50 protein-coding genes (1 of these 50 running past the window's edge) are annotated in these 57,671 nt (G+C 64.9%); 24 read left to right on the forward strand and 26 right to left on the reverse strand.

Going from position 1 to position 57,671, the window contains the following annotated elements; all coding sequences use genetic code 11:
• Window positions 1-287: 287 nt before the first annotated feature.
• Window positions 288-1,217 carry a hypothetical protein gene (locus L0B83_RS05470; protein WP_234757396.1) on the forward strand — a complete coding sequence of 310 codons (930 nt, stop codon included), beginning with the start codon at window positions 288-290 and terminating at the stop codon, window positions 1,215-1,217.
• 203 nt (window positions 1,218-1,420) lie between these two features.
• On the opposite strand, the gene L0B83_RS05475 is transcribed toward L0B83_RS05470, so the two are convergent.
• From L0B83_RS05475 to L0B83_RS05485, 3 genes are all read right to left on the reverse strand, one after another.
• Window positions 1,421-4,189, reverse strand: coding sequence for a PAS domain S-box protein (locus tag L0B83_RS05475; RefSeq protein ID WP_234757397.1), 2,769 nt, complete (start codon window positions 4,187-4,189; stop codon window positions 1,421-1,423).
• Between the two features lie 139 nt (window positions 4,190-4,328).
• Window positions 4,329-5,219 carry a ribonuclease Z gene (locus L0B83_RS05480; RefSeq protein ID WP_234757398.1) on the reverse strand — a complete coding sequence of 297 codons (891 nt, stop codon included), beginning with the start codon at window positions 5,217-5,219 and terminating at the stop codon, window positions 4,329-4,331.
• 78 nt (window positions 5,220-5,297) lie between these two features.
• Window positions 5,298-6,404 carry a PDDEXK nuclease domain-containing protein gene (locus tag L0B83_RS05485; RefSeq protein WP_234757399.1) on the reverse strand — a complete coding sequence of 369 codons (1,107 nt, stop codon included), beginning with the start codon at window positions 6,402-6,404 and terminating at the stop codon, window positions 5,298-5,300.
• 216 nt (window positions 6,405-6,620) lie between these two features.
• Between L0B83_RS05485 and L0B83_RS05490 the strand changes: the two genes are divergently transcribed.
• From L0B83_RS05490 to L0B83_RS05500, 3 genes are all read left to right on the forward strand, one after another.
• Window positions 6,621-6,815 carry a DUF1918 domain-containing protein gene (locus L0B83_RS05490; protein WP_234757400.1) on the forward strand — a complete coding sequence of 65 codons (195 nt, stop codon included), beginning with the start codon at window positions 6,621-6,623 and terminating at the stop codon, window positions 6,813-6,815.
• A gap of 130 nt (window positions 6,816-6,945) precedes the next feature.
• On the forward strand, window positions 6,946-7,755 hold the full coding sequence (locus L0B83_RS05495) for a thioesterase family protein (RefSeq protein WP_234757401.1): 810 nt from the start codon (window positions 6,946-6,948) through the stop codon (window positions 7,753-7,755).
• Window positions 7,748-8,524, forward strand: coding sequence for a lipoate--protein ligase family protein (locus L0B83_RS05500; RefSeq protein ID WP_234757402.1), 777 nt, complete (start codon window positions 7,748-7,750; stop codon window positions 8,522-8,524). The genes L0B83_RS05495 and L0B83_RS05500 overlap by 8 nt, the downstream gene beginning before the upstream one ends.
• Before the next feature lie 28 nt (window positions 8,525-8,552).
• Here the strand turns inward: L0B83_RS05500 and L0B83_RS05505 are convergent, their stop codons facing one another.
• From L0B83_RS05505 to L0B83_RS05540, 8 genes are all read right to left on the reverse strand, one after another.
• The gene (locus tag L0B83_RS05505; protein WP_059389319.1) at window positions 8,553-8,810 is read right to left on the reverse strand and encodes a mycoredoxin; all 258 of its coding nucleotides are present in this window, start codon (window positions 8,808-8,810) and stop codon (window positions 8,553-8,555) included.
• Window positions 8,811-8,935: 125 nt separating this feature from the next.
• Complete coding sequence (locus L0B83_RS05510; protein WP_234757403.1) at window positions 8,936-9,325, reverse strand: hypothetical protein; 390 nt, start codon at window positions 9,323-9,325, stop codon at window positions 8,936-8,938.
• Window positions 9,326-9,378: 53 nt separating this feature from the next.
• Window positions 9,379-10,449, reverse strand: coding sequence for an APC family permease (locus tag L0B83_RS05515; protein WP_234757404.1), 1,071 nt, complete (start codon window positions 10,447-10,449; stop codon window positions 9,379-9,381).
• Between the two features lie 4 nt (window positions 10,450-10,453).
• Window positions 10,454-11,704, reverse strand: a complete 1,251-nt coding sequence (locus L0B83_RS05520; RefSeq protein ID WP_234757405.1) for an Nramp family divalent metal transporter — start codon at window positions 11,702-11,704, stop codon at window positions 10,454-10,456.
• A gap of 104 nt (window positions 11,705-11,808) precedes the next feature.
• A complete protein-coding gene (gene trxB / locus L0B83_RS05525; RefSeq protein WP_234757406.1) occupies window positions 11,809-12,786 on the reverse strand; it encodes a thioredoxin-disulfide reductase in 978 nt (325 codons plus the stop codon).
• Between the two features lie 80 nt (window positions 12,787-12,866).
• Window positions 12,867-13,463: a TMEM175 family protein gene (locus L0B83_RS05530; RefSeq protein WP_234757407.1), complete on the reverse strand. Its 597-nt coding sequence runs from the start codon at window positions 13,461-13,463 to the stop codon at window positions 12,867-12,869.
• A 76-nt stretch (window positions 13,464-13,539) separates the two neighbouring features.
• The gene (locus L0B83_RS05535) at window positions 13,540-14,583 is read right to left on the reverse strand and encodes an NAD(P)-dependent alcohol dehydrogenase (RefSeq protein ID WP_234757408.1); all 1,044 of its coding nucleotides are present in this window, start codon (window positions 14,581-14,583) and stop codon (window positions 13,540-13,542) included.
• 125 nt (window positions 14,584-14,708) lie between these two features.
• Entirely contained in the window at window positions 14,709-16,271 is a 1,563-nt protein-coding gene (locus tag L0B83_RS05540) for a CehA/McbA family metallohydrolase (protein WP_234757409.1), read from the reverse strand.
• 215 nt (window positions 16,272-16,486) lie between these two features.
• On the opposite strand from L0B83_RS05540, the gene L0B83_RS05545 reads away from it, so the two are divergent.
• Window positions 16,487-16,747 (forward strand): hypothetical protein, encoded by a 261-nt coding sequence (locus L0B83_RS05545; RefSeq protein WP_234757410.1) that lies wholly within the window; start codon window positions 16,487-16,489, stop codon window positions 16,745-16,747.
• Window positions 16,748-16,806: 59 nt separating this feature from the next.
• Here L0B83_RS05545 and L0B83_RS05550 read toward each other — a convergent pair whose 3' ends face one another.
• Window positions 16,807-17,634 carry a slipin family protein gene (locus tag L0B83_RS05550; protein WP_234757411.1) on the reverse strand — a complete coding sequence of 276 codons (828 nt, stop codon included), beginning with the start codon at window positions 17,632-17,634 and terminating at the stop codon, window positions 16,807-16,809.
• A 272-nt stretch (window positions 17,635-17,906) separates the two neighbouring features.
• Window positions 17,907-18,092, reverse strand: a complete 186-nt coding sequence (locus tag L0B83_RS05555; protein ID WP_234757412.1) for a hypothetical protein — start codon at window positions 18,090-18,092, stop codon at window positions 17,907-17,909.
• Between the two features lie 83 nt (window positions 18,093-18,175).
• On the opposite strand from L0B83_RS05555, the gene hrpB reads away from it, so the two are divergent.
• The 3 genes from hrpB to L0B83_RS05570 all read left to right on the forward strand — a co-directional run bounded on the left by hrpB (window position 18,176) and on the right by L0B83_RS05570 (window position 24,030).
• Window positions 18,176-20,923: an ATP-dependent helicase HrpB gene (hrpB, locus tag L0B83_RS05560; protein WP_234757413.1), complete on the forward strand. Its 2,748-nt coding sequence runs from the start codon at window positions 18,176-18,178 to the stop codon at window positions 20,921-20,923.
• A 63-nt stretch (window positions 20,924-20,986) separates the two neighbouring features.
• A complete protein-coding gene (locus L0B83_RS05565) occupies window positions 20,987-21,739 on the forward strand; it encodes a M50 family metallopeptidase (protein WP_234757414.1) in 753 nt (250 codons plus the stop codon).
• A gap of 113 nt (window positions 21,740-21,852) precedes the next feature.
• On the forward strand, window positions 21,853-24,030 hold the full coding sequence (locus L0B83_RS05570; protein WP_234757415.1) for an elongation factor G-like protein EF-G2: 2,178 nt from the start codon (window positions 21,853-21,855) through the stop codon (window positions 24,028-24,030).
• Window positions 24,031-24,033: 3 nt separating this feature from the next.
• On the opposite strand, the gene L0B83_RS05575 is transcribed toward L0B83_RS05570, so the two are convergent.
• The 8 genes from L0B83_RS05575 to kynA all read right to left on the reverse strand — a co-directional run bounded on the left by L0B83_RS05575 (window position 24,034) and on the right by kynA (window position 31,420).
• Entirely contained in the window at window positions 24,034-24,699 is a 666-nt protein-coding gene (locus L0B83_RS05575) for an alpha/beta hydrolase family protein (RefSeq protein ID WP_234757549.1), read from the reverse strand.
• A 2-nt stretch (window positions 24,700-24,701) separates the two neighbouring features.
• Complete coding sequence (locus L0B83_RS05580; RefSeq protein WP_234757416.1) at window positions 24,702-25,322, reverse strand: L-threonylcarbamoyladenylate synthase; 621 nt, start codon at window positions 25,320-25,322, stop codon at window positions 24,702-24,704.
• A 27-nt stretch (window positions 25,323-25,349) separates the two neighbouring features.
• Window positions 25,350-26,195, reverse strand: coding sequence for an ABC transporter permease (locus L0B83_RS05585; protein ID WP_234757417.1), 846 nt, complete (start codon window positions 26,193-26,195; stop codon window positions 25,350-25,352).
• A 16-nt stretch (window positions 26,196-26,211) separates the two neighbouring features.
• A complete protein-coding gene (locus tag L0B83_RS05590) occupies window positions 26,212-27,198 on the reverse strand; it encodes an ABC transporter ATP-binding protein (protein ID WP_234757418.1) in 987 nt (328 codons plus the stop codon).
• Window positions 27,195-28,280, reverse strand: a complete 1,086-nt coding sequence (locus L0B83_RS05595) for a LolA family protein (protein ID WP_234757419.1) — start codon at window positions 28,278-28,280, stop codon at window positions 27,195-27,197. Before L0B83_RS05595 ends, L0B83_RS05590 begins: the two co-directional genes overlap by 4 nt.
• An 85-nt stretch (window positions 28,281-28,365) precedes the next feature.
• Entirely contained in the window at window positions 28,366-29,259 is an 894-nt protein-coding gene (locus L0B83_RS05600; protein ID WP_234757420.1) for a PaaX family transcriptional regulator, read from the reverse strand.
• Window positions 29,256-30,494 (reverse strand): kynureninase, encoded by a 1,239-nt coding sequence (gene kynU / locus L0B83_RS05605; protein ID WP_234757421.1) that lies wholly within the window; start codon window positions 30,492-30,494, stop codon window positions 29,256-29,258. Before kynU ends, L0B83_RS05600 begins: the two co-directional genes overlap by 4 nt.
• Before the next feature lie 41 nt (window positions 30,495-30,535).
• Window positions 30,536-31,420: a tryptophan 2,3-dioxygenase gene (kynA, locus tag L0B83_RS05610; RefSeq protein ID WP_234757422.1), complete on the reverse strand. Its 885-nt coding sequence runs from the start codon at window positions 31,418-31,420 to the stop codon at window positions 30,536-30,538.
• 113 nt (window positions 31,421-31,533) lie between these two features.
• Here kynA and L0B83_RS05615 point away from each other — a divergent pair, with 113 nt between their 5' ends.
• From L0B83_RS05615 to L0B83_RS05630, 4 genes are all read left to right on the forward strand, one after another.
• On the forward strand, window positions 31,534-32,031 hold the full coding sequence (locus tag L0B83_RS05615) for an HAD domain-containing protein (protein WP_234757423.1): 498 nt from the start codon (window positions 31,534-31,536) through the stop codon (window positions 32,029-32,031).
• A 195-nt stretch (window positions 32,032-32,226) separates the two neighbouring features.
• Complete coding sequence (locus L0B83_RS05620; protein ID WP_234757424.1) at window positions 32,227-33,441, forward strand: inorganic phosphate transporter; 1,215 nt, start codon at window positions 32,227-32,229, stop codon at window positions 33,439-33,441.
• Window positions 33,438-33,659 carry a hypothetical protein gene (locus tag L0B83_RS05625; RefSeq protein ID WP_234757425.1) on the forward strand — a complete coding sequence of 74 codons (222 nt, stop codon included), beginning with the start codon at window positions 33,438-33,440 and terminating at the stop codon, window positions 33,657-33,659. Before L0B83_RS05620 ends, L0B83_RS05625 begins: the two co-directional genes overlap by 4 nt.
• Window positions 33,660-33,695: 36 nt before the next feature.
• On the forward strand, window positions 33,696-34,292 hold the full coding sequence (locus L0B83_RS05630; protein ID WP_234757426.1) for a dihydrofolate reductase family protein: 597 nt from the start codon (window positions 33,696-33,698) through the stop codon (window positions 34,290-34,292).
• Here the strand turns inward: L0B83_RS05630 and L0B83_RS05635 are convergent.
• Window positions 34,245-34,712 (reverse strand): hotdog fold thioesterase, encoded by a 468-nt coding sequence (locus tag L0B83_RS05635; RefSeq protein WP_234757427.1) that lies wholly within the window; start codon window positions 34,710-34,712, stop codon window positions 34,245-34,247. The two genes, L0B83_RS05630 and L0B83_RS05635, sit on opposite strands and share 48 nt — an antisense overlap.
• Window positions 34,713-34,887: 175 nt before the next feature.
• Here L0B83_RS05635 and polA point away from each other — a divergent pair, with 175 nt between their 5' ends.
• From polA to rpsA, 4 genes are all read left to right on the forward strand, one after another.
• Complete coding sequence (polA, locus tag L0B83_RS05640; RefSeq protein ID WP_234757550.1) at window positions 34,888-37,527, forward strand: DNA polymerase I; 2,640 nt, start codon at window positions 34,888-34,890, stop codon at window positions 37,525-37,527.
• A gap of 77 nt (window positions 37,528-37,604) precedes the next feature.
• Entirely contained in the window at window positions 37,605-38,909 is a 1,305-nt protein-coding gene (locus L0B83_RS05645; protein ID WP_234757428.1) for a GNAT family N-acetyltransferase, read from the forward strand.
• 42 nt (window positions 38,910-38,951) lie between these two features.
• Window positions 38,952-39,884, forward strand: coding sequence for a polysaccharide deacetylase family protein (locus L0B83_RS05650; RefSeq protein ID WP_234757429.1), 933 nt, complete (start codon window positions 38,952-38,954; stop codon window positions 39,882-39,884).
• Between the two features lie 167 nt (window positions 39,885-40,051).
• Window positions 40,052-41,527, forward strand: a complete 1,476-nt coding sequence (gene rpsA / locus L0B83_RS05655; RefSeq protein ID WP_234757430.1) for a 30S ribosomal protein S1 — start codon at window positions 40,052-40,054, stop codon at window positions 41,525-41,527.
• 629 nt (window positions 41,528-42,156) lie between these two features.
• On the opposite strand, the gene L0B83_RS05660 is transcribed toward rpsA, so the two are convergent.
• Window positions 42,157-42,846, reverse strand: coding sequence for an IMPACT family protein (locus L0B83_RS05660; RefSeq protein ID WP_234757431.1), 690 nt, complete (start codon window positions 42,844-42,846; stop codon window positions 42,157-42,159).
• A gap of 22 nt (window positions 42,847-42,868) precedes the next feature.
• Here L0B83_RS05660 and coaE point away from each other — a divergent pair, with 22 nt between their 5' ends.
• From coaE to L0B83_RS05685, 5 genes are all read left to right on the forward strand, one after another.
• The gene (gene coaE / locus L0B83_RS05665) at window positions 42,869-44,089 is read left to right on the forward strand and encodes a dephospho-CoA kinase (protein ID WP_234757432.1); all 1,221 of its coding nucleotides are present in this window, start codon (window positions 42,869-42,871) and stop codon (window positions 44,087-44,089) included.
• Between the two features lie 9 nt (window positions 44,090-44,098).
• On the forward strand, window positions 44,099-44,428 hold the full coding sequence (locus L0B83_RS05670) for a hypothetical protein (protein WP_234757433.1): 330 nt from the start codon (window positions 44,099-44,101) through the stop codon (window positions 44,426-44,428).
• Between the two features lie 29 nt (window positions 44,429-44,457).
• Window positions 44,458-46,545 (forward strand): excinuclease ABC subunit UvrB, encoded by a 2,088-nt coding sequence (uvrB, locus tag L0B83_RS05675; protein ID WP_234757434.1) that lies wholly within the window; start codon window positions 44,458-44,460, stop codon window positions 46,543-46,545.
• A 176-nt stretch (window positions 46,546-46,721) separates the two neighbouring features.
• A complete protein-coding gene (locus L0B83_RS05680; protein ID WP_234757435.1) occupies window positions 46,722-47,756 on the forward strand; it encodes a TerC family protein in 1,035 nt (344 codons plus the stop codon).
• 86 nt (window positions 47,757-47,842) lie between these two features.
• The gene (locus L0B83_RS05685) at window positions 47,843-49,192 is read left to right on the forward strand and encodes an MFS transporter (protein ID WP_234757436.1); all 1,350 of its coding nucleotides are present in this window, start codon (window positions 47,843-47,845) and stop codon (window positions 49,190-49,192) included.
• Here the strand turns inward: L0B83_RS05685 and L0B83_RS05690 are convergent.
• Genes L0B83_RS05690 through L0B83_RS05700 form a run of 3 tightly spaced genes read right to left on the reverse strand, consistent with a single transcriptional unit; the run spans window position 49,155 to window position 53,542 of the window.
• The gene (locus L0B83_RS05690; protein ID WP_372461155.1) at window positions 49,155-50,501 is read right to left on the reverse strand and encodes an alpha/beta fold hydrolase; all 1,347 of its coding nucleotides are present in this window, start codon (window positions 50,499-50,501) and stop codon (window positions 49,155-49,157) included. The genes L0B83_RS05685 and L0B83_RS05690 overlap by 38 nt on opposite strands.
• On the reverse strand, window positions 50,494-50,994 hold the full coding sequence (locus L0B83_RS05695) for a GNAT family N-acetyltransferase (protein WP_234757438.1): 501 nt from the start codon (window positions 50,992-50,994) through the stop codon (window positions 50,494-50,496). The genes L0B83_RS05690 and L0B83_RS05695 overlap by 8 nt, the downstream gene beginning before the upstream one ends.
• Before the next feature lie 22 nt (window positions 50,995-51,016).
• Window positions 51,017-53,542, reverse strand: coding sequence for a DEAD/DEAH box helicase (locus L0B83_RS05700; RefSeq protein ID WP_234757439.1), 2,526 nt, complete (start codon window positions 53,540-53,542; stop codon window positions 51,017-51,019).
• Window positions 53,543-53,606: 64 nt separating this feature from the next.
• On the opposite strand from L0B83_RS05700, the gene L0B83_RS05705 reads away from it, so the two are divergent.
• From L0B83_RS05705 to L0B83_RS05715, 3 genes are all read left to right on the forward strand, one after another.
• The gene (locus L0B83_RS05705; RefSeq protein ID WP_234757440.1) at window positions 53,607-54,386 is read left to right on the forward strand and encodes a trans-aconitate 2-methyltransferase; all 780 of its coding nucleotides are present in this window, start codon (window positions 53,607-53,609) and stop codon (window positions 54,384-54,386) included.
• A 136-nt stretch (window positions 54,387-54,522) separates the two neighbouring features.
• Window positions 54,523-56,268 carry an ABC transporter ATP-binding protein gene (locus L0B83_RS05710; RefSeq protein WP_234757441.1) on the forward strand — a complete coding sequence of 582 codons (1,746 nt, stop codon included), beginning with the start codon at window positions 54,523-54,525 and terminating at the stop codon, window positions 56,266-56,268.
• Between the two features lie 89 nt (window positions 56,269-56,357).
• Window positions 56,358-57,671 carry the 5' portion of an ABC transporter ATP-binding protein gene (locus tag L0B83_RS05715; RefSeq protein ID WP_372461160.1) on the forward strand. Its footprint extends 477 nt past the window's final position, so the window shows 1,314 of its 1,791 coding nt (coding positions 1-1,314); its start codon is at window positions 56,358-56,360; its stop codon lies off the right edge, out of view.

Genomic DNA, 57,671 nt, shown 5'->3' on the forward strand with positions numbered 1-57,671 from the left:
GCACTGGCGGCAAGACCGGCAAGCACGGTGACGGAAGCGGCAACGGCCTCCACGGCCGCCGCGCTCTCCGCACCCCAGACTGTCCTTCGATCCATACCCCCACCCTCACACGAGGCACCGACAATTTAGCGTCCAAGGCGTCAACGGCCCGGAAAATCGCCAAAAAACACCGCCGGGTACCGCGACCAAGGTTCCAAGGAACCATGGGATGTTTCTATAAGCGGCACGTAGTGATCTGTGTCGCTCAGTGGAACCTCTGTGATATGACCCGGTGGTAGGTTCGGCTCATGACCGACGAGGACGCTGCCCTGCCGCCTGAATGTTACGTTACGGACTGGCCCTGGCCCGACCGCTCGCGCCCTCCCATGCCGCCAGGGTGGTCAGTTAAAGGCTTCGCGGATGATTTCTGCTGGCTTGGCGAGGACGTCCTTATCAATGCCGAAACGGATGTCCTTCCGCCGGGCTGCGAGGACAGTGTCTGGATCCTTCACAATCAGTACGTTTGCCCACCTGGCATCGACCCCGGAGCGCTGGCTGACGAGGATAACCCCAACCCCTACCCTGTCGCCCCTCCGCCCGAATTTGTTCGGGTGAGGTGGGAGGAAGTAGCGGACATAAAGGGTGTTCCACTACGGGGGACGTTCTGGGATGGACTTGAAGTTCCTCCGTGCTTCCGGTGGGACGCTTTCCTGAGTTGGCGTGAAGCATCACTCATAATTCCGGGCGCTGAGTTTGTGTATCAGCCGGTGGATGCGACCATCGGCCACGTGGAGTTGGAGGCACTCCTGCCGCTGCTAAGGGCTGCGACAACAGCGGACCGGATGGAGTCAATATTCCACGCTGAGGGCCTGTTCGAGGATCACACTTTGGGTTGTGTCCTCGATATAGACAGCGTGCTGCATCGGCGTGTCTTCTCCTTCAAGCTCGACGACTTGCTGCCCACCATGCTTAGACCAGACGCTCCAACCGTGACGCCAGAGTTCTGGTGGCCGGAGGACAGGGCGTGGGTTGTCTGGACTGATTGGGATCTGTCCGGCTCTAAGGTCTTTGGCAGCAAGAAACTGATCGAGGAACTGAGGCGGCATCCTGACCTCGAAACTCTTGACTGGCTCCCGGTCCGAGTGCACACGCCGTCATCGCCCCGGGCCTCCGAGCCATTGGGTAGTGAGCCCCGTGACACCCAGGGCACAACGGGGGGCCGGCGGCGTCTGGGGTAGAGAGTCCCGAGCCCCGGGCTCCAGGGGCCCTCCCGCCGTCGGCCCCGTCCAACGCCGGTCCCGGAGGGCCGGCTGGTCTGCATCAAGCCGTTGTGTTGATGTATTAATTCAACATCTTTCCGCGCCCTAAGGCACGAGTGCCGCCTACTCGTTTTCCATGCACTGACGGCCGGACATGCCGGAAATCCTACGTGGGCACCCCATCATCCAATGCCCTTTCGAGTCTCCTCGCCGGGCACCCAGCGATTCAGGGCCTCGCCGAGCGCTGCCAGGCCCACCGGTTTGCTGAGATAGTCATCCATTCCGGCTGCGAGGCATCGTTCGCGGTCTCCGTCCTGGGCGCCGGCCGTCATGGCGATGATGGGCAGGCGGACGGAGCCCATCTCCCGTGCCCGAACGGCTCTGGTGGCCTCGAAGCCGTCCATGACGGGCATGTGGCAATCCATGAGCACAGCGGCATATGTACGGGCCGCGATGGCGGAGATTGCCTCAGCACCATCCGAAGCGACCTCGGCGACGTAGCCCAGTTTGGCGACCATTTCACAGGCGACGAGCTGGTTCACCGCATTGTCCTCCACCACAAGGATCCTCCCTTTGGAGGGCCGGTCCTGCGTCGGAGGCTGCGTAGGTGCGGATGCAGGCCTCGATCTTGGGTTTTCCGCTACGAGCCGCGTCAGGCGGTCGAAGAGTTCCGAGCCGCGGACCGGCTTCGTCAGCCATTCACTGATTCCCGCGCTGGTCATTTCGGTCTTGGACAGCTGGGACCCGGAGGTCAGCATCATCAGCCGGATGCCCTGCAGCTCGGAGTCGCTCGAGAGCTTCTGGGCAAGCTCCAGGCCGTCCATGTCGGGCATGAACATGTCGAGCACGGCAATGTCGAAGGGTTTCCCTTCGGCTGCCGCCTCCTGTGACCGGTCGAGCGCCGTGCGGGCGTCGGCAACCGGTTCCGGTCGCAGGCCCCAGGTGTTCAATTGTGATTCCAAGACGAACCTGTTGGTGGCATTGTCGTCGACGACCAACACACGCAGACCTGCCAGCTGGCTAGGGACCGTGCGGCCGGGAACCGACGCGGGTTCCTCGGCGATCGGCAATCGCAGGGAGAACCAGAACGTGCTTCCCTCGCCGGGAGTACTGGTCAAACCGATGTCTCCGCCCATCACTTCGGTCAGACGCCGGCAGATGGCCAACCCCAGCCCGGTTCCACCGTACCGACGCGTGGTGGAGGCATCCGCTTGCGAGAACGAGTCGAAAAGGCGCGAATGATCCGCAGCGTCGATGCCGATACCGGTATCGCTGACCTCGAATCGCACAAGCGCCGTTCGTGCGTCCTGGTCCTCGAGGGTTACCCGGATGGCAACTTCACCCGACGCGGTGAACTTTACGGCGTTTGAAGCGAGGTTCAACAGCACCTGGCGGATCCGGCCGGCATCACCGACCAATTGCGCGGGCACATCGGGGTGGCAGTACGCGATAAGTTCCAGTCCTTTGCCTTGGGCTGCTTCGGCAAGGAGCGAGGCGACTTCCTCCATCAGGTCCTGCGGATCGAAGGGCATGGTGTCGAGATCGATCTTGCCCGCTTCCAGTTTCGAGAAGTCCAAAATGTCGTTAATCAGGGTCAATAGAGCTCCGGCAGCGGTCTGGACCCCTTCGGCGTACTTGCGCTGCGTCTCATCGAGCGGGGTGTCCAACAACAGTGTTGTCAGGCCGATGACCCCATTCATGGGGGTGCGGATCTCATGGCTCATCGTGGCGAGGAACTCGGATTTCAACCTGCTCGATTCCAAGGCAGCCTCCCGGGCGGCCAACAGCTCCGCTTCCGCGGCACGCCGGGCGGTTATGTCCTGCTCGATGCTCGCAATTCCTATGACCCCCTTTTCGCCGCGGATCGGAGAGACCGTGAGGGACACGGGAACGATGGACCCATCCTTGCGCATCCGGTCTGTTTCGAAGCTGCGGGCCTGGCCGCCATTCCGGACAGCGGCCAGCATCTCATCGTCAGCTTGTAGGTATTCCGGAATGAGGAGCCGGACGTTCTGCCCGGTGGCTTCGGCAGCAGCGTAGCCGTAGAGCTTCTCCGCTGCGGGGTTCCAGCTGGTGATGAGCCCCGTGGGCGTCATGCCGATGATGGCGTCAGCCGACGACTCGACGATCGCCGCCAGGCCCTCCACCTGGGCGAGTGCCTCCCGCGCCTGGTCCTGTGCGCGCTGACGTAAAGTGACGTCACGGAAACTCCAGACCCGTCCCACGATCTCATCCCCGACCTGCTGGGGCCGTGAATAGCGCTCAAACGTCCGTCCGTCATGGAATTCCAGCATGTCCAGGCTCTCCGCACCCGGATCGGCGTACAGTTCCTGGACCTTGCCGATGAAGCCGTCGGGATCCTTGAGCTGTTCGAGGACGAAAGCCAACAACCGGCCGTCGTCGTGGGATTCCATAAGCTCGGCGGGGATGCCCCACAACTCGGCAAAGCGTTCGTTCGCCCCTGCGATTGTGCCGTCCGCGGCGACAACCAGAATGCCGTCGGCCGTGGACTCAAGGGTGGCACGGAGAAGGGAGAGGGCATCGCGCAGCTCGGCATCAACGCGGACGCGGTCACTTACTTCGCGGATGGAGGCTACGAGTTGCAGGTCCGGACCGGCGCCCAGGGGAGCGAAGCTGACCTCAATGGGAAATTCGGCGCCGTCCCGATGGCGTCCGAATAGTTTCAGGTCAGAACCGGCCCGGCGTCCTTCTGGATGGCGCTCGAAGAGGCCCCGGATGTCGACACGATGGCCCTCGAACCGCGCCGGAAGCAGCATCTCATAATGATTGCCGAGCAGCTCGCCACGCGAATAACCAAAAAGCCGCTGCGAATACGCATTACTGAACGTGATCTCACCGTTCGCGTCGATCACGAGCAACGCGTCCGGCACGGCCTCGACCAGTCCGCTCAAAAAGCCGGGCTGATCCAGCGGCCCCATTTCGTTTGTCATTTCGGCCCCCAGAGCTGAACGGATGACAAGCGCGGCCGCATCCGCGGACGCGTGGGGTGTGCCGGGGTGGCCCTCCCATGGACAGATTATCCGGGAAAGCACTCGAAAGCATCAGATATCCGCCAGCTACTTCCGTCCCCTACAACCACCGCTGCCGTTTCGGGAAGGGAACCCGGTCCAAGTCGTTCGCGGCCATGACGGCGGCACCACCGGACCGCGCCCGGGCTTGCTCGGCCAGCCTTCCGACGTCGGGATAGCGCGACGAGAAATGGGTCAAGATGAGCATGCCCGCTTCGGCGGTGGCAGCCAACGCACCGGCCTGTCCGGCAGTGAGGTGACGGTACTGCGCGGCGAGCCCGCCGTCGTCGTCGCTGAAAGTGGACTCAGCCACTAGAAGGTCCGCACCCGTGGCGAGCTCCTCGGCACCGTCGCATGGCGCCGTATCCATCACGAATGCGAAGCTCTGCCCGGGCCTCGGGACGCTCACGTCTTCCAAGCGCACCCCGCCCAGGCTCCCGTCCCGCTGCAGGCGGCCAATATCAGATCCGGTAATTCCGGCCGCCGCGAGCCGCTCCGGCAGAAGGCTGCGTCCCTCGGGCTCCACAACCCTGTAGCCGTACGTCTCGATTCGATGGAGCAGTGGGCGCACTTCCACCCCCTCGGCGATGGCACCGCCACTACCGTGGGGATGAAGCCGGAGGTCGACGCCGGGAGACGCCACGGCCACGAGCGCGCGGATCATGTCCTCCCCGGACGCGGGAAAGTGCAGGTGCACCGGGTGGTCCACCCCGTCCAGGGCCATGCGCGAAATCACCCCCGGGAGCCCGAAACAATGGTCGCCGTGCACGTGGGTGATGCAGATGCGCGTGATCCGGCTGGCCGAGACGCCGGCTTGGATCATCTGCCGCTGGGTACCTTCTCCAGGATCGAAGAGCAGGCCCTCGCCATCCCAATGCAGCACGTATCCGTTGTGGTTGCGGGTCCGGGTGGGGACCTGGGAGGCGGTGCCGAGAACCACGAATTCACGCATGGAACCGAGTGTCTCATTACTTGGCACCATCCAGGCCCCCTCGCTCCGCCCGGCCGGCGCTAGATCGAACCGCCGGAGCTAGATCGAACCGCGGCCGACGGCGGGCGCACGCCCCTCGGCCGGTTCGTCAGCCAGTTCCGCCTCGAGGAGTTCGATACTCGGCAAGCTCGAAGCGAGTTCCTCAGGGAGCGATTCGATGATCTTGCTTTGCCATTCCGATACGCCGATGGGCAGGTTGATTCCCCGCAACGCATACTCGGCCACCACGTTGTTCTTCTCCTTGCAGAGCAGGAGGCCGATGGTTGGCTTGTCATCCGGGTGTGCCAACAGATCGTCAACAGCGGCCATGTACATGCCTAGCTGGCCGACAAATCCGGGCTCAAACTTCACGGCCTTGAGCTCGATCACAACGTAGCAGCGGAGCTTCAAATGATAGAAGAGGAGATCCGCGAAGAACTCATCACCGTTGATTTCCAAACGGACTTGCTCGCCGACGAAGGCGAAGCCTTGGCCCAGTTCCAGGAGGAACTTTTCCACATGCTGGACAAGTTGAAGTTCCAGTTCCCGCTCGTCGCGGCGGTCGGTCATCGCCACGAAGTCGAATACATACGGGTCCTTGGTGGCTTGTTGGGCAAGATCCGAGTCCGCCGGCATCATGGTGTTCTTGAAGTTGGTAATAGCCTGTCCGGAGCGCTCATGGAGGCGCGTTTCGATCTGATGGGCAAGAACGTTGCGCGACCATCCGTGTTCGACGGCGGCCGCGGCGTACCAGAGGCGGGTCGCGGCGTCGTCGAGCTTCTCAAGCAGTGCGATCTGGTGGTACCAAGGCAATGTTGCAAGCGGCGCTTGCAACATTGGGAACTCCGGCCAAGCCTGGGCGAAGGTCTTCATGTAGCGGAGGTTCCTCGGCGAGAACCCCTTCGAACCGGGGAACCGCGTTCGGATGTCCGCCGAGAGGCGGGTGACCACCTTGGAACCCCAGCCTTGCTCCGATTCCCGCTGTGCCAGTTGCCGGCCGATGGACCAGTAGGACGCGAGCAACGTTCTGTTCGCTGCGGAAATGGCCCGTGAGCGTCCTGTGCTTACTTCCCGGGAGACGCTGGCAAGCAGCTCCGGGTACCAGTCCGGCATGGAAGTTCGCGCAGGGGGAGCCGTAAATCCCGCGGCGGGTGCCGTGGGGGTCATTTCCGGTTTCAGTCCATGGCTTTGCACTGGCATCCCTCTTTTGTGGTGGCTCTACGCCGACGACGGTTTGTCAGGCGCTTCGTGAAAAAAGGTATGGGGGAGGGCAGACAATTTAGGAACATCGGCACGGAACCGCCAGGCCGCCCGGTTGGCCGTCCGCAGCCTGTTCCCACGACGGCCCAACGCTCGTAATCTGAATCCTGGGAGGTGGTTCCTGTGGAAGCAGCCCAGGGAGATCGGATCATCATTCATGGCAGAACGGTCGGCGCGTCCGACCGGCACGGCGAGATCATCGAAGTCCGCGGTGCAAATGGTGCGCCGCCGTATTTCGTGCGCTTTGACGACGGCCACGAGACCATCCTGTATCCAGGTGGTGATTTCACGATCGATCACACAAGCGGCGGGCGGTAGGCGCCCGTTCCTCTTCCTTGCCGGTTTGGCGGTCCGCCCGGGCGCGCGGCGCCTGCCGCATCGGGCGGCGGTGGCACCAGAAGATACAGTGGTTCTGAGTTCCACTACCGGACCGGCGAAAGGGCAGGCGTTGAGTATTGAGCTTCCGGACCTTGCGGAAGGCGACTTCTACTACGAATCCCTTGGGGGTGGGCGGTTCCGCTCAACCATCCATGCCCAGGGGGCGTGGAATCCGCACGAGCAGCACATGGCGCCGGCATCGGGCATCCTGGCGGACGCCCTGCTCCGGCATGAGCCGCGCGACGACGTCCGGATGGCCCGGCTCAGCTACGAAATCCTGGGATTGATCCCGGGCGGCGAATTCGAAATCACCACAACCACGCTCCGCCCGGGCAGGACGATTGAGTTGGTGCAGGCGGAACTCTCGGCGGCGGGGCGCGTGGCAATCCGCGCCACTGCCTGGCGCATGGCCACGAGCGACACGAGTGCGGTCGCCGCCGTAGAAGACGCCGCAATGCCCGCCCCGGACGAATGCAAGCCGTGGGACGGTGCCAGCGTGTGGCCTGGCGGCTACATCCGGTCCCTCGAAATGCGGATAGCGGAAGGACACCGGGCCGGCTCGGGAAAGGTCTGGATCCGCACGGAGCATCCGCTCACCGATGCGGCGGACAGCCCCGATGTTGCCAGGCTCGTTGGACTCGTGGACACCGCCAACGGAATTGCCGCGCGCGTCTCACCGGGCAAGAACAGCTATATCTTCCCCAACCTTGACCTGCAGATCCACATGTACCGTGAACCGGCGGGGCAATGGCTCGGCCTGGACAACCTCGTCTCCTTCGGCACTGACGGCATCGGCCTCACGTCCACGGTCCTTCACGACATCAGTGGCCCTTTCGGCCGGGCGGAGCAGATCCTCACGCTGAGGAAGACAGATGGCTGAGGACCTTGCGCGCACACAGCGCAAGCTGACGGTAGTGCGCCAGGAAGAATCGCTTGGCGCCGCCGCTGACCTGGACTTCGGAATCGAGCTCCTCAACCGTGCCCGCAGGGGACTGCTCGGCCCAACGCTGCGGTTGTACCGGCCGCGGCCTACGGTGGCGTTCGGGCAACGCGATGCCAAGCTGCCGGGATTCCAAGCCGCGTCCGAGGCTTGCCGGGACTTGGGTTTCGAACCATTGATCCGCAAGGCGGGCGGCCGGGCAGCGGCCTACCATGAGGGCACCTTGGTGGTCGACCATGTGGAGCCGCACGCCGATGCGATTGCCGGGGCGAAGTCCCGCTTTTCCTTCTTTGGCGAGCTTCTCGCGGGGGCGCTCCGCCGCGTCGGGGTTCAGGCCGCCGTCGGGGAGATCCCGCGCGAGTACTGCCCGGGCGAGTTCAGCGTCCACGGCCTGGATCCCGATTTTCCGACGCACCAGATCAAGCTTGTCGGCACCGCCCAAAGGGTGGTCTCCGGGGGATGGCTCTTCAGCTCGGTGATCGTCGTCGAGAACTCGGCTCCCATCCGCGAAGTCCTCACGGCCAGCTACGCCGCTCTCGGACTCGACTGGGATCCCGCCACTGCCGGGGCGGCAAATGACCTCTTGCCACAACTGGACGTACCCATGGTGCAGGACGCCGTCCTCGCCGCATACGGGGAATACGCCGAACTCATCGACGGCGATTTCCAGAGCCTGCTCCCTCTCGAGAGCACCAGCTCGCCGTCGTAGCCCTCCCGGATGACCCGGCTGCCGAGGATCAGGCGGCGAGGCGCGCTTCGACTTCAGCTGCGGACGGGTTGGTGGCCGCGGTGCCGTCCGGGAAAAGGACCGTGGGTACAGTCTGGTTGCCGCCGTTCAGTTTTTCCACGAGTTCGGCGGTGCCCTCAACCTCTTCGATGTTGATCTCGTTGTAGCCGATGCCCTTGGCGTCCAGCTGCTTCTTCAGACGGTTGCAATAACCGCACCAGGTGGTCGAGAACATGGTGATGGTGCCGGATTCGGGGGTGAAGTCCACGGATTCTCCTGCTGTCGTTGATTTGAACTACTCGCGTCAACGGTAACCCGGCAGGCGCTATTCCTTCGCGCGCATGTGTCACATGACACGCAAGGGCTAATCATGCATATATTCGGCGCGCGGTCCTAGAGCGCTTCCTCGACGGCGACGCCGGACTGGAACTCCCGGCCGTCGGCCTCACTGAAGGCCGTCATCACATGTCCCTGGCCAAGGCCGTTGATCGCCGAGATGGGGAAATGGCCTGTAATGACGTTCCCCGAGTGCTCGACACCCTTGAGGTCGTAGTTCTCCTCGGCGCTTTGGTCGTGGTTAAAGGAAAAGAAGGCGATCGCCTCCCCGTTCATGAATTCGATACCCAGTCTTCGTTGAGAGGAATAATCGGGAGTAGCCGCGACCAGGCCCACAACAAAGGCGCCGGAACCAGGGATGCTTCCCTCGATCTCGAACTTCGCCACGAGCGTGGCTTCCGTGGCGGTGACGCTGGCCTGCTTCAGAAGTGCCTCATGGTTGCTCATGGCTCAATCCTGCTCTGTGCGACCTCCGCCGTCCACCCCTGATCCTCGTTTTGTCAGGCCTTGCCCCGCGCCCGCGCGTGACGCCATCGCCTGAGCCGCAGGAGGCGCAGGACGATTCCCGCTGCGAACATGAGGACGCCCAGGCCTGCCGATAGGGGCGGAAGCGTCGCCACGAGGATCACGCAGGCCAGGGCTCCAAACACCTGGAGCACTTTGGGGTATAGGCGGTCCTGGGCCGGTTGGGTGAACGCGGCAATGTTTGCGACCAGGTAGTAGATGAGCACGCCGAACGAGGAGAAGCCGATCGCGCCCCGCAAGTCGGCAACCGCCACGATCACGCAGATCAGCACGGCCAGGGCGGCTTCGGCCCGGTGCGGGACCCGGTACCGCGGATGGACGGCGGCAAGCCAGTGTGGCAGGTCGTGGTGCCTGGCCATTGCCAGGGTGGTGCGGGCCAAACCGGCGATGAGGGCCAACAGCGCCCCGAGGGAAGCCACCGCGGCTCCTCCGCGGACCACCGGCACCGCCCAGGCGAAGGTCCCGCCTCCGATCGCGGCGGCGAGCGGCGTCGGGGTGCCCGCCACCCGGTCCGGACCGAGCGCGGCAAGGAGAGTCACGGCGATGATGGCGTAGACGACGACGGTGATGCCCAAAGCGATTCCGACGGCACGCGGAATCGCGCGGCGGGTCAGGCCGGCCGTGCGGGTCACCCCGTGATAGTTGACGACGGCGAGGACGGCGACGGCGGCGATGGCTACTGGACGTTCCCATCCCGGAGGGGCTGCGTAAGCGGCGAAAGTCATCGCCATGGCCGCCGCGCTGGCGGTCTTGCCGATGACGAAACCCCAGCCGGCGATGTAGCCGGCCCAGGGCCCCAGCCGTTCACGGCCGTAAATGTAGGTGCCGCCCGACGTCGGGTATGCGGCGGCAAGCTGGGCGGAGGACGTCGCGTTGCAGAATGCCACGGCAGCCGCGACGACGAGCCCGATGAGCAGTCCTGATCCTGCGGCTGATGCGGCGGGAGTGAAGGCGGCGAACACACCGGCGCCGATCATCGAGCCCAGGCCAATTACGACCGCGTCGAAGGTACCCAGCCGACGGGCCAGGGCCTGGGGGTTGCTCATGTGCCTAGGACTTCCCCGTTACTGTCAGGACGATCAGGACGCAGTTCAGTCCCACAATAAGGCCGGCGCTGGTCCACCCGGCAATCCTCAATGCGGTGGAATCCGTGTGGATGCCCATGACCTCGCGCTTGCCGGTGAGGCGGATCAGGGGAATCAAGGCGAAGGGAATGCCGAAGCTCAGCAGGACCTGGCTCAGCACGAGTGCCAGGGTGGGTTCAATGCCCGCGCCGAGAACGAGCAAGGCCGGCATGAGCGTCATCACGCGGCGGAGCAGCAACGGTATGCGGATCTTGAGGAGCCCGCCCATGATGGTCGCGCCCGCGTAGCATCCAACGGACGTTGAAGCCAGGCCCGAGGCAAGCAGACCGACGCCGAAAGCCACTCCAATGACAGGGCCAAGGGCCGAAGTAACGGCGGCATGGGCCCCGGCAATAGTGTCCGTTCCTTCGACTCCCCGGAGGCTGGACGCGGCCAAAAGCAGCATGGCGATGTTCACCACCCCGGCAAGGATCAAGGCGCCGGCGACGTCCATCCGGGTCGTCCTGATGAGCCTCGTCCGTTCAGCGGGGTCCTCCGCGAATCCATGGCGGTCGCGGGCCAGGGCAGAATGCAGGTAGATCGCATGCGGCATGACCGTGGCGCCGAGCATGCTCGCGGCGAGTAGGACCGTATCAGTGCCCTCGAACCGCGGCACCAATCCAGCCAGTACTCCACCGGTCGCAGGGGGATTGACGAAGAGACCCGAAACAAAACCGACGGCGATGACTGCAAGGAGCATCATGATGGCGTACTCAAAGGACTTCTGGCCCCGCGACGATTGGAGCGCCAGGAGCAACATGGAAGCCACGCCGATGATGACCCCGCCCATGAGAAGAGGCAGTCCGAAGAGGAGGTTGAGCGCTACCGCGCCGCCAATGACTTCGGCCACGTCGGTAGCCGCGGCCACCACCTCCGCCTGGACCCAGAACAGCCTGCGGTGGTGGTTTCCCAGGCGTTTGCCGAGTAGCTCCGGAAGGGTTTGGCCGGTGGCCAGGCCAAGTTTCGCCGACTGGTATTGCACCAGGACCGCCATGATGTTCGCCGCCACGAGGACCCAGACGAGCAGGTATCCGTAATTCGCTCCCGCAGTGAGGTTTGCCGCGACGTTGCCCGGATCCACGTAGGCGATTGCAGCCACAAAAGCCGGGCCCAGCAACAACAGCCGGGACTTCCACCGGGGTTTTCCCAGCGGGCGCTCAACCATCGTGGCAGCCATGGTTTCCTCCACTGCGGGGATACGGACATGATGAGGATACCGTTAAGTTAGGCGCACCGAAAAGTACTATTTAGGCCTGGCTGCATCGAAGGCCCCGCCCGGGCTCAGGCGTGGGTGGGTTCTTCCACGAGGGCCGTGGCAATGCTGTCCGCGTCCGCGAGCGCGGCGAGGTACCGTTCGGCATCGAGCGCCGCCGCGCAACCCGTGCCGGCTGCAGTAATGGCCTGCCGGTAGCGGTGATCCACGGCATCGCCGCAAGCAAATACCCCTGCGATGTTGGTAACGGTCGTGGGGGAGTCCACCTTGATGTATCCCTCGGCGTCGAGATCCACCTGGCCTGCCACAAGGTCCGTGCGGGGGACATGTCCAATGGCCACGAATATGCCCGTAGCCGCATGTTCACGTGATTCGCCCGACCGCGTGTCTGTGAGGGTCACCCCGGTGACTTTGGTGTCGCCGTGGATTGCCGTGACGGCGGAATTCCACGCGAAGCGGATTTTCGGATTGTCCTTGGCCCGTTGGGCCATGATCCGGGAGGCGCGGAGTTCTTCCCTGCGGACGACGACGGTCACGGACTTTCCGAACCGGGTCAGGAACATCGCTTCCTCCATGGCGGAATCACCGCCGCCCACCACGATGATGTCCTGCTCGCGGAAGAAGAAGCCATCGCACGTGGCGCACCATGAAACGCCATGCCCGCTCAGTCTCTTCTCCTCGGGCAAACCGAGTTCCTTGTAGGCGGAACCTGTCGCAAGGATCACGGCCGGTGCCTCGTGGCTGTCCCCGGAGCCGGTGACCACGTTCTTCAGGTGCCCGGCCAGCTGAACTTCAGTGACGTCGTCGAACACTATCTTGGCTCCGAAGCGCTCGGCCTGCTCCTGGAGGCCATCCATGAGTTCGGGACCCTGGATTCCGGAAGGGAAGCCCGGGAAGTTCTCAACCTCCGTGGTGTTCATCAGCGCGCCGCCGGCGGTGACTGCTCCGGCAAGGACAAGGGGGTGCAGGCCCGCCCGGGCCGCATAGATTGCCGCTGTGTAGCCAGCGGGGCCGGATCCGATGATGATCAGCTGCTCTTTGCTCATGGGACAAGTGCAACAAGGTCAAGTGGATCAAGCAAGGGCTCGTCGTTCCAGATGCATAATCGTTGGAGCGCGGGCGCCACCTATCCGGCCGCGTCCTCGTGCCCACGGGTGACGAACTGCTCAACGCGCCGATCCGGGACCAGCCAGATCAAGGCCACCACAGTGTACGCCGCGACAGCGAGCAAAGGATGGACAAGGCAGAGACCGAGGCCGGTCACGTAGATAAACGGCGACGACTTCCCTTTCCAGTCCCGGCCGATCGCCCGTGCGAGCGCACCCCGCCGCCCCTGTTGCCTGATCAACGACTGTTGCAGGACAAAATAGGCGACGGCGGCGCACACCAGGTTGAAACCGTACGCCAGTACGGGGACCTCGGCGAAGCCCGAGTCATCCATCCACCGCGTGCTGAACGGGAAGAGGGAGATCCAGAACAACAAGTGCAGGTTCGCCCATAGAATCCGGCCGTTGACGCGGTCAGCCAGATGGATCATGTGGTGGTGGTTGTTCCAGTAGATCCCCACGTAGACGAAGCTGAGCATGTAGCTAAGGAACGTAGGAAATACGCCGAGCAAGGCATTCCAGCTCGGCTCCGGGGGGACCCGCAACTCAAGCACCATGATGGTGATGACGATGGCCAGGACGCCGTCGCTGAATGCCTCGAGCCGGTTCTTGTTCACAGGATTGCCTTCATGGGGCCATCATCGTCGGCGCGGACGCCTATGGCCAAACTGACGTTAAGCCAGCCCTTCGCACCTAGCCCAGCGTGGACGTGTCAATGACAAAGCGGTACCGCACATCGGAGGCGAGGACGCGCTCATAGGCATCGTTGATCTTGCCGGCCGGAATGACCTCGATTTCGGCTCCCAGTCCATGCTCGGCGCAGAAGTCGAGCATTTCCTGCGTCTCCCGGATGCCGCCGATCATGGAACCGGCGAAGGACCGGCGTCCGCCGATGAGCGCGAACGCGTTGACCGGCAGCGGTTCAGCCGGGGCGCCCACGTTCACCAGGGCGCCGTCGAGGCGCAGCAATTGAAGGTAGGAGCTGATCTCGAGCGAGGCGCTGACCGTGTTGATGATGAGGTCGAACGAGCCCGCCAGTTCCTCGAAGGTGGCCGGATCGGACGTGGCGTAGTAGTGGTCCGCGCCCAGGCGCAGTCCGTCTTCCATTTTCTTCAACGACTGGGACAGGACCGTGACTTCGGCGCCCATTGCGTGTGCGAGCTTGACGGCCATGTGTCCCAGGCCGCCGAGCCCGACGACGGCGATCTTCTTTCCGGGTCCGGCACCCCAATGCCGGAGCGGCGAATAGGTGGTGATCCCTGCGCACAGCAGGGGAGCGGCGGCGTCGAGGTCTATCCCTTCGGGGATCCGCACCACAAAGTCCTCGGTCACCACGACATGCGTGGAGTAGCCGCCCTGCGTGATGGTCCCGTCCCGGTCAACGGCGCCGTAGGTGCCGGTCATGCCTTTCAGGCAGTACTGCTCTTCGCCCTTGCGGCAGTTCTCGCATTCGCGGCACGAATTGACCATGCAGCCGACGCCGACCCGGTCGCCGACCTTGTGGCGGGTGACTTCGGAACCGATTCCGGTCACGATGCCGGCGATTTCGTGTCCCGGTGCGAGTGGGTAGGACTGCGGTCCCCAGTCGCCGCGGACGGTGTGGATGTCTGAATGGCAGATGCCCGCGTTCTTGATCTCGATCAGTACGTCGTGGGCGCCGACGTCGCGGCGCTCGATGGTGGTCGGAACGAGGGCTTCGCCAGCGGACGGGGCAGCGTATGCATTGACGGTGAGCATTTTTCTCCTGTTGGTGGACCGAGGATTGGCACTATCCATCCAACAGGAGAATGCCGGGTCGAGGGGGTCCCTGCTGGTAGGTGTTCCGGCAGGGACCCCCTCAAGGGAATCGGATGCGTTGCAGGCTAGCTGGCGCCGAGGAAGATCGGGTTGGTCAACGCCGCCATGGGGCCGAGGGGGATGACGGATCCCATTTCGGTGCCGCTGCCGGATGTGCCGTCGAGCTTCGGGTGCCGGACCTCGGTGCGCACGTAGGCCGCGAGCTGCGGGGTGGTAATCCACGTGCTCGTTCCTTGGCCCGAGGCGGGAAGCGTGATCTGCTGGGTCTGTCCTTCATCCGTGATAAAGCGCACGACGCCGTTCGGCACGCCGGAGACTTTCGCCGTCACGGTGACGCGGGCGTCCTTGGCGACGTTGAGCCGCTCGCCAACCGTGGCGCTCTTGCCGCCGGACGTGACCTGGAAGTCCACCGAGACGTCAGCCGACTCGGCGATCCAGCTACGGCCCTTGCGGATGCCGTCGAGGATGGCATCGCGGGACAGTGCCGCGGCGTTGACCACGTTGTGCGGGAAGCCGATGACCTGCGGGACGCTGTGGGCGTCGCTGTTGCCCATGGCCGGGAGCCACCGCTCACCCTTGCGTACGGATTGGGCGAGCATCGAATCCCAGGTGCTAACGGAGGTTTCGTCGTCCAGGGTCCAAGGGCCCGTCCATACCTCGACCGCGTCGGCGTCGTCATATCCGAACTTCCAGCGGCAGGCGACATATGGGCAGTACGGGTGGGCCGGAACAACAATGCCGCCCGAGGAGTGGATGCGCTTGGCTTCCTCTTCGAACCCCTTGTCACGGGCACGGTAGCGCCAGTCGATCCATTCGCCCGGCTCCAGGCCGAGCGCGAGGTAGTGGCCGTTTCGCGTGGTGACTTCTTCACCGGTGAGGATCAGCAGATCATTGCCGGCGAGCGGGCCCCAGGCGCCGTGCGATGCCGGGGTGTTGTGGTCCGTGGAGATCATGAAGTCGAGGTGCGCGGCGCGGGCGCCGGCTGCCACCTCGGCGGGGGTGCGCTTTCCGTCCGAGTAGACAGTGTGCAGGTGCGCGTCGCCGCGGTACCAGCCTGCGCCGCGGCCGGCGATCTGCTGCGGCGGGTACTGGGGCTTGTAAGGGGCGGCGTCGGGTCCGTACTCAAGGGTGACGTTCACGGTGTAGTCCAGGCCCTGCTCGGCCACCTGGTACGGGCCGAGAACAATGTTCCACGTGCCCTTTCCGATCGGCCCTGGCAGGTAGCCCGGCGTCGTTTCGCCGGCGGTGATGCTGAATTCGGTGCGGAAACCGCCGGACCAGCCGCGGAATCCCTTGCCGGCAAGATCGGTGCCCTTCTCATCGAAGATTCCGATGTCGCAGGCGTTCGAGAGAAGGCCGGGGGTCACCTGGGGCTTGTTGTAGGAGTATGAAACGCTGATTTTGTTGACGCCCGCCGGGACCTCGATCGGCAAGTAGACGAAGTCGGCTGCGCCCGGATCGAGATGTCCGGTGATCGTCTTGGTCTTGCTGGTGCCGGTATCGGCTGCAGCGAACGAAACCGGGGCCAGGGTCAGGGCCGCGCCGGTCAGTGCAGCGGCCAGGAAGCCGCGACGGGAAGGGGAAAAGGAGACATTGTCGCCCTCATGGGCTTTGCATGGTGAAGTCACTCGCTCGATACTGCACTTCGTTACTGAACAGTAGGCAACGGAACCGAAAACGCAGCATGAAGGCCCGAGCTACGGCAAGCGGAGTCCATCCAGTGGACGCATCATCGTTTGCCCTTGCCACGAGCCATGCCCGGGCTTACTGTTTCTGGCATGCACCAGGTCTGGGGCGACGGCGCAAAACTTTCCCATGTACCGAACAGGACGGTGTGTTCCAGATGTGCGATATCCCGGGTTTACTCGTTCGTCTTGAAGCCGAAGACCTCACGCGATTGCGCGAGGCAGGCACGGAAAACCCCTTGGAGCCGGGGATGATCGCCGCTATCGATGCCGCAGCCGGCGGCCCGGGCGAGGGCCGCGGTTACTACGTGGTCAAGGGTTCCCTTTATCCGGTCGAAGCCAGGGAATACCACCTCAGGGAGGATGTGGCGGAGGCGCTGCTCGCATCAGAAGGAACTTCTGCGGGCGTCGCCTCCTAGGACTCGCCGAAAGCCGCCCGCCGAGGAGGAAGGCGCCCGCGCGGGCCCAGCTTTATCCCTTACCCTGCCATCGTCCGTCCTGTCATGGTCCTCGGCGGTTGCGCGGCTTTCGCGGCGGCGGTTTCGCGGGCGAGGAAGGCTCCGAGCTCGCCGATGGTGCTCATCAAAGGCGCGGGGAAGACGACCGTGGTGTTCTTGTCCACGCCGATCTCCACCATGGACTGCAGGTTGCGCAGCTGCAGGGCCAAAGGGTGGGCCATCATCGTGTCCGAGGCCATGCCAAGTGCGGCGGCGGCCAGGGACTCGCCTTCGGCGGCGATGATCTTGGCGCGCTTCTCACGCTCGGCCTCGGCCTGGCGGGCCATGGCGCGCTCCATGCTGTCCGGCAGCTGGATGTCCTTGAGTTCCACGAGGGTCACCTCGACACCCCATTCCAAGGTCAGTCCATCCAGGATCTGGCGGATGTTGGCATTGATGACATCCGTTTCCGCGAGCGTTTCGTCAAGTGTGTGCTGGCCCACCACCTTGCGCAGCGTGGTTTGTGCGATCTGGTCGATAGCGGCGTAGACATTTTCGATGGCAAGGACGGACTTGATGGCGTCCACCACCCGGAAATAGGCGACGGCGGAAATGTCCAGGCTGACGTTGTCCCGCGTGATGATGCCCTGTGACTGGATAGGCATGGTGACGATCCGCAGCGAGACTTTCCGCAGCCTGTCGATGAACGGAATGATGATCACAAGCCCGGGGGTCCGCAGCCCCTGGATCTTCCCAAGCCGCAACAACACACCCCGCTCATACTGGGTGACGATGTGCACGGCCATCGAGAACCAGATGACCAGCAGGACTATCAAGACAATCAGCCAGGTGATGGCGTCCGCTGTCATGGCCGCACACCGGCTTCCTCGCATAGTGCTGACGCGTTCATGGCGGAAATCCTTAGGTTGCAGTGGAGGGAAAAGGGAGCCCACTTTCCGCAACGAGGCAGGCGAGCCCGCTTGTGTTGTATCTCCAGTAAATACCTTGGACCCGCCTTGTTATAGGGCCTAGGGGCCTGTCCGGGTGCCGGCCCACGAGGGCCAAGTCCAGTGGAAACCCGAGTGCCCCAAACAAATGAAAGGAACGTCCCCAACGGGGACGTTCCTTTCAATTCCGTGGTTTAGACCCTTTCGCGGGTCCGGTCGATAACCGGCTCCGGATCGTTCGTGAACTCACGGTGGCGGCGTGGGAAGGCCCAGAACGTGAAATCCTTCGCGTCCACCTTCGGCTCAGGGCGTTCCTTGGGTTCCTGTGAGGCATCTTTCCTGGTGTCCCGCCGGAAATCCTTGTTGTAGCCGTAGCACATCACAGACCTCCTTCTTGCAACTGCCTTTTAATCGTCCTCCTGATTCGGCGAGCAGTCCACCTTTCAGGGGCGCATCCGCATCTATGCACAATGGAGGGGTGAAATCCCCGATCGCTTCCCGGAACGCCGCGCTCGCATACCGCCCTTTCGACCTGGATGCGATCGGCGCGGGACTCGTCTTCGGAGAATCACTGCGGGAACTCGCCGAAGCCCTTGACGCCGGCGGAAGCGCGGGAACCGCCGTCGTGCAAGCGCCCCCGGGGACCGGAAAGACGACGCTCGTTCCGCCCCTGCTTGCCAACGCCCTGCTTGCCGGCACCGTGCGCGCCAACGGCGCCAGCAGCGTGCCCGCCAACGGCGGCGGCACCGGAGGGGAGCGTCCCCGGGTGATGGTGACCCAACCACGACGGGTCGCCGCACGCTCAGCCGCACGGCGACTCGCCGCCCTCGACGGCAGCCGGCTCGGCGAGCGCGTCGGGTACACCGTCCGCGGCGAAAGCCAGGCAGGTCCCGGTACCATCATCGAGTTTGTCACGCCCGGAATTCTCCTCCGCCGACTGCTCGCGGACCCGGGGCTCGAGACCGCCGGGGCCGTGATCCTCGACGAGGTTCACGAACGCGGCCTGGAGACAGACCTGTTGCTCGGAATGCTCATCGAAGTCCGGGAGCTGCGGGAGGACCTGACCCTCGTCGCGATGTCTGCCACCCTGGACGCGCCGCGGTTTGCCGCCCTGATCGGGGGCGGAGCAGGAAAGCCCGACGGCGGCGCGGCAGCACCCGTCGTCGACTGCCCGTCCGCGCTTCACCCCTTGGAAGTGAACTGGGCCCCGGCAGCAGCTCCACGATTGGACGGGCGCGGGGTGACCCGCGCGTTCCTGGACCATGTCGCGGACACGGCCGCGGCGTCGTACACAGATGCGCACGCAGCCGATCCGGACATCGACGCCCTCGTGTTCGTCCCGGGTGCGTGGGAGGTCGCATATGTTGCTTCCCGGCTGCGTGCCCGCCTGAGTTCGGGGATGGCGGACCTGGAGGTACTGGAGCTTCACGGGCAGGCAAGCCCCGCCGAACAGGACCGTGCGGTCTCCGGCCGTGAGCCCGGCGGATCTCCCCGGATTGTCGTCTCCACGGACCTCGCGGAATCGTCCTTGACCGTTCCCGGAGTCCGGCTCGTCATCGATTCGGGGCTGTCACGTGAGCTGCGGCGCGACGCCAACCGCGGCATGTCGGGCCTCGTCACGGTCTCCTGCTCCCGGGCTTCCGCCGAACAACGCGCCGGACGCGCTGCACGCCAGGGCCCTGGACGGGTGGTCCGCTGCTACGAGCACAAAGCTTATGCTGCCGCGCCCGCCCACCCCACACCGGAAATCGCGGCTGCCGACCTGACCGGCGCCGCGCTCGTCCTGGCCTGCTGGGGATCACCGGGCGGCCGGGGGCTGGCACTTCCGGACGTTCCGCCCCGGGCAGCAATGGATGACGCGATCGAGGTCCTTCGGGAACTCGGCGCGATAGGACCGGACGGGCTAGCCACGGACACGGGAAAGACCCTGGCCAAAATCCCCGCCGATCCACGACTGGCCCGCGCGTTGCTGGATGGTGCCGCCGCCGTCGGGACCGCCGCGGCTGCCGAAGCGGTCGCCCTCGTAGCAGGTGACCAGCGGGCTCCGGGAGCAGACCTGACGCGCCTCCTGGCCGCCCTCCGGACAGGCAAGGATCCGGCCGCCCGGCGTTGGGCGGAGGATGTCCGCCGGATGGAGGCGATCGCACGCCGGGAGGGATCCGCCGTCGGGCATTCCGGGACCGCAGCGCCTGGCCTGCCTTCACCCGCGGATCCAGCCGAAGCGTTGGGGTTCGTCGTCGCGCTCGCGTTCCCGGACCGAGTGGCGCGCCGCGTGCCAGGCACCGGCCCTGAACGCTACCTGCTGACTTCCGGAACACGCGCCGGACTTCCCACGGGCAGTCCGCTCGCCGGGCACGATTGGCTCGCCGTGGCTGAGGTGTCCCGTGCGGAGGGCCGGGACGCGGCAGGCACAGGCGCCGTCATCCGTTCAGCCGCGCCCTTGGCGGCGGATGCGGCGGAAGCTGCCGCGAGCCACCTCCTGAGCGACACGGTGCAAGCTGAATTCAAGCAGGGCCGGGTCACCGCCCGGCGGGAACGGCGGCTAGGAGCGATTCTGCTTTCGACGACGCCCGTGCGACCCTCCGTCGACGACGGGCGCGCCGCCGTAGCCCGCGCCCTGGCGGAAGAAGGTCTCGGGACCATCGGATGGTCGGACGCAGCCGATGCCTTGCGCCGGCGGCTGGCTTTGCTGCACAGAGCCGTGGGCGATCCATGGCCGGACGTCTCCGAACCGGCGCTGCTGGCCCGGCTGGATACCTGGCTTTCGCCGGAGCTCGAAGCAATCGCCGGGGGCGCTTCGACAAGCACTATCGATCTGGCCGAGCCGTTGCGCCGGCTTGTGCCGTGGCCCGAGGGAGCCCGCCTCGCTGAGCTGGTGCCGGAATGGCTTGAGGTGCCGAGCGGTTCCCGGGTGCGGATCGACTACCCGGACGCGGCGGACGACGGCGGCCGGCCGGTTGTGGCGGTGAAATTGCAGGAGTGCTTCGGCTGGGCTGCGACGCCGCGTTTGGTCGGCGGACGCGTGCCGGTGCTGTTCCACCTTCTTTCTCCGGCCAGGCGACCGCTGGCCGTGACCGATGACCTGGCCTCCTTTTGGTCCGGCGCCTATGCCCAGGTCCGGGCGGAAATGCGCGGCCGCTATCCAAAGCATCCCTGGCCCGAGGATCCGTGGACGGCCCCCGCCACGGCTCGAACCAAGCGGACAATGTGACCCTCTGGTGATCACAGCAGCCTGTGAGGCGCTCACAGGCTTCTTCTTTAGGATGCCACGGTGATGAACATCGAATTGCGACCTGCTGACCTGGCCAACGACTGGTGGCAGGCGGTGCTCCGGGGATTCACCACGCAAGGTGTCCCGACCCTCGCAACCCCGGTTGTCCTGGGCATAATCGCCGCGGCCGTCGTCCTCAGTATCCCGCGGGCCACGTGGCGGTGGTTCGGCCTCTACGTCACCTTCGTGCATGAACTCGGCCATGCCTTCGCCGCGCTCATGACGGGGCGCTTTGTCCACGGGCTCCGTATCGGGCTCGACCACTCCGGACAGCTCCTGAGCAGCGGGCGCGGCAAGTTCGGCGCAGCCTGGTCCGGTTTCTGGGGGTATCCGAGTCCCGCGGTGGTAGGCGTGGCGCTGATCTGGTCCGTCTCGGCAGGGCGCTCGGGTGCGGCCATGTCCATCGGTGCGCTGGTGCTGCTGATCGCACTCATCTTTTTGCGGAACTTCACCGGAATCTTCGTGGCGCTCGTTAGCGCGGCGACCGCACAGTTGCTTGTCATGTTCGCCAGCGACTCGACGGTGAGCCATGTGGTGCTCGGACTCGGGATAGCCCTCGTGGTGGGCGCTGTGCGGGATTGGTTCAAAGTTGCTGCCGTTCACGTGCGTCGGCGGGACCGGCTCGCGTCGTCGGACGCCTATATCTTGGCCCGTTCCACGGGGGTGCCGTCCTTGCTGTGGTTGGTGGCATTTGCCGTTGTCATCGGGGCAAGCGCGCTCTTTTCCATCCGCGTGGTGTGGGGCATGCTCGCCTAAGTCCGTGGTTTCGGCGCAGAGCGGGCCGATTGCTCTTGCCGTGCGCCGGTGCAGGGTGTGGAATCGGTTAGCAAAGGACGCGGCCGATCCGGCTTCTACTCCAGGAGGTGCTCATGTCGGTGAAAAGCCCGGGCAGTGCGGCCAAGGGATCGAGCCGGACAAACCCCGATCTTCGACGCGCGGACGCTTCCTCGGCGCCTGCCGATCGGCCCGAAAACATCCGGAACGTGGTCTTGATCGGCCGCTCGGGTGCGGGAAAGACAATGCTCGTCGAATCACTCCTTTACGCTGCCGGGGTGGTGACCCGCATGGGTTCGATCGTGGATGGCACCACCGTGGGCGACTCGGAAGCGACGGCCATCCACCAGCAGCGATCCATCGGGCTGTCCGCCGCGCCCCTGGTCTTCGACGACATCAAAGTGAATCTCCTCGACACCCCGGGTTATGCCGATTTCATGGGAGAGCTGCGCGCGGGGCTCCGCGCCGCGGATGCGGCGCTGTTCGTGGTGTCGGCGGTTGACGGCGTCGATGCCGGCACCATTGCCCTCTGGGGTGAATGCGAGCGCGTTGGCATGCCAAGGGCAGTGGTCATCAGCCGGCTTGACCATCCGCGGGCGAACTATGACGCCGTACTCGCTGAATGCCGGGCCGCCTTCGGCGACTCCGTCCTTCCTTTGTATGTACCGGTGCGCAACGCCGACGCCGTTTCGGGAGTGCTCGGGCTGCTTTCGGGCTCGGTATCGGAGTACACCGCCGGGGAACCACGGCCCGCTGTCCGGGCTGCGACAGCAGCTGAACTGGCTGGCGCGGAAGGTCTGCGCGGGGAACTTATCGAGGGCATCATTTCCGAGAGCGAGGATGAGACCTTGATGGACCGGTACCTCGGCGGCGAGGACGTCCCGATCGATACCCTCGTGGAAGATTTGGAGACCGCGATTGTCCGGGGGACGTTCTTTCCGGTGCTGGCCAGCTCTTCCATGACGGGAGTCGGCACGGCCGAGTTGCTTGAAGTGCTGACCCGCGCGTTTCCGCCTCCGACTGAGCGAAGCCTCCCCACGGTTACCGACCTGGGCGGGACGCCCTTGGAACCCTTGGAATGCGATCCGGACGGTCCGCTCCTTGGCGAAGTGGTGCGCACCACCGTTGACCCGTTTCTGGGACGGGTGTGCCTTGTCCGGGTCTTCTCAGGCACGCTTCGCGAGGACTCCGCCGTGCATGTGGGCGGCCACGGCCAGGCCGAGCGAGGGCACCCCGACCACGACAGCGACGAGCGCATCACCCACCTTTACTCACCGTTGGGGTCAACCCTGCGTCCGGTACAGTTCGCCGTGGCCGGGGACATCTGCGCACTGGCGAAGGTGGCGAGCGCCGAAACGGGAGACACGGTTTCCGCACGCGAGGCTCCGCTGCTTGTGGAGACCTGGGACATGCCCGAGCCGCTGATGCCGGTGGCGATCGAGGCGGCCTCGCACGGCGATGAGGATGCGTTGTCAAAAAGCCTGGCCAAGGTGGCGGCCGGAGATCCGACCCTGAGGGTGGAGCGCAACTCGGAGACGCACCAGCTGGTCCTGTGGTGCATGGGCGAGGCCCACTCGGAGGCAGTCCTGGACCGCTTGCGCGAGCAGGGGGTGAAGCTGCAGACCGTGGACGTCATCACGCCGCTCCGGGAGACCTTTGCTGCCCCGGCCGCCGGCCACGGACGCTACGTCAAGCAATCCGGCGGCCACGGGCAGTACGCGATCTGCGATATCGAAGTGGAACCACTTGAACGCGGGGGAGGCTTCGAATTCGTCGACAGGATTGTTGGCGGGGTCATTCCCGCCACGTATGTTGTTTCGGTCGAGAAGGGCGTCCGCGCCCAGATGGGCAAAGGGGTTCGGGCCGGTTTCCCGGTAGTCGACATCAGGGTGGTCCTGGTGGGCGGCAAGACACACAGCGTCGATTCGTCGGACGCCGCTTTCCAGGCCGCCGGGGCGTTGGCGTTGCGGGAGGCCGCCGCGGCGGGCAGCATTCAACTGCTTGAACCGATTTCGGCCGTGACGGTTTTGGTGGCCGACGAGCACGTAGGCGCGGTCATGAGCGATCTGTCCTCCCGCCGCGGACGCGTCACCGGGACGACGTCCGTGGGCGGAGAGCGCACCGAGATCAGCGCAGAAGTTCCGGAACAGGAATTGCTGCGGTACGCAATCGTCCTGCGGGGACTGACGGCGGGCAGCGGCCGTTTCCGCCGGGAGTACTTGCGGCACGAACCGTTGCCCCCAGGCTTGGCCGTTGCGTCGGCCAAAGCCTGAGCCTCAGCCGTTCTTGCGAAGAAACGCCGATACCGGTGCCGCCAATGATGCCCCGACGTCCTCGGCGCTCTTTTTGACTCCCGCGCGTGCAAAGGAATGGTCGCCGCCTTCCCACCACTCGATGGTGGCGGTGGGTCCGATCCGGGCCACCACGTTTTCGAGGAGGTCGGGCGTCGCGAAGGTGTCCCGGGTGCCCTGCAGGAAGAGCATCGGAAGCGTGAGCCCGTAAAGGTGCTCGTCACGGAGTTTCTCCGGTTTTCCCGGCGCGTGCAGGGGGTAGCCGAGATAGACGAGTCCCGCGGCGGGCATGCCCTCGGCTACTGCCATCGATGCCATGCGGCCGCCAAAGGACTTGCCTGCTGCCCACAGCGGTTCGCCGTCTGATCGGGACGCGGCTTCCGCCATGACGGCCCGCCATGCTGCGATCGCCGCGGGCGGCCGGTCGGGGAACTTCTTGCCGGCTTCCCGGTAGGGGAAGTTGAAGCGCAAGGTGGCGACGCCGTCGTCATTCAAAGCGTGCGCGAGGCCGGCCAGGAACGGATGCTCCATGCCCGCCCCGGCTCCGTGGGCGAGAACGACGGTCGCGGCCGGTTTGTCCGGCCGGGCATAGATACCGGAGATCGGTGTGCCGTCGACGTCGATCGTGACAGGGGATTCGGCGGTACGCATGCTCACTCGAATCGGGAGGGATCGCCGGTGCCGCGCCTGACCACTTCCGCGGTGCCGCTCGAGAAGTCCACCACCGTGGTGGGCTCCGCGCCGGTGTCTCCGGAATCGATCACGGCTTCCACCAGGTTGTCCAAGCGTTCCTTGATCTCCCAGCCTTGGGTCAACGGCTCCTCCTCGTCGGGCAGCAGCAAGGTGCTGGACAGGAGCGGCTCGCCCAGTTCGGCAAGCAGGGCCTGGACAAACCTATGGTCGGGAATCCGAACGCCCACCGTCTTCTTTTTGGGGTGCAGGAGCCGGCGGGGCACTTCCTTCGTGGCGGGCAAGATGAACGTGTAGGCACCCGGCGTGACTGCCTTGATGGTTCGGAACACATCGTTGTCGATCATGACGAACTGTCCGAGTTGCGCGAAGTCCTTGCACACCAACGTGAAATGGTGCTTGCTGTCCAGGTGCCGGATGGAGCGGATCCGGTCAAGGGCTTCCCTGTTGCCGATTTGCGCGCCGAGCGCGTAACAGGAATCGGTGGGATACGCGATGAGGCCGCCGGACCGGAGGATGTTCACTACCTGGGCGATTGCGCGTGGTTGGGGGTCCTGCGGGTGGACGTCGAAGAATCTTGCCATGCCATGAGCTTACGGGCAGGCAGTTGTTCAGGACAGGACGTCCTTGCTCGTGAACCTGCCGTAAGCCAGTGCGCCGGCCGCCACAATGTAGGCCGCCTGCAGGAGGGCATTGTTGCCGAAACTTGTCCACGAAACTGGTTGCCGCAAAAGATCCGCGAAGCCCAGCCAGTAGTGGCTGAACAGCCACGGGTGCAGCCACTCCAATTGCGGCAGGTTGTCCGCAACCTGCGACACTACTGACAACACCACGGTCGCAGCCATGGCTCCGACCGGTACGTCCGTAAAGGTCGAAATGGCCAGCCCGATGGCGGACAGGCCCAACAGCGACACAGCGATATACGCGGCGATCAGCAGGGAACGCACCAGGGATTCGCCGACGCCGACAGTGTCGCCGGAGAGCAGTGTGACGGGACCCACCGGGAAAAGTGCGACGCCGGCCAGCGCGCCGGCGGCGGCCACCGTCAAGGTCGCTGCCAGGCAGAAGGCCGCGGCGGACACGTACTTGATCAACAAGAGGCGGACGCGTCCGGCCGGGGCGACGAGAAGGTACCGGAGGGTGCCCAGGTTCGCTTCACCGGCAACCGTGTCGCCCGCAACCACTCCGACCGTGAGGGGAAGGAACAAGGGTACGGAGACGGTCATTGCCGTGACGGCGACGAAAAGTCCGTTTTGGGTGATGCGGTCCAGGAATGGCGGACCACGCCCCGGTGCCACGGGATGGGAACTCAGCTTGACTGCCGCGGCGATGAGGAGGGGGATCGCCGCGAGCGCCAGAAGCATGGCCCATGTGCGCAGCCGCCTGAACAGCACCGAGAGTTCGGAGGCCATGAGGGACCACGAACTTGATGGCCGGGCGTCCGGCGCGCCGGTCATGACTTCGGTTCCACGTTCAGCCGGCAATGTCGAACCCCTCTCCGGTCAGGGAGACGAAACGTTCCTCCAGGCTGGCGTTCTCCACCCAGAAACCCCGGACCCGTACGCCGTTGGACACCAGGGCAGCCACGATCGCCTCCGGAGCCACGTCGTGCCCTGCGGGGCCGGTAGTGACGAGGCTCCGGCCGTCGCTTGCATAGGAGCCCGGCTGCGGGGGCGACAGTTCCGATTGCAGGCCCAGCCTGGTCAGGACACGGACGGCGGCCTCGATATCGGGCGTATGGAGCCGGACCGTGGCTTTTCCTGCCGCGCGCAGTTCGTGGAGTGTTCCTTGGGCTACGAGCTTGCCGACGCTCATGACGCCCACATGGGTGCACATCTGCTCCACTTCCGCGAGGAGATGGCTGGAAACGAACACGGTGGTACCCCCGGCGGCCAGGGAGCGGACCAAGCCGCGCACCTCGCGGGTCCCTTGCGGATCCAAGCCGTTGGTCGGTTCGTCCAGGACGAGCAGTTCCCTCGGTCGCAGCAAGGCATGCGCAATGCCAAGCCGCTGCTTCATTCCGAGGGAATAGGCTCGGACTTTCTTGGCGGCGGCATGGGACAAGCCCACCCTTTCGAGGGCTTCGTCCACGCGGGCGGCCCTTGTCCGCGGGGAGGCGTGGAGGTCGGCGCTGTCCAAGCGGCGAAGGTTCGCCGCCCCGGACAGGAAAGGGTAGAAGGCCGGCCCTTCCACGAGCGGCCCCACACGAGGCAGGACGGTTGCAAGTTGGCTTGGCATCTCGCCGCCGAGGACCCGGATGTGGCCGCTGCTGGCGGATGCCAAACCAAGCAGCAAACGGATGGTGGTGGTCTTGCCTGAGCCATTCGGGCCGAGGAAGCCAAAGACTGAACCGCGCGGCACCGCCAGATCGACGCCATCGACGACGGTGCGGTGCCCGAAGCGTTTGCTGAGGCCATCCGTCTCTATTGCCAGGTCAGCTGGCGGCGATCCCTCCGTCATCTTGCGGCGGCTACGGCCTGCAACCGCTCAAGTGGCACCATTCCCGCAAAGACGCGGCCGTCGTCGAGCATCAAGACAGTCACCAGGCTGGTCGTCAATGCGCGGCCACCCGCTACCGGCTGGGTGAGCTGCGCCAACATCGGCGCCGAACGGACGTCTGCCGGCACGGTGCCCGGGGGCAGGGCGACCACTGCGTCCCAACCGGTGCCCGTGACTGTTGGCCGGACGGCTGGTGCCTTCACCGGCGGCGGCTGGCCGGACTTGCCCGGGAGGCCATGCAGTTGCGGTGTTGCCTTCTCTTCGACGGCGGCACCCCGGGGCGGGGTGAAATTGAACAAGGCGGCGTCTGGCGCCGACAGGGTCACGTCACTGAATGCGATCGAAAAGGCCGCTGCGGCGTGGTCCCGTGCCCGCACGTCGACGCCGAGCGGCAGGCCCGTGGCGGAGTCGACGGCGACTGTCACGGAATCGACGAGCGTGCCGGTAGTGCGCGGTTTGATTACCAATTGGTAGGCGGTGCGGCCTGCCACCGTGGTTCCATCGCCCACGGTCACGTCAGTGGTGGGCCCGACGGCGGCGAGGAAGTGCCGGGCGACGGCGTCAGGCGTGGTCAGTCCCGGAGCCGGCGTCGCGTGCGGGGCCGCCGTGCGCGCAGGCTCTGCGGGCGCCGTCATGTGTGCCGCCGTGTTGTCGGCCGAGTTGTAGAGCCAGAGATCGCTGCCGTTGCGGACGAGGTCGCGCTCGGCGAGCATATCCATCACCTGGAACCTGGCCTTGGCAGGGCCGTCCAGGTAGACACGAACCGTGTGCGAACCGCTCAAGAGCTCCATGACCGAAGCGGGGCCTTGGGTTGCCTTTGGTCCGGCGGAGGGAAGCTGGGGGAGCCCCAGATCGGAACTTTGCTGAAGTGTCCCGGACAGGGCATGGACGTCGGCCCGGCCGATCATCGCAATGACTTCCTCAGCCGTCTTGTGCGGCAGGCTGGTCGCGGCTCCTGCCTGGTAGGAACCAGCCAGGGCCGCCGCGGCCAGGGCTGCCGGAACCAGCGCGGCCGGCAACCAACGGAACCATGGGCGGGTCATGGCAACCTCGCGAACCATCCACCATCGGAGAAGCTCATGGTTCCAGCGTACGCCTGGTACCTGAAGGGATCACCTGCCATCGCCCCTAAGCTTCCAGCGTCCTCCGCACGAAGTCCGCGCTCGGCCCTGAATAGGCGGCCACGAGGCGCTCGAACAGGGCGATTCCCGCCATGCCGGGCCAATCCACGGGAAGGAATTCCGCCGGCAGCCCCGGATCAAGGTACGGAATGATCCGCCAGCGGTCGATGCACCGGACATAACGGGCGAAGGCCTCGGCCGGGCCCGCGCCCCCGTCGGCACTGTTGCCTCTGCCGCCGTCGTCACTGCTGCCCCTGCCGCCGTCGTCTCGGCCGCCGTCGTCGGACGCCGTGCCGTGGTGCCTGATGAAGTCGCGATGCAGTTCCGCCACCGCCTCGAGGTCCCACCAGGTGGATGCGGCCTCGCGGAGGCTGCCGCCCACCATGGGGGTGTCCGTCACGAACACCGTGGCCATGCCGCGCAACTCCAGGTCCTCAAGGATTTCCTCGACTTCCTCCCGCAGCGGGTCCGGGCAGATCCACAGCCCTGCTGCCACCGTGCCGCAGCCAATCCAGTGCAACCGCCGCCGCAACTGGTGCCGCTTTTCCCGTTCCGTTTCCGGAATGGAAAAGGACACGAGGCACCAGCGGTCCGCGGGGGACATCAGGCGGGGGGTGAAGATCCGCCGGTCGCCGCGGGCGAGCATTGCTGCCGCGCCCTCGGTGACGGCGAAACCGGGAACGCCCTGGCGCAGCTGCGGAAGGACGATGTCCTTTTTCTTCAACCGTGACAAGGCCGTGCGGGTAACAGCCGCGGTCACCCCGAGGGCCTCCATGAGGGCGATGATGTGCCTCGTGGCCATCCATCCGCCGGCATCGCGCAGGTACAGGCCGATCACTGTGCGAAGCAACGACGTCGTACTCCCCGGCCGGGAGTCCATGTCGTCGAGGACGGCACTCACAGGAGTTCGCTGAGGGCATCCCGGATGGCGCTCACTCCCAGCTCAACCTCCGCGTAGCTGGTGCTGAGGGGCGAGAGCCCGATCCGCAGTCCATGCGGCGGACGGAAGTCCGGTATGACGCCCCGCTCCCAGAGTGCCTTGGTCACCTCGCCGAACAAGGGGTGGTCCACTGTGATGTGCGAGCCCCGCTCTGCGGGGTTGCGCGGGCTGACGATTTCGACGCCGAGGGGGACCAGCAGGTCCTCAGCCAAGGCGGCTGCGTACTCCGTCAGCTTGATGGACTTCTCCCGCACGGCGTCCATGCCCACTGATGCGATCAGCTCCACCATGTCCTTGAGCGGTTGCATGGCCAGCACCGGGGGAGTGCCGGTGATGAAGCTGCGGATCCCGCGTGCCGGTGTGTAGCTTTCCGCCATTCCGAAGGGGTTGTCGGCACCCATCCAGCCCCAGATCGGCTGCTGGAGGCGGTCCTGCTGCGAAGCGTTGACGTACGCGAACGCAGGGGAGCCCGGGCCGCCATTGAGGTATTTGTACGTGCAACCGACTGCAAGGTCCACACCCCAGGCATCCAGTTCCAGCGGCACCGAACCCACCGAGTGGCACAGGTCCCAGAGCATGAGCGCTCCGGAGTCCTTGACCATCGCGGTGATCGCCGCGGCATCGGCCAGGAAACCGGAACGGTACGCGACGTGGCTGAGCACGACGACGGCGGTCCGCTCGCCGAGCAGCCCTTCAAGGTCCGTAGTCCGGACGCCGCTGGCCGGATTGGAAGCGACCCATTTGATGCTGGCGCCCCTCTCGGCGGCGATGCCCTCGATGATGAAACGGTCCGTGGGGAAGTTGTCCCGGTCCACAACGATCTCATCGCGGCCCGCCTGGGCGTCGACCGCTGCCCGGATGAGCTTGTAGAGCAGGACGGACGTCGAATCGCCCACCGTCACCTGGCCCGCGGCCGCGCCCAGTGTGACGACGCCGATCCGGTCGCCCACCGCGGTGGGCTCGTCCATCCACTGTTCGTCCCAGCCGCGGATCAGGCGGCTGCCCCATGCGTCCTCGACGAAGGATGCGAGCTTGACCGACGTTGCCTTGAGCGGCCTGCCGAGCGAGTTTCCGTCGAGGTAGGCGGTGAGCTGGCCGTCGGACGGGACGTAAAAGGCCTCGCGCTGCCCGGCGAGGGGATCCGCCGCGTCGAGTTCGGCCGACGTTGGCCATTGCGTTTGCTGGGCGCTGTTCATGTCTCTCCTGAAATGACCGATGGGGTTTCTTGGAATGCGGTTCAGTTGCCGATTTCGGTGCGCACGGCGTAGAGCTCCGGGAAGAAGGCCAGGTCAAGGGCCCTCTTGAGGAAGTCGACGCCTGAGGAACCGCCCGTACCCGCCTTGAAGCCGATGGTCCGCTGCACGGTACGCAAGTGGCGGAAGCGCCATGCGTGGAAATTGTCCTCGATGTCAACGAGGTCCTCGCAGGCCTCGTAGAAGCCCCAGGGCGTCGCTTCCGATTCGTAAATCTCGCGGAAGACCGGGACCAGGTCCTTCTGGAACGTCCACGGTTCGCTCGTGTCACGTTCCAGGATTTCGGCGGGAACCGCATACCCGGCCCGGGCCAGCACCGCGAGGAAGGCGTCATACAGAGTCGGTTCTTCAAGGAGGGTGCTGAGCTGGCTGTGTGCCGCCGGATCGCTCTCGAAGACGCGGAGCATGCCGCGGTTCTTGTTGCCCAGCAGGAACTCGACCCCGCGGTACTGGTAGGACTGGAAGCCTGACGAGCTGCCCAGGAAGCGCCGGAATTCGGAGTACTCGCGAGGCGTGAGCGTGCCCAGGACGGACCACTGCTCGGTCATGGTCCGCTGGATCGCCTTGACCCGGGCGATGCACTTGAGGGCTTTGGCAAGGTTGTCCACGTCAAGGAGCCGGCGGGCTTCAAGGAGCTCATGCAGGATCAGCTTGAGCCACAATTCGCTGGTCTGGTGCTGGATGATGAACAGCAACTCGTCATGGTGTTCCGGAGTGCTCAACGGGTGCTGGGCGTTGAGGAGGCGGTCAAGGTCCAGATACCCGCCGTAGGACATGGCCTGGCTGAAGTCGGTGCGGACCGATTCCTCGATGGGCCTGATGCCCCGGGCCCTGATGGTGCCTTCGGAGTGGCCGGTGCGGTTTTCCATGCATTGAGAATATCATTTCTGCGACGAGCGTCAAGATAGTGAATTTGAACATGGTCCCTCCGTCCGGCGCCTGCCGTACGCTGGCTATGTCGGCACCTACGGGAGGGGGCTGCATGGCCACCGTGTCGCTGTATCTCGATGTGGACGGGGTGGTGAGCCCCGTCGGTCCCATGGGCTTCACCGATTGGGGTACTGAATGGAAAATGGCCGACGCCGGAATCCTGGACGTGATGTACGCCGCGGAACTGGTCGACGAGCTCAATGGCCTGGCCGCGCACCCTGCGGCGAGGTTTGTTTGGCTGACCACGTGGCAGCGGCTCGCGCCCGAGTTCCTCTGCCCCGCCATCGGCCTCCGCGGTGAGCATTGGCCCGTCCTGAGCAGCGATGGCTGGGACCGGACCGCAGATTGGTGGAAGCTGGACGCCCTGCAGAAGGACGTCCAGGAATCCGGAGCCGAACGCATCGTTTGGATGGACGACCAGCTGAACCATGAAGCCGCGGCCCGGTCCTGGGCTGAATTCCTCGGCAACCGCGTGCTTTGGATCGCCCCGGACCCGCGGAGGGGGCTGACGAGGAGCGAGATCGCGACAGTCCGGCAATTCCTCGGCTGAGCCGGTTCCCCGGCCGGTCCCGGGCCACGCCAACGTTTGGCCACGCACGCAATGGCACGTAGGATTCTTAAGGTTTCACGCCTGCCATCGTTAATTCCGCCAGTGCATTCAGATGAACGGTTTCTGAACTGTTTGCGTCAGGCAGGCCCCGGAAAGTGGAACTGCGCATCGTCGTCTCTGCAGATTGGGCACCAGGTGGGAATCACCTTCATGGTCGCGCTTGTCATAGCGTTGGCCTTATTTTTTGACTTCACCAACGGGTTCCACGACACCGCGAACGCCATGGCCACTCCGATCGCCACAGGCGCCATCAAGCCCAAAACGGCTGTTGCCTTGGCGGCGGTGCTCAACCTCGTGGGCGCCTTCCTGTCCACCGAAGTGGCCAAGACCATATCGGGAGGCCTTATCCGCGAGGGCGCGGACGGTATCCACATCACGCCGGAGATCATCTTTGCCGGATTGATGGGCGCGGTCCTCTGGAACATGTTCACGTGGCTCAAAGGGCTGCCGTCCAGTTCATCGCACGCGCTTTTCGGCGGCCTCATCGGTGCCGCGATCGTCGGCATCGGATTCCACGCCGTGAACTTCGACACCGTGCTCCAGAAGGTCATTCTTCCGGCCGTCTTCTCGCCAGTGCTTGCGGGTGCCGTAGCGTATCTATGCACCAAGCTGGCCTACGCCCTGACGTCCCGGCATGACCCTGAGACGGGCGACAAGCTGGCCCCGAAACGCGGCGGATTCCGCACGGGCCAGATCTTCACCTCGAGCCTGGTCGCGTTGGCCCACGGTACCAACGACGCGCAAAAGACCATGGGCATCATCACCCTCGTCCTGATTGCCGCCGGAAGCCAGCCGGTAGGGAGCGGCCCGCAGGTCTGGGTCATCGGGGCGTGTGCACTCGCCATTGCGATCGGAACGTACGCCGGCGGTTGGCGCATCATCCGGACCATGGGCTCGGGGCTGACGGACGTCAAGCCAGCGCAAGGCTTTTCCGCGGAGGCCAGCACGGCTTCGGCCATCCTCGCTTCCTCCCACCTCGGCTTCGCGCTCTCCACCACGCAAGTCGCTTCCGGTTCCGTCATTGGTTCTGGCCTTGGCCGCAAGGGCACTTCGGTCCGCTGGGGTACGGTGGGGCGCATCGCCACCGGCTGGCTCTTCACCCTTCCCGCGGCCGCGGTCGTGGGCGCGTTGACCGCTTTCCTCATTGGCACCGGCACCGTCGGCGCGGTCATCGCCGCAATCGTGGGCACCGCCGTCGTCGTCTACATGTTCATCTACTCGAGGAAGTCACACGTGGGACACCACAACGCCGTCGAAGTCGAAGAAGCCGGTACCGCGGTCCGCTTCCGCAAGAAGAACGCCAAAAAACAGGGCGTAAGCAAAGGCGCGAGCAAGGACGGCCAGGCATGAAGTGGTTGGATCTGGCGCAAGTAGCCGGCGCGACGCTCGTGGCGGCGCTGCTCCTCGTGGTGCTGTATTCCCTCGGTGTCCGGCTGACGGCCGTCGCGGGCGACGCCCGGCAGAAGTCGCCGGTCTTGGTCCGGTCGCTTGCCTACGCGTGTTTCGCGGCCTGCGGAATCGCGGTGCTTTTCGGGATCTACCTGATCGTTCCGTACTTCTCGAAGTAGCTGTGAACGCCGCTGCCTGATGAGTAGGGTGGGGCCATGGTGGATTTCCAGTATTACGTGGCGTCCTCGCTCGACGGGTTCATCGCCACGAAAGAGGACGATCTCGGCTGGCTGCTCCAGTTCGAAGACGCCGAGGGCGTCACCGAAAGCTACGAAGACTTCATGGCCGGCATCGGCTGCATTGTCATGGGTGGCCAGACCTATCGCTGGCTCATGGAACATGAACCTGGCAAGTGGCCCTACCCGGGTGTCCCATGCTGGATCTTCACCCACCGCGAGTACACCGCACCGGCCGGCGCGGACGTCACGTTCGTCCGTGGCGAGGTTGCGGAGTTCGCGCAGGACCTGATCTCCGACGCCGACGACAAGAACGTGTGGCTGGTTGGCGGCGGAAACCTCGTGGCCCAGTTCGCCAAGGCCGGCCTGCTGGACGAGATGATCGTCACGTTGATCCCGGTCGCGTTGGGCTCCGGCAAGCGGTTGCTTCCGGTAGAGAGCCCGACGGCGCCGCTTGAGTTGATCTCGTCCCGCACCCTCGGTGCCGCGGCAGTCGAGATGCGCTACAAGTTCCCCGCCCGCGCCGGTTCAGCGGGTCCTGTTCTCCCGGATCATGTTGGTAATACGGGCAGTTGACAGCCGCCGGCCGTGATCGTCGGTCATGACGATCTCATGGGTGGCGAGCGTGCCGCCCAAGTGGATGGCCGTGCAGGTGCCGGTGACCAGGCCGCTCGCTATGGAGCGGTGGTGGGTGGCGCCCACTTCGATTCCCACCACGTGGCGTCCGGCGCCGGCATGCAGGGCAGCAGCAAAGGAGCCAAGAGTCTCGGCGAGGACCACATGCGCCCCGCCGTGGAGGATCCCGGCAACCTGGGTATTGCCTTCGACCGGCATGGTGGCGACGGTCCTTTCAGGGCTCAGTTCCAGGAACTTGATGCCCATCTTCGTTACGAGGGAGCCCACGCCGTAGCGGGAAAGCCAGCCGTGCAACTCCTGCGGAACCCCGGCGGCATTGAGTTCGTCGGTGAACGGTCCCGGCGTGAAATTGTCCATCATGGCAACTAGGCTGGCACCTGTGAGCGAAACAACCAAACCGGACCCGGTTCCAGCGGCAACGCCAGCGGCAGCAACAACAACAGCCATCGCGACGGCCGCCACCCCCTCGGCAACAGCCAACCCAAGCACAGCGGGGGAGGGCCGGCCCCGGTTGCTGGTCCTGGACGGCCACTCCATGGCTTTCCGTGCCTTCTACGCCCTCCCGGCGGAAAACTTCTCCACCGCCAGGGGCCAGCACACCAACGCTGTCCATGGCTTCACGTCCATGCTGATCAACCTCATCAAGGACCAAAAGCCCACGCACGTGGCTGTGGCATTCGACGTCTCTGACGACACCACGTTCCGCAAGGCCGAGTACAGCGAGTACAAGGGCGGACGGAACGCCACGCCGCCGGAGTTCCAGGGCCAGATCGGCCTCATTGCCAGGGTCATGGAAGCGTGGGGCATCAGGACTATCGCCCTCCCTGGCTATGAAGCCGACGACATCCTGGCCACGCTGGCCGCCCAGGGCGACGCCGCCGGCTATGAGGTCCTGCTTGTGTCGGGGGACCGGGACTCGTTCCAGCTCATTAACGACAACGTCTTTGTGCTCTACCCCAAGCAAGGCGTCAGCAACATCCCGAAGCTGGATGCAGCCGCCATCGAGGAGAAGTACTTCGTGGCTCCTTCCTACTACTCGGACCTCGCCGCTTTGGTGGGTGAGTCTGCGGACAACCTCCCTGGCGTACCCGGAGTGGGGCCCAAGACCGCCGCCAAGTGGATCAACCTATACGGCGGTCTGGACGGCATCCTGGAGAACATTGACGCCATCGGCGGGAAGGTGGGCGGCGCGCTCCGGGAGAACCTGGAGAACGTGAAGCGCAACCGCCGGCTGAACCAGCTCTTGCGGGACCTCGAACTCCCCGTCACCCTTGAGGACCTCCACGAACCGCGCCCGGACCGGCAGGCCGTGGAGGCACTGTTCGACGAGCTTGAATTCCGGACCCTGCGGACGCGCCTCTTCGACCTGTACGGCGACGACACCGCCGGAGCGGCCCCGGACACCATCGAGGCCCCGGCATTCGCCACCCTCACCGATGCCGAGGGCCTGGAGGCGTTCTTCGCGGCAGGGGCCGGAATGCGCTCCGCCCTCGCCGTGCAACTGGTCCCCGGCCGGATCGGTGACGACGCCGGCGCCCTGGCCATCGTGCGCAACAACAGTGCCGGCTACGTCGAGCTTTCCGGCCTCGACGCGGCGGCCGAGTCCGTGCTGGCCAAATGGCTGCAGGATCCCGAAGAAGCCAAGGTCATGCACGAGTTCAAAGACGCCCTCAAGGCTCTGCGCAACCGTGGGCTGGGGCTTGAAGGCGTCGTCGATGACACCGCCATCTCGGGCTACCTGATCCAGCCGGACCGCCGCAGTTACGAACTCGCCGAGCTCGCCCAGCACCACCTGAGGATCTCTGTTGCCACTCCCGTTGCGCAGACGGGTCAGCTTGAATTCGAACTGGGAGGCACTCCGGACCAGACAGCCACCGCGCTTGTCCAGCACGCCGCCGTCGTGCACGCGCTGAGCAAGCACTTCGAAAAGGAACTCGTCGAGCGCAAAGCCGACGCCCTCCTGACCACGCTCGAACTTCCGGTGGCCCGCGTCCTGGCGCACATGGAAATGTCCGGCATCGGAGTCTCGATGGAGCGGATGAACGAGCAGTTGGCAGACCTCGCCAAGGTCATCGACAACGCCCAGGAGCAGGCTTTCGCGGCCATCGGCCACGAGGTTAACCTCGGTTCGCCCAAGCAACTTCAGACGGTCCTCTTCGACGAATTGGGCCTGCCCAAGACCAAGAAGATCAAGTCCGGCTACACCACCGACGCCGCCTCGTTGAAGGCACTCCTGGAGAAGACGGGCCACGAGTTCCTCGTCCAGCTCATGGCGCACAGGGAGTCGTCCAAGCTTGCCCAGATGGTGGAGACGCTCAAGAAGTCGGTTGCCGAGGACGGGCGTATCCACACCACGTATGCCCAAAACATCGCGGCCACGGGACGCATCTCGTCCAACAATCCGAACTTGCAGAACATCCCCGTGCGCAGCGAGGAAGGGCGCCGGGTGCGCGGCATCTTCGTGGTCAGCGAAGGGTTCGAATGCTTGCTCTCGGCCGACTACTCGCAGATCGAAATGCGCATCATGGCCCACCTGTCCGGCGACGCGGGCCTCATCCAGGCCTACAAGGAAGGTGAGGACCTGCACCGCTACGTGGGTTCGCGCATCTTCAATGTGGCGCCTGAAGAGGTCAGCAGCGCCATGCGCTCGAAGGTCAAGGCAATGTCATACGGCCTCGCCTACGGTTTGACCTCCTTCGGACTCTCCAAGCAGTTGGAAATCTCCGTGGACGAAGCGCGGACGCTCATGAAGGATTACTTCGACCGCTTCGGCGCCGTGCGCGACTACCTTCGCGGAGTGGTGGACCAGGCCAGGATCGACGGCTACACGGCCACCATCGAAGGCCGCCGGCGGTATCTGCCGGACCTGACCAGCACCAACCGGCAAGCGCGCGAAGCCGCCGAGCGCATTGCCTTGAACTCGCCCATCCAGGGATCCGCCGCCGACCTCATCAAGCGCGCCATGCTCGGTGTGTCCGCGGAGCTGGCAAGCCAGGGGCTCAAGTCCCGCATGCTCCTCCAAGTCCACGACGAATTGGTGCTGGAAGTCGCACACGGAGAACGGGAGGCCGTGGAGAAGCTCGTAGCCGCGCAGATGAGTGGCGCCGCCGACCTCAAGGTGCCGCTCGACGTCCAGATCGGCGTCGGATCAAGCTGGTACGAGGCTGGCCACTAGCTCGTGCCAGGGGCCCTGCGCCGGGCCACGCCGCCGCGATGGTGGCGTGGCCCGGGCCGTCTGGCTAGGCTCGGGACGTGGCTGATCCCAAGGAAACGAAAGAAAAATACACGATCAAGCGCTTCCGTTCGGTAGGCAAGGAGAACCCGGACTACGGACAAGCGCGTGACTGGCTCCGCGCCGTGGGCTTTGGCTTCCACGATGAGCAGCGAAGCGATGAGCTTGTCGATAAGATCCTCGCGATGTACCAGGCGGACAACCGCGAGTTGACTGGCGTCTATGTCAACGACGAACCTCCGTTGCACGCGCTCAACCCTGGATTTCCGGTGGCGACGTTCGGCACCTTGGAAAACAAGCTCAATGTTGGCTTCGGCCAGGAACTGCGGACGCGCCAGATCACGGCGGTCACCGTGCGGGGAACGCACCGGCGGAATGGAATCCTCCGGGGGATGATGACCGCAGACCTCGCCGACGCCAAGGACGACGGCTTCGCCATGGCCGCCCTGACCGCATCCGAAGCGTCCATTTACGGCCGTTTCGGTTTCGGCGTCGCAACGTTCGAGCGGAGCATCAAGGTGGACACCGGTCCGAGGTTCCGCCTGCGGCATGAGCCCGTCGGCCGCGTGGAGATCGCCGATCCCCGAGTCCTCCTGCACCTTGCGCCCGAGGTTTTCGAACGTGTCCACCACCGTACGCCGGGGTCCATCGTGCGGCAGGACGCCTACCGGCACCAGGTGTCCGGCGCGATGAAGCGCGACGGCAGCGAAGACAAGGCCATCAAATGCGCGCTCCATTACGCACCGGACGGCACCATCGACGGATACGTCTCATACAAGTTCGCGGGCTGGGACACGAAGCCGTACACGGTGGAAATCGTGGACCTCGTGGCCGCGAGCGATTCCGCGTACCTGGAACTGTGGCAGTTCCTGGGCAGCATCGATCTCGTCGAACAAGTCTCGTGGCCAGACGCTCCCGTGGAAGACCCCCTTGCGTGGGCGCTCGAAGACGGGCGGTGCATTGCGTCCTCCGACTACCGCGACATGCTGTGGTTGCGGGTCCTGGACGTCCCCGCGGCCTTGTCCGCCCGCCGTTTTGGCGCCGATGGACGGTTGGTCCTGGAGGTCCGGGACCCGCTCGGCTTCGCCGACGGTAGGTGGGAATTGACGTCCGAAGGCGGCGTTCCCACCATCAAGGAGGCAGAAGGAGGGAACCCTGACTTGAGGATGGACATCACCGATCTGGGTTCGGTCTATTTGGGGGCCGTCAATCCTGTAACCTTGGTTTCGGCTGGCCGGATCCGCGAGCACACTCCAGGAGCTGCGCTGATTGCCCGGAACATGTTCGCCGTCGAACGTCCAGCCCACTGCCTGACGCACTTCTAGGCACATCTCCAACCACGCACACGTTCTACAGAAGAGGATTCCATGGGGGAATTCCAGCCGGGGGGCCACTCCGCCGGCCCATCAGGGCTGCTGCGCCGCCGGTCCTTGCTGGCGGCCGCCGCCGGCCTCGCGATGACCGGCCTGGCCGCTTGCGCCCAGGAACCGGCAGCCGCCCCCGTGCCAAGCCCCTCGGCGCCTTCAACGCCCGTAGTGAAAGACCCGCCCCACAATGCGGTGGCACCCGAAACGCGGCCCGCGCGGCCGTCGAAATCCCAGGTTGTAGCTGAGTTCTCGGCGCGCAAGCCCGTCGAATGGGGTCTTGATGTCAAAGGCGTGATCTCCAAAACGGATTCTCCGCACGCGGTTTTGACCTTCGATGCTTGCGGTGGCCCGCAGGGGTCGGAGTGCGATCAACGATTGCTCCAGACGCTCCGCAAGCTCAACGTTCCGGCCACCCTTTTCGTCAACGGCCGGTGGATCTCGGCCAATCCCGGGTTGGCGGCCGAACTCGCGGCCGATCCTTTGTTCGAGCTCGGAAACCACGGCTTTCGGCACCAGCCCTTGTCGGTCAACGGGCGCGCCGCATACGGCATCCCCGGCACGGCCAACGCCGGCGAGGTATACGACGAAATCATGGCCAACCAGGACGCCCTGGAGCGGCTCTCCGGCAAGGCCCCCCGCTTTTTCCGGTCCGGAACCGCCTACTATGACGACGTTGCCGCGGCGATCACCAACGCCGTCGGGCTGGTCCCCGTCAGCTTCACGGTGAACGGCGACGGCGGGGCAACCTTCCCCGCCGCGACGGTCGCGGCCGAAGTGGGGAAAATTGCCGCGGGACGCGGCGCCGGCCAGATTGTGATCTCGCATTTCAACCGGCCCGCCGGCGGCACCGCAGATGGATTTGCCCGTGCGCTTCCGGGCCTCCTGGACCGTGGCGTAACGTTCGCCCGGCTTGGTGACACGCTGCCGCTTTGACCCTCCTTGAGGCAAACGACTAGAATGAACGGGCGCGTACTGCGTGCGCGTAAATTTACAATCCACCATTCAGGATGACCCGGCGATTTGCCGTGTCCTGCGGACCGGGCACGGAAAGCGGGCGGTTTGCCTGACCGATACTCTATCCACAACGGAGCCCCTACTACATGACCATCACCTCCACCGAGAAGCCCGGTACCCCCGTAGTCGCGATCAACGACATCGGTACCGCTGAGGACTTCCTCGCAGCTGTCGACGCCACCATCAAATACTTCAACGACGGAGACCTCGTCGAAGGTACCGTCGTCAAGGTCGACCGCGACGAAGTTCTGCTCGACATCGGTTACAAGACCGAAGGTGTCATCCCTTCCCGCGAGCTTTCCATCAAGCACGACGTTGACCCCGGGGATGTCGTCTCCGTCGGCGATCAGGTCGAAGCCCTGGTGCTCACCAAGGAAGACAAAGAAGGCCGACTGATCCTCTCCAAGAAGCGTGCTCAGTACGAGCGTGCCTGGGGCGACATCGAGAAGGTCAAGGAAGAAGACGGTGTTGTCACCGGTACCGTCATCGAGGTTGTCAAGGGTGGCCTTATCCTCGACATCGGCCTGCGTGGCTTCCTGCCCGCATCCCTCGTCGAGATGCGCCGCGTCCGCGACCTTGCTCCGTACATCGGCCAGCAGATCGAAGCCAAGATCATCGAACTGGACAAGAACCGCAACAACGTTGTTCTTTCCCGCCGTGCATGGCTCGAGCAGACCCAGTCCGAGGTTCGCTCCACGTTCCTCAACAAGCTGGAAAAGGGCCAGGTTCGTCCCGGCGTCGTTTCCTCCATCGTCAACTTCGGTGCATTCGTGGACCTTGGCGGCGTAGACGGCCTGGTTCACGTTTCCGAGCTGTCCTGGAAGCACATCGACCACCCGTCCGAGGTTGTCGAGGTTGGCCAGGAAGTCACCGTCGAGGTTCTCGAAGTGGATCTGGACCGCGAGCGCGTGTCCCTGTCCCTCAAGGCCACGCAGGAAGACCCGTGGCAGACCTTCGCCCGCACCCACGCCCTCGGCCAGGTTGTTCCGGGTAAGGTCACCAAGCTGGTTCCGTTCGGTGCGTTCGTTCGCGTCGAAGACGGCATCGAAGGCCTCGTCCACATCTCCGAGCTGGCTGTGCGCCACGTTGAGCTTGCTGAGCAGGTTGTCTCCGTTGGCGACGAGCTCTTCGTCAAGGTCATCGACATCGACCTCGAGCGCCGCCGCATCTCCCTCTCCCTCAAGCAGGCTAACGAGGGCGTTGACGCTGACAGCACCGAGTTCGACCCGGCTCTGTACGGCATGGCCGCTGAGTACGACGAAGAGGGCAACTACAAGTACCCTGAGGGCTTCGACCCCGAGTCGAACGAATGGCTCGAGGGCTACGAGACGCAGCGCGCCGCTTGGGAGCAGCAGTACGCTGACGCCCAGGCTCGTTGGGAAGCCCACAAGAAGCAGGTTTCCCAGCACGCTGCTGACGACGCCGCTGCTGCCGCTTCCGGCGAGGGCGACTCCGGCGCCACCAGCTACTCCTCCGAGCCGGCTGCCACCGAGTCCAACGCGGGCACCCTGGCATCCGACGAGGCCCTCGCAGCTCTGCGCGAGAAGCTGACCGGCAACTAATTGCCACTGGCCCGGTTTTCCAGGCCTGATTGAAGCGGCCCCTGCGATTCATTCACGAATCGCAGGGGCTGCTTTGTTTTCCAAACGCGGGGTCACTTACGGCCCATTCCGGTGCTTCGGATGGGCCGTAAGTGACCCCGCCTTTAACCCGGCGCAGCTAACTAACTGATAACGATCTATCAGATAGGTCCCACCTGTTATTCGAGATCCGCTAATCTCCGATTGGTAACCAACGGCCCCGGAGTGGTCTCGTGCGGATGGGTGTGATCAGACTTATGAACCCCTTGGTTCCTACTTTTCCTGAGGCAGTACTTTCTTTTGCTCCGCTGGCTTTCCTCTTGCTGGCAGCTCTGGCCATCATCACGTTCTACGTCATCAAGTTGTTCCGAAGGGCAGGATCCAGGGCGCTCCCGCCGGGCTCAGACGGCATGACCGCATCGCGGAATGACCACGATCTGAAATAGGCCGTTTGCCGGTTCAATGACTAATCCACCATGGGTTCCACCCCGCACAGCGCGCCCGATACCAGTGACACCCACGGACATGCCCCTCCTTGCCAGCCTGGACTGGACATATGCCCATTAAGTCCACTGCTCGCGACCAGAGGAGGGCATGTCCCCGCGGAAAGGTCAGCCCTGGAGGTCCACCCACTCCGTTCCGCGCAGGTGGAGCTCCGAGGTGCCGCCCGTCATGGCCGCGAGGCGCTCGACGGCGTCGTCGATTGACGCCTGGTCATCAGGCAAGGCCAAGCGCAGGATGGTTTCTGCGGGTTCGTAGCTTGCGGCGCCCATGACGTAGCCCGCGGTGCGCAGCTCGTTTTCGAGCCTTCCGGCGGCGTGGTGGGCCACGGCGATATCGCAAATCCGCAAGCGTCGCCGCTGAACCAGGGGAGCGGCGTCCAACGCCGCCGAGACTGACTCGGAGTATGCACGGACCAGTCCGCCCGCGCCCAGGAGGATCCCGCCGAAATAGCGTACGACGACGGCACTCACGTCGCTGAGGTCGCTCACCCCGGGCTGTGTCTCGCGTCTGATGAGCGCCTCAAGCATGGGGATGCCGGCAGTTCCGGAAGGCTCGCCGTCGTCGTTTGATCGCTGGATGCTCCGGTCCGGGCCGAGGACGAATGCCGAGCAATGGTGCCGGGCATCGTGGAATTCCTTGCGCAGCTCCGCAACCAGGGCGCGGGCGGCGTCTTCGTCGGGAACGCGGCGCAGCACGGTAATGAAGCGCGAACGCCTGATCTCCAGTTCGTGGCGGAAATCGCTTCCGGGCGCCAACGTTGTGTACGCGGTCGCCCGGCTTTCTTCCTGTTCTGCCACCGACCCAGTCTAGTGTGGAGGGGTGCTGAAGATTGGACTGACCGGCGGGATCGCCTCCGGCAAATCGCTTGTGTCCGCGCGCCTGAGGGAATTGGGCGCTGTCTTGATCGACGCCGATGCGCTGGCCCGCGAGGTCGTGGAGCCGGGCACGCCAGGGTTGGCGGCCGTTGCCGCCGAGTTCGGTGAAGGAATCCTCGACGGCGACGGGCGCCTTGACCGGGCACGGCTCGGCTCGATTGTGTTCGCCCAGCCGGATCGCAGGGAAGCGCTCAACGCGATTATCCATCCGCGCGTGCGGGAGCGGGCGGCTGCGATGCTCGGAACCGCGAAACCCGGCGACATCGTCGTCCAGGATATTCCGCTGCTGGTCGAGACCGGGCAGGGCAGCAGTTTCCACTTGGTGCTGGTGGTTGATGCCTCGGACGAGGAACGGATCCGGCGCATGACGGAGATCCGCGGCATGACAGTCGAGGATGCGGTGTCCCGCATGGCCGCGCAGGCCAGCCGGGATGAACGCTTGGCGGCGGCCGACGTCGTGCTGGACAACTCCGGAAGTGTTGAGGATCTTACGGAGCTCGTGGACACCCTATGGGAAAAACGCTTGGCGCCGTTTGCCCGCAATCTCGCAGCAGGGCGCGCGGCACCAAGAGGGGGCGGCCCCGTATTGTCCCCGCCGAATCCCGACTGGCCGGCCCAGGCCGGGCGGCTCCTCGCGCGGATCCGGCGGGCAGCACCGGAGGTATTGGGCGCCGACCATATCGGTTCGACCGCAGTACCGGGCCTTCCCGCCAAGGACATCATCGACCTGCAGGTGAATGTGTCCTCGCTGGAAGACGCAGACCGGATAGCAGGCGTCCTGGGTGAGGCCGGCTTCCCGCTGCAAGACCCCTCCGCCCGTGACACCCCCAAGCCGCCGGACCTTGACCCGTCTGTGTGGCAAAAGCGCTTCCATTGCAACGCGGACCCCGGGCGGCCCGCCAACGTCCATGTCCGGGTACTGGGGAGTCCGGGCTGGCGTTATGCGCTGTTGTTCCGGGATTGGCTCCGCGCCGACGCCGACGCGCGGGCGATGTATGCGGCCCTGAAACAGGACCTCGCGGCGCTGCACGCGGACGCCGGCCGGACCTTGGAGTATGCGGAGGCCAAGGAGCCCTGGTTCACGGAGGTCGCCTGGCCGCTCATGGATGCCTGGGCGGGCAGGACCGGTTGGCAGCCGCCGTCGTACTCCGCGGCACGTGGCTAGGCGCCAAGCATGATCCGGAAACGCAGAATCACGCCACACCTCGAGGGACAGCGGCTAGGCGCGGTTCGATGGCTGGCATGGGCCGGCGTCGTCCTCATGGCCGCGGCGGCGCTGCTGTGGTTCCTGGCCGGCGGCCGCGAGGAGTTCGTCGCCGGGACCCAGCCGCCGACGTGGCGCGTCCTCGTCCCCGCTACGTCTTTCTGGCTCGCCTGGGCTGCCTGGCTGCTGTCCGGACTGTGGTTCGCCGTCAAGATGTTCCGCTCCATCATGGGGCGGCTCGACGATGGCTGGACCAAGCCCGGCGACGGCGCCGCGTCAGCCCGCGAACGCGGACAGTAGCTGTCCGCGGACGGGGGTACATTGGATTCATGAGTCTTGCCCAGGAGATCAACCGTGTGGTCGCGCCCTTCGAGGTCGTCAGCGAATTCAAACCGGCAGGCGACCAGCCAGCCGCCATCGCGGAGCTGACAGAACGCATCAACAACGGCGAGAAGGACGTGGTACTGCTCGGCGCCACGGGTACGGGCAAGAGTGCCACCACCGCCTGGCTCATCGAACAAGTCCAGCGCCCCACTTTGGTGATGGTCCAGAACAAGACCCTTGCCGCGCAGCTCGCCAACGAGTTCCGGGAACTGCTGCCGAACAACGCGGTGGAGTACTTCGTTTCGTACTACGACTACTACCAGCCCGAAGCCTACGTGCCGCAGACGGATACCTTCATCGAGAAGGACTCGTCGGTGAATGAGGAAGTCGAACGGCTGCGGCACTCGGCCACGAACGCGCTGCTGACCCGCCGGGACGTTGTGGTGGTGGCCACGGTGTCCTGCATCTACGGCCTCGGCACCCCGGAGGAATACATCGCCGGGATGGTCACGCTCACCAAGGGCGCCGAACTGAACCGCGACCATCTCCTGCGCAAATTCGTCTCGATGCAATATGCGCGCAATGACATGGACTTCCACCGCGGCACCTTCCGTGTCCGCGGAGACACCGTGGAAATCATCCCCATGTACGAGGAACTTGCCGTGCGCATCGAGTTCTTCGGTGACGAGATCGAGAACATCTACACCCTGCATCCCGTCACGGGCGAGGTCATCCGCGAGGAAACGGAGATGTACATCTTCCCCGCGTCGCACTACGTCGCCGGGCCGGAACGCATGTCCCGGGCCATCACCGCCATCGAAGACGAACTCGCGGAACGGCTCAAGGTCCTGGAGGGACAGAACAAGCTCGTCGAAGCCCAGCGGCTGCGCATGCGCACCACCTACGACCTTGAGATGATGCAGCAAATGGGGTTCTGCAACGGGATCGAGAACTATTCACGCCACATCGATGGCCGCGGCTCCGGCACAGCACCGCATTGCCTCCTGGACTATTTCCCGGACGACTTCCTGCTGGTCATCGACGAATCCCACGTCACGGTTCCGCAGATCGGTGCCATGTACGAGGGTGATATGTCGCGCAAGCGCACCCTCGTGGACCACGGCTTCCGGCTTCCTTCCGCCATGGACAACAGGCCGCTCAAATGGGACGAATTCCTGGAGCGGGTGGGCCAGACCGTCTATCTTTCCGCGACCCCGGGCAAGTACGAGCTGGGCAAGGCTGACGGGTTCGTCCAGCAGATTATCCGCCCCACCGGCCTGATCGATCCCGAAGTGATCGTGAAGCCGACCAAGGGCCAGATCGACGATCTCCTTGGCGAGATCCGGACGCGGGTGGAGCGCGACGAACGCGTGCTGGTCACCACCCTGACCAAGCGTATGGCCGAGGACCTCACCGACTACCTCCTGGGCCACGGGGTCAAGGTGCAATACCTGCACTCCGACGTCGACACCCTCCGGCGCGTGGAACTGCTCCGCGAACTCCGGATGGGCAGCTTCGACGTCCTGGTAGGCATCAACCTGCTCCGTGAGGGCCTCGACCTGCCTGAAGTGTCACTCGTCAGCATCCTCGACGCCGACAAGGAAGGCTTCCTGCGCTCGGCCACTTCCCTCATCCAGACCATCGGGCGTGCGGCCCGCAACGTCTCGGGCCAGGTCCACATGTACGCCGACCGGATCACGGACTCGATGGCCCAGGCGATTGAAGAAACCAACCGCCGCCGGGAAATCCAGGTCAAATACAACACCGACAACGGTGTGGATCCGCAGCCTTTGCGCAAGAAGATCGCCGATATCACCGATCAGCTCGCCCGCGAAGACGCCGACACCCGCGAGTTGCTGGCCGCAACCGGAAAGGGTGGCCGGACCGGCAAGGGCAAGGGGGCGTCGAAGGTGCGCCAGGATGGCCTGGCAGCAGCTCCGGCCGAGGACCTGGTGGGCCTGATCGAACAGCTGACGGAGCAGATGCACGCGGCTGCCGCCGAACTCCAGTTTGAGATCGCGGCGAGGATCCGCGACGAGGTGGGCGACCTCAAGCGGGAACTCCGCCAAATGCAGTCCGCGGGGCACGCCTAGGGTAAAGTTGGGCCTACGTAGGGGAGTATCCCAAGCGCTACGTCCGTCAACACGCAAGGCATCGATGCCTCGCCGGGCGCAGCGGATCGCCGTTTTAACGTTGTTGCCTCAGGCAGGGACGCAGGCAGGTCGGAGAGACTTACGCCGTTTTGGCGTACCTGCGAAAGGCATTTTAGATGCAACTCCCCGCTTGGTTTGAGATCGGCTCATTGGTCGTTCTCGGAATCATCCTCCTTGTCGATCTTCTCCTGGTCCTCAAGCGTCCGCACGAACCCTCCATGAAGGAAGCGGGCCTCTGGGTCGCCTTCTACGTCAGCCTCGCCTTGGTGTTCGCCGGAGCGATGTTCGCTTTTGCCGGCCCCGAGCTGGGCGGCCAGTTCATCGCGGGTTGGGTGACCGAGTACAGCCTGAGTATCGACAACCTGTTTGTCTTCATCATCATCATGGCCCGGTTCTCGGTGCCCCGCAGGTACCAGCAGGAAGTGCTCATGGTGGGCATCATTATCGCCCTCGTCCTGCGCGGCATTTTCATTGCCCTCGGTTCCGTGGTGATCGAGCAATACAGCTGGGTCTTCTACATCTTCGGTGCGTTCCTCCTCTGGACGGCCTGGAAACAAGCCACGGACAGGGGCGAAGACGAGGAAGACGGGTCCGAAAGCCCCCTGATCGCCCGCCTCCGCAAGGTTGTCCCGATGACGGAGAAGTTCGACGGCGGTAAGCTACGGACCACGGTCGACGGCAAGAAACTGTTCACCCCCATGCTGATCGTCTTCGTGACCATCGGCATGACAGACCTCTTGTTCGCAGTGGACTCCATTCCGGCCATCTTCGGGCTGACACAGAGCGCCTTTATCGTCTTCACTGCCAACATCTTCGCCCTCATGGGCCTGCGCCAGCTGTACTTCCTGCTCGGCGGCCTCATGAGCCGGCTGATCTACCTCAAGCACGCCTTGTCGATCATTCTCGCCTTCATCGGCGTGAAACTGGTCCTTCATGCCATGCACGTCAACGAACTGCCCTTCATCAACGGCGGCCACCATATTGAATGGGCTCCGGAGATCCCGACCTATGTGTCCCTCGCCGTGATCATCGGCACCATCGTGGTGGCGGTTGTCGCGAGCCTCCTGACCCCGGCGGCAAGCAAGTCCAAGCTGGACGCCCGGCTCGAAGAAGATTCCCGCAAGAGCACGAACAGGGTTTCCGGGCACTAGCGGCCGCACAGGAGGCACCCCGCGGAGGGGAACCGGCTCACAAGAGTGCCCGGGGCTGCCTCCCGCGGTGGGGATATGCTCGTGAAATGGCGTTGTCTTCTCCAACAACCGTTGAGTCCGCGGCGATCCAGCGGCGCACTGTCCGATTGCTCGCTGCGGCCCAATTGCTCAGCGGAATAGGCAACGGCGCCACGTTGTCCATTGGATCGCTCCTTGCGGTGCAGCTCAGCGGATCGAGTGCGTGGGCCGGCTCTGTCACCACCATCCTCACCCTCACCGGAGCGGTCTCGGCACTTCCCCTTGCCGGCCTTGCCGAACGCCGGGGGCGCAGGGTCGGCCTCGTTACCGGCCTGGTGGCGGCGATGCTGGGTGCGATCCTCGTCATCGTGTCGGCAGCAAGCGGTGTATTTGCCGTGCTCTTGCTGGGCGGGGCCCTTCTGGGTCTTGGCACGGCGTCGAACCTTCAGGCCCGTTTCGCCGCCGTCGACCTCGCGGCGCCGGAGAGCCGCGGGCGCTCCCTGGCGACGGTGGTGTGGGCGATCACGATCGGCGCCGTGGCGGGTCCGAACCTCATCCAGCCCGGCGCGGTCGTCGGGGCGGCCTTGGGCCTGCCCGCCATCGCCGGGCCATTTGTGTTCTCTGTCGCCGGACTGCTGCTGGCCGCCGTGTTGCTGACGGCAGGACTGCGCCCGGATCCGCTCCTGCTGGCGAGGCGGCTGGCCGAGGAGGCGGACGACGCCGGCGGACGGCCCGCGGCTACGGAACCCCGGCGACGGTCCCTGACCGAGGGCCTCCGCGCGGTGAGGGCGTCGCCGCGGGCGATGCTTGCCTTGGTTGCGGTGGTCGCGGCGCACGGAATCATGGTGGCGGTCATGTCGATGACGCCGCTGCATTTGCAGGAGCTTGCCAACGTTCGGGCGGCGGGCAACCCAATGGGCCACGCCGGCCACGACATGGGTACTGACGCCTTGGTGATCATTGGATTCACCATCTCGCTCCACATTGCCGGAATGTATGCCCTGTCCCCGCTGATGGGGTGGTTGACGGACCGGGTGGGCAGGATCCAGACGATCGTGCTTGGCTTTGTGCTGCTCACGGTGGCTGTGGGCGTCGCAGGTTTTGGACAGCAGGATCCCGTGCTGGTGACGGTCGGGCTCATCATTCTCGGCCTCGGGTGGTCGGCCGCGACCATTTCGGGATCGACCCTCCTGGCTGAAAGCGTGGGCCAGCGGCAACGGGTTGTGGTCCAGGGCGTCTCTGACACGCTCATGGGCGCGGCCGGGGCGCTCGGCGGCGGGCTGTCCGGCGTGGTGCTGAGCTGGGTGGGGTATCAGGGACTCAACATGGCGTCCGGTGCTCTGGCAGTTGCCGTCCTGGCCGTCGCCGCCGCCGCAGGCTTCAGTTCGTCCCGCGCGCCATCCCCAAGAGCCGGTTGAAGATTCCTTCGCCGTCTTCGCCGATTCCGTCGTGGTGGAAGTCCCCTGTGGTCCAGGCCTGCAGTCCGCGCACCGCGGCCGCGGTTTCCATGGAGAGCTGGAAGTCCACGTAGATGTCGTCACGGTAGACGGCGGCCGCCACCGGGACCGTGTTCGCGGCCAGTTGAGCCACGTCGTAAAGCGGCTTCCAATCGGGCTTGCCGGCCAGGAGCGACGCGACTTCCTGCAGGGGCGCAAGCGCCGGATCCTGTTCGAAATACCAGGGATAGACCATTTCGCCGGTCAGGAGCGGCTCGGCCGCCTCGGGCTGGAACTCCGGAAACTCCGCGAGCACGCGCCACGCCGCCCAGTCCGTGGCCTGCCCTTGGCCGTAGATGGCCTCATGCAGGACGGCATAGAGGGGATTCGAGGCCCGGGAAACAAGGCCGTGGACCTGTTCGAGGAAGGTGTCGGAGAGACGGGCCCCGTCCGGGGAGGGTACGAAGGCGTCCTCGAGGAGGCTGTGCAAGGCATCAACGCGGGTGTTCCCGCCGAGGAACGATCCCACCATCTGGAAGCGCTCCGGCGTGAGCCGTTCGCCGCTGGGCAGGCGCTCTTTCGTGGCCTCCAGATGCCGCGCGATCCGGGTGACGATGTCGCGGTCCTCCGGGTACCACTCGAAGTATTCCGCATTACGTTCGGCGACCCGTTGGAAGGTGGCCCGGTAGACGCGATCCGGCGGACCTTCCAGCGGTGCGAGGCCGCCGGTGATGAGTACTTCCCTGAGGCCTTCCGGCGCGAACGAGAGGTAGGTCAGGGCGCAGAAACCGCCGAAGCTCTGGCCAAGGACGGTCCACGGTTCCGAACCCAGGATCTTCCGGATGAGTTCGGCGTCGGCCACGATCGAGTCCGCCCGGAAATGCGTGAGGTAGTGCGCCTGTGCAGCGGCATCGCCCCGGAGCGGCAAGGTGTTGCGGTCCGCCGGCGTGGACAAGCCCGTGCCCCGTTGATCCAGCATCAGGATGCGGAAACTCCTCGCGGCAGCCTTCATCCAACCGGACAAGGACGTGGTCCGGATTCCGCGTCCGCCGGGCCCGCCCTGGAGGTAGAGCAACCACGGCAACTTGGCTGCTTCCTCTTCCGCGTGCTCAGCGGAGACAAACTCGCGGGCGAAGACGGTGATCGTTTCCGCGGTCCCGTCAGCCCCGGCACCATCGGAGCCCCAATGGTCGAGGGGGACCGTGAAGAAGTGCTCGGTGGTGCGGACACCCCGGAATTCGTGGCGTGCGCGGATGGTGTGCGCCGTGTCCTCAACCACGCGCTCAGCCACGAGCCATGACCTTGTCATCGCTGCCGAAGGCACCCAGCGCTTCTCCGGTCAGCCGGAACGTCGACCAGCCGTCCATGGGGATGGCGCCGAGGCTGCGGTAGAAGTTGATGGATGGCTCGTTCCAGTCCAGGACACTCCATTCCACCCGTGCATAACCGCGTTCCACGGCGGTCGCGGCCAAGTGCTGCAGGAGCGCCTTCCCGTGGCCCTCGCCCCGGGCGCCGGGCGTGACGTAGAGGTCCTCGAGGTAGATGCCGTGGACGCCTTCCCAGGTTGAGTAATTCACGAACCACAAAGCAAATCCCTGGACGTCTCCGGCCGCGTTTTCGGCCATGTGCGCGTACACCCGGGGATTCTCGCCGAACAGGGCTTCGGTGAGCTTTTCGGGCGTGTTCTTAACGGCGTCGGGCTCTTTTTCGTAGGCCGCAAGTTCATGGATCATCTGCAGGATCGCGGGGACGTCGGACACTCTGGCTGGGCGGATAACACTCATGATCCGAGCTTACTCGGCGGCCCTAGAGGCGGTTGACTGCCGTCACCCTCACCACGGCCGTCCCGCTCTCGTCCGAGGCTGCCAAATCCACTTCGGCGGATATACCCCAGTCATGGTTGCGGGCCGGGTCGTCGAAAATCTGCCGCACCCGCCAGATGCCGGGTTCCTCCTTGATCATGAGGAGTCCCGGACCCCGCGCGTCGGGGCCGGTTCCGATGTCTTCGTGTTCGTCGAAGTAGTCGTCCAGGGCGTCTTCCCAGCGCTCCACGTCCCAGCCGCTGCCGGCGTCGAGCTCGCCCAAGGCGGCCGCGTCCTCGTCCGCGAACAACTCAACACGCCTGAACATCTCGTTTCGGACCATGACCCTGAAGGCACGGATGTTTGACGTGAGCGACGGCGGCGGGGGAGGCGGAGCGTCGTGCGGCGTCGGAGCCGCCCCGGAGGTGAGCTCTTCCCACTCGTCGAGCAGGCTGGAGTCGACCTGGCGGACCAGTTCACCCAGCCAGGCGATGAGGTCCGCGAGGTCTTCGCGGAGCGCATCCTGCGGCACGGTCTGACGCAGGGCCTTGAATCCATCGGCCAAGTACCGCAGCACGATTCCTTCGGAGCGGGCCAGCCCGTAGAACTGTACGAATTCGCCGAAATTCATGGCGCGTTCATACATATCGCGGACCACCGACTTCGGAGCCAGCTCAAAGTCGCCCACCCAGGGTGCGGCCTTGCGGTAGACCTCGAACGCTTCTGCGAGGATCTCCGCGAGGGGCTGCGGGTAGCTGACCTCCTCGAGCATCGCCATGCGCTGGTCGTAATCGATGCCGTCGGCCTTCATCGCCGCGACGGCCTCCCCGCGTGCCTTCTTCTGCTGCGCGGAGAGGATCTGCCGCGGCTTCTCGAGGGTTGCTTCGATCACGGACACGACGTCCAGGGCGTACGACGGCGACTCCGGGTCCAGGAGTTCCAACGCGGCAAGCGCAAACGGCGAAAGCGGCTGGTTCAGGGCGAAGTTGGCTTGCAGGTGCACGGTCAGCCGGACGGATCGTCCTTCCTTTTCCTGCTCGGCCTCGGGAATGCGTTCAACCACTCCGGCCGCCAACAGCTCGCGGTAGATGCCCAGGGCCTTCTTCATGAGGCGCAGTTGGGCGGGCCGTGTTTCGTGGTTCTCGGTGAGCAGACGCCGGGCGGCAGCGAACGGGTCGCCTGGACGCTCCATCAGGTTGAGCAGCATTGCGTGCGTCACCGTGAAACTCGAGGTCAACGGCTCCGGCACGGATTCCACCAAGCGCCTGAACGTGGGCTCCCCCCAGGAGACGAAACCTTCCGGCGGCTTCTTCCGCACCACTTGGCGCAGTTTCTTCTGGTCGTCGCCGAACTTTGCGGTGGCCTTTGCCATCGCCTTCGCGTTCTCCACGACATGTTCGGGAGCCTGCACCACAACCGTGCCGGCCGTGTCGTAGCCCGCGCGGCCCGCACGGCCGGCGATCTGGTGGAATTCCCGCGAGTTCAGCAGCCGGGTGCGGACGCCGTCGTACTTGCTGAGCGCGGTCAGCAGGACCGTGCGGATGGGAACGTTGATTCCGACGCCGAGCGTGTCGGTGCCGCAAATGACCTTCAGGAGCCCGGCTTGCGCCAATTGCTCCACAAGGCGGCGGTATTTGGGCAACATGCCGGCGTGGTGGACGCCGATGCCATGGCGGACCAGGCGGTTGAGGGTCTTGCCGAAGCCGGCGGCGAAACGGAAACCGGCGATCAGCTCCGCGATCTTGTCCTTTTCCTCGCGCGTGCACATGTTGACGCTCATGAGGTTCTGGGCGCGCTCAATGGCCTCGACCTGGCTGAAATGCACCACGTACACGGGAACCTGCTTCGTGCTCAGCAGTTCTTCGAGGGTTTCGTGGACCGGCGTTTCCTGGAAGTAATAGTGCAGCGGAATCGGCCGTTCGGCGGAACTGACGGTGGTGGTGGGCCGTCCGGTGAGTGCGCTCATGCCGGTTTCGAAGCGGCTGACGTCTCCCAGTGTGGCCGACATCAGCAGGAACTGGGCCTGGGGGAGTTCCAAGAGTGGAACTTGCCACGCCCAACCGCGCTGGGGATCGGAGTAGAAGTGGAATTCGTCCATGATGACCGTGCCGAGCTCCGCGTCCTTGCCTTCGCGCAAAGCGATATTGGCGAGGATTTCAGCAGTGCAGCAGATGATCGGCGCGTCTTGGTTGACTCCGGAATCTCCGGTGATCATGCCGACGTTTTCGGCTCCGAAAATATCGCAGAGCGCGAAGAACTTCTCGGAGACCAAGGCCTTGATGGGGGCGGTGTAGTAGCTGCGCAGGCCGCGGGACATTGCCTCGAAGTGCGCGGCGATTGCCACGAGGGACTTTCCGGAGCCGGTAGGGGTTGCCAGGATGACATTCGCACCGGACGCGAGTTCCATGATGGCCTCGTCCTGGGCGGGGTAGAGGTGGAGTCCGCGGCTCTCGGTCCATTCAACGAATCGTGTGTAGATTTCGTCAGGGTCAACGCGTCCGCCGTCGGGGAGCTGCTCAAGAAGTTTCATTGCCCTCCAGCTTAGTGTGGGTGGAGCAGGCCGCGGAGACGGAGTATGGAGGATGTACGTAGCGATGAAGTGGGATCCAGCCAGGTATATCGAGTTCGGAAACCACCGCGACCGGCCGTTTTTTGACCTGACCACGAGGATTCTCGCGGAGCAGCCCCGGCACGTCGTCGATCTGGGCTGCGGCCCCGGCAAGCTCACGGCCACCCTCGCAACGCGATGGCGGGGTGCCGCCGTCGTCGGGCTGGACTCCTCGGCCGAAATGCTGGCAAAAGCCCAGGTCCTCGCTGCAGCGCATCCCGGCCTTGCGTTCGTCCAGGCAGACATTGCCGGCTGGGCACCGGACGCGGACACCGACGTCGTGGTCAGCAACGCCGCACTGCAATGGGTGCCGGGGCACTTGGCGATGCTCGCCGGGTGGCTCGAAGCGCTGAAACCGGGCGCCTGGTTTGCGCTCCAGGTCCCCGGAAATTTCGGTGCGCCCTCCCATGTGCTCATGCGCGAGCTGGCCGCTTCGCCGGAATGGTCCGGAAGGCTGTCCGGCGTGCTCCGCCACGACGACGCCGTTGGTGAACCTGCCGACTACCTGCGGATCATGCTCGACGCCGGATGCGACGCAGATGTATGGGAAACCACCTACCAACAGCTTCTGCCCGGAGCCGACCCCGTCCTCGAATGGGTGCGGGGGACCGGGTTGCGTCCAGTGCTCGCCGCCCTCCCGGAAGACGAAGCGCGCGCCTTTGAAAACCAGTACGCAGCCGCACTCCGGGAGGCCTATCCACGGGACCGGCACGGGACCGTGTTTGCCTTCCGCAGGATATTTGCAGTGGCGCGGAAGCGGGGATGAGCGGTCCCGCGTCCAAAGCACGCCGGATGTGCGGCGATGACAAGTTTCGCATTGTGTTGTGAATTACAATGGCAACGCGATCCCGGGGTGGCATCGCGGGGGTCCGCTGCTCCGGAGGCCAACGATTGGAGGCGGTGTGCTGGCATCCTTGCTGTTGCAGCGTCTCGTCCCCTACAAGCCGCACGTGCTGGCCATTGTGCTCCTGCAGCTTGTCCAGACCGGCGCCACACTCCTCCTGCCCACCTTCAACGCCAAGATCGTCGATGACGGCCTTGTTGCCGGGAACAGCGAGGTAGTCCTGCGCCTGGGCGCCTGGATGCTGCTCCTGACGCTGGTGCAGGTCCTCGCCGCGATACTCGCCGGCTACCTCGGGGCGGTCGTCGCCATGAAGGTTGGCCGCGGGCTGCGGCAGGATCTCTTCGACAAGATCCACTCCATGCCCAACCAGGACATCGCGGCCTTCGGACCGGCAAGCCTCGTGGTCAGGACAACGAATGACGTCCTGCAGTTGCAGAACATCACAGTGCTCGTTTTCGGCATGCTCGTGGTAGCGCCCGTCATGGGTGTCGGAGGGGTGATCTTGGCTGTCGAACAGGACGTTGCCCTGTCCTGGATCGTTTTTGGCATCCTTCCCGTGCTGCTCGTCATCATGCTGCTGATTGTCCGCAAGCTCGTCCCGCTCTACCGCGAAGGCCAAGGCCTGGTGGACCGGATCAACGGCGTGCTCAGGGAGCAGATCCTGGGGACCGCCGTTATCCGCGCGTTCGTGCGCCAGCCGTTCGAGATGAAACGGTTCGAGGCCGCGAACGACGCACTCACAAAGAACAATCTCCGTTCGGCCAGGATCGTCGCGGCGATGCTTCCGCTGGTCATGACGGTGGTCAATCTCTCGTCCGCGGGCGTGGTCTGGCTCGGCGGGCGCCGCATCATCGCCGGAGACATGCAGTTGGGTGCGCTCACCGCATTCATCGCCTACATCATGCAGATCCTCCTCGCGATCATGATGGCAATGTACGTGTTGAGCACGGCTCCCCGGGCGGCTGTCAGCGCTGAACGCGTCACCGAGGTGCTCCGGACGGAACCGGAAATGACGCTGCCGGGAAACACTGCCGGCGGGGAGGCGGCGCACCCCTCGCGGGCGGAAGGCCTGTACTTCGACAATGTCGTTTTCGCCTACCCGGGAGCCGAAACACCTGTCGTGGAAGGCATCACTTTCCACGCGGCTCCGGGAAGCACGACGGCGGTCATCGGCTCCACGGGAAGCGGCAAGTCGACCATCGTCAGCCTCGTGCCGAGGCTGCTTGAGGCAAGCAGCGGAAGCATCTCGATCGACGGCTGGAACATTGCCGACGTTCCCCTGGGCACGTTGCGCAAGCAGCTCAGCGTCGTGCCCCAGGAGAATTGGCTGTTTCGCGGAACCGTCGCTGAAAACCTGCGGATTTCCTTGCCGTCCGCGACGGACTCGCAGTTGTGGCACGCCCTTGAGACGGCCCAGGCAGCGGATTTCGTGAGCGAGCTGCCCGAAGGACTGGAAACCACATTGTCCCAAGGCGGGACCGGCCTGTCCGGCGGCCAGCGGCAGCGTTTATGCATAGCCCGTGCCCTTCTCCGCCCCGCATCCGTCTACCTGTTTGACGACAGCTTCTCTGCGTTGGACACCGTGACGGAAGGCAGGCTCCGTGCCGCGCTGGAACCGGAACTCCGCGGGGCGGCCGTCATCATTGTCGCCCAGCGCGTCAACACCGTGGTGTCGGCGGACCAGATACTGCTGATCGACGAGGGCCGCTTGGTCGCCCAGGGCACCCATGACGAACTTCTTGCGTCCTCGGAGACCTACCGGGAAATCGTTGCCTCCCAGCTGGAAACGGACGACGCCGCGTGAGCAGCGAGGGCGGACACCCCACAGTCCCGGCGAAGCCAGCGCAGTCGCTCCTCCGCCTGGCGGCCCTGATGAAGCCCTCGCGCGGAACCATGGCAGCCGCGATCCTGTGCATCTGCGGCTTCGTCGCGCTCAATGTCGCCGCCCCCAAAATCCTCGGGGACGCCACCGATGTCATCGCGGCCGCAGTGTTCGGGGCACAGTTCGACTCCGCGCGCTTCGGTTTCCTGCTGCTCTTGGCCGCGGGCATGTATTGCGTCACCTCGCTGCTGAACTGGGCGCAGGGCCGCCTCAACGCCCTCGCCGTCCAGCGCCTTGCACACGGCCTGCGCGAAGCCGTTGAGGGGAAACTGCATCGCATTCCCCTCGTCTATTACGACGACCGCCCCCGGGGCGACGTCCTGAGCCGCGCAACGAACGATCTCGAAAACGTGTCGCAGACACTCAACCAAATCCTTTCCCAGCTCCTGACCTCAACGCTGATGGTCATGGGTTCGCTCGCGATGATGCTGCTGCTGTCGCCGCTCCTCGCCGCCGTGTCCTTGCTCGCCGTTCCGGTTTCGGCGCTGGCGTCGATTATCGTGTCGCGACGCACGCAGAAATACTTCGTCCGGCAGTGGGAAGCCACTGCCGACGTGAACTCCCTCGTCGAGGAAACGGCTACGGGCCACGAGACCATCAAGCTTTTCAATGCCCAGCAGGCGATGGCGGTCCGTTTCGCCGACCACAACGACGGGCTTTACGCTGCCAGCTCCAAGGGACAGTTCGCTTCAGGGCTGCTGGCACCCCTCATGGCCTTCGTGTCGAACGCCAGCTACGTGGGCGTTGCCATTGTCGGCGCCCTCCAGTTCCTGGCGGGGGCAATGAGCATTGGCGGCATTCAAGCCTTTATCCAATTCAACCGGCTCTTCAGCCAGCCGCTTGGCCAGATCGGCGGAATGGCCCAGATCCTGCAATCGTGCGCCGTTTCCGCCGGCAGGGTCTTCGAGCTGCTGGACACCCCTGAGCTTCCACAGGAACCCGCGGAACAGGGCGCAGGCGCGCGTGCCGGTGCCGGTTTGGGCCTTGAGGAGCCGTTCGAGACACCGTCGGGACGGGTTGCCTTCGAGCACATCTTCTTCAGCTACAGGCCGGAGGCGCCCCTGATCGAGGACCTGTCCTTCCATGTGGAACCCGGACAGACAGTGGCCATCGTGGGGCATACCGGAGCAGGAAAGACCACCCTGGTCAGGCTCCTTATGCGCTTCCACGAACTCGGCTCCGGGCGCATCACCATCGACGGCGTCGACATCGCCGGCATGCGACGCGACGCGCTCCGCCGGAATTTCGGCGTCGTCCTGCAGGATCCGTGGATCTTCACCGGCACCATCCGGGAGAACATCGAATATGGACTTCCGGGCGCCAGT

Origin of the sequence: Arthrobacter alkaliphilus, assembly GCF_021483235.1 — a bacterium.
Classification (GTDB): domain Bacteria; phylum Actinomycetota; class Actinomycetes; order Actinomycetales; family Micrococcaceae; genus Arthrobacter; species Arthrobacter alkaliphilus.

Coding starts and splice junctions, on each gene's coding strand:
- L0B83_RS05470 (WP_234757396.1), top strand. CDS start 288: ATGACCGACGAGGACGCTGCCCTGCCGCCTGAATGTTACGTTACGGAC.
- L0B83_RS05475 (WP_234757397.1), bottom strand. CDS start 4,189: ATGACAAACGAAATGGGGCCGCTGGATCAGCCCGGCTTTTTGAGCGGA.
- L0B83_RS05480 (WP_234757398.1), bottom strand. CDS start 5,219: ATGCGTGAATTCGTGGTTCTCGGCACCGCCTCCCAGGTCCCCACCCGG.
- L0B83_RS05485 (WP_234757399.1), bottom strand. CDS start 6,404: ATGACCCCCACGGCACCCGCCGCGGGATTTACGGCTCCCCCTGCGCGA.
- L0B83_RS05500 (WP_234757402.1), top strand. CDS start 7,748: ATGGCTGAGGACCTTGCGCGCACACAGCGCAAGCTGACGGTAGTGCGC.
- L0B83_RS05510 (WP_234757403.1), bottom strand. CDS start 9,325: ATGAGCAACCATGAGGCACTTCTGAAGCAGGCCAGCGTCACCGCCACG.
- L0B83_RS05515 (WP_234757404.1), bottom strand. CDS start 10,449: ATGAGCAACCCCCAGGCCCTGGCCCGTCGGCTGGGTACCTTCGACGCG.
- L0B83_RS05520 (WP_234757405.1), bottom strand. CDS start 11,704: ATGGCTGCCACGATGGTTGAGCGCCCGCTGGGAAAACCCCGGTGGAAG.
- trxB (WP_234757406.1), bottom strand. CDS start 12,786: ATGAGCAAAGAGCAGCTGATCATCATCGGATCCGGCCCCGCTGGCTAC.
- L0B83_RS05535 (WP_234757408.1), bottom strand. CDS start 14,583: ATGCTCACCGTCAATGCATACGCTGCCCCGTCCGCTGGCGAAGCCCTC.
- L0B83_RS05545 (WP_234757410.1), top strand. CDS start 16,487: ATGTGCGATATCCCGGGTTTACTCGTTCGTCTTGAAGCCGAAGACCTC.
- L0B83_RS05550 (WP_234757411.1), bottom strand. CDS start 17,634: ATGACAGCGGACGCCATCACCTGGCTGATTGTCTTGATAGTCCTGCTG.
- L0B83_RS05555 (WP_234757412.1), bottom strand. CDS start 18,092: ATGTGCTACGGCTACAACAAGGATTTCCGGCGGGACACCAGGAAAGAT.
- hrpB (WP_234757413.1), top strand. CDS start 18,176: ATGCACAATGGAGGGGTGAAATCCCCGATCGCTTCCCGGAACGCCGCG.
- L0B83_RS05565 (WP_234757414.1), top strand. CDS start 20,987: ATGAACATCGAATTGCGACCTGCTGACCTGGCCAACGACTGGTGGCAG.
- L0B83_RS05570 (WP_234757415.1), top strand. CDS start 21,853: ATGTCGGTGAAAAGCCCGGGCAGTGCGGCCAAGGGATCGAGCCGGACA.
- L0B83_RS05575 (WP_234757549.1), bottom strand. CDS start 24,699: ATGCGTACCGCCGAATCCCCTGTCACGATCGACGTCGACGGCACACCG.
- L0B83_RS05580 (WP_234757416.1), bottom strand. CDS start 25,322: ATGGCAAGATTCTTCGACGTCCACCCGCAGGACCCCCAACCACGCGCA.
- L0B83_RS05585 (WP_234757417.1), bottom strand. CDS start 26,195: ATGACCGGCGCGCCGGACGCCCGGCCATCAAGTTCGTGGTCCCTCATG.
- L0B83_RS05590 (WP_234757418.1), bottom strand. CDS start 27,198: ATGACGGAGGGATCGCCGCCAGCTGACCTGGCAATAGAGACGGATGGC.
- L0B83_RS05595 (WP_234757419.1), bottom strand. CDS start 28,280: ATGACCCGCCCATGGTTCCGTTGGTTGCCGGCCGCGCTGGTTCCGGCA.
- kynU (WP_234757421.1), bottom strand. CDS start 30,494: ATGAACAGCGCCCAGCAAACGCAATGGCCAACGTCGGCCGAACTCGAC.
- kynA (WP_234757422.1), bottom strand. CDS start 31,420: ATGGAAAACCGCACCGGCCACTCCGAAGGCACCATCAGGGCCCGGGGC.
- L0B83_RS05615 (WP_234757423.1), top strand. CDS start 31,534: ATGGCCACCGTGTCGCTGTATCTCGATGTGGACGGGGTGGTGAGCCCC.
- L0B83_RS05625 (WP_234757425.1), top strand. CDS start 33,438: ATGAAGTGGTTGGATCTGGCGCAAGTAGCCGGCGCGACGCTCGTGGCG.
- L0B83_RS05630 (WP_234757426.1), top strand. CDS start 33,696: ATGGTGGATTTCCAGTATTACGTGGCGTCCTCGCTCGACGGGTTCATC.
- L0B83_RS05635 (WP_234757427.1), bottom strand. CDS start 34,712: ATGATGGACAATTTCACGCCGGGACCGTTCACCGACGAACTCAATGCC.
- polA (WP_234757550.1), top strand. CDS start 34,888: ATGGCTTTCCGTGCCTTCTACGCCCTCCCGGCGGAAAACTTCTCCACC.
- L0B83_RS05650 (WP_234757429.1), top strand. CDS start 38,952: ATGGGGGAATTCCAGCCGGGGGGCCACTCCGCCGGCCCATCAGGGCTG.
- rpsA (WP_234757430.1), top strand. CDS start 40,052: ATGACCATCACCTCCACCGAGAAGCCCGGTACCCCCGTAGTCGCGATC.
- L0B83_RS05670 (WP_234757433.1), top strand. CDS start 44,099: ATGATCCGGAAACGCAGAATCACGCCACACCTCGAGGGACAGCGGCTA.
- uvrB (WP_234757434.1), top strand. CDS start 44,458: ATGAGTCTTGCCCAGGAGATCAACCGTGTGGTCGCGCCCTTCGAGGTC.
- L0B83_RS05680 (WP_234757435.1), top strand. CDS start 46,722: ATGCAACTCCCCGCTTGGTTTGAGATCGGCTCATTGGTCGTTCTCGGA.
- L0B83_RS05685 (WP_234757436.1), top strand. CDS start 47,843: ATGGCGTTGTCTTCTCCAACAACCGTTGAGTCCGCGGCGATCCAGCGG.
- L0B83_RS05695 (WP_234757438.1), bottom strand. CDS start 50,994: ATGAGTGTTATCCGCCCAGCCAGAGTGTCCGACGTCCCCGCGATCCTG.
- L0B83_RS05700 (WP_234757439.1), bottom strand. CDS start 53,542: ATGAAACTTCTTGAGCAGCTCCCCGACGGCGGACGCGTTGACCCTGAC.
- L0B83_RS05705 (WP_234757440.1), top strand. CDS start 53,607: ATGAAGTGGGATCCAGCCAGGTATATCGAGTTCGGAAACCACCGCGAC.